A 56,774-nucleotide genomic window follows, 5' to 3' on the forward strand; every position below is an offset into this window, starting at 1 on the left:
GGCGGCACCTGCCACCGTCGTTCGGGGTCAGCGTCCCGACCGCGCACCGCCGGTTCGCGGCCTGGGTCAAGGCCGGGGTGTTCGACGAGTTGCACCGCCAAATCCTCGACCGACTCGGCGCCGGCGGGGACCTGGACTGGTCCGCGGCGATCCTGGACGCCGCGCACGTCCGGGCGAAAAGGGGGGCTCTCTGACCGGTCCCAGCCCGGTCGATCGAGGCAAGAACGGCTCGAAGATCCACATCCTCTCCGACGCCGATGGTATCCCACTGGTCACCGCGGTGACCTCGGCAAACACCCACGACAGTGTCATGCTGCAGCCGATGGTCACTGCGATTCCGGCGGTGCGATCGCGTCGTGGTCCGCGTCGCCGCCGGCCCGGCCGGTTGCGGGCGGACAAGGGTTACGACTATCCCGTACACCGCCGGTGGCTGCGGGCACGGGGCATCGTCCCGCGTATCGCCCGCCGCGGCGTCGACAGCAGCGAGCGCCTCGGCCGTTACCGGTGGAAGGTCGAACGCACCCTGGCGTGGCTGAGCGGCTATCGCCGGCTGACGATGCGCTACGAACGTCACGGTGAGCACTTCGCTGCCTTTCTCCAACTCGCTGCTGCGCTGACCTGCTTCAAGAAACTGGCCAAATGAGACATGCTCTAAGCCAAATGTCCTAACTCAGGTCAATGTGAGCAAACGCCAGCAGTGACTGTTGCACCCAGGGATGGGAGTGCCCATAAGAGGGTGTTTCATGCGAAGAGCCTCGTGAAGCAGGTGATGGTGGAGCGGCACGAACGTTCTCGCCGTGAACACTGCGCGATCGTCGACCAAGAGATAGATCATGCAGCGCAGCGCACACCGTCCATGTGAGACACGTTCTTAGGAGCTGCCCAGCCCGCGAGTTGTCGCCGCGCGGCACGCACTTTGTGGGACCATCGGACGTCGGACGCACATCGGTCGCGCAGCTACGCGCCGTTGAGCCGCGCGCCAATCGCCCCGGCTCGCTCGTACCGAGGCGGACCGGCCTTGAGGCGGGCACGCCGGACGATGAGGGACGGTCGATCCGACAAGTTCCTCCGCGTACTCGCCGACGCACCACGCCCACCCCCTGCCATCCCGAAGCGCACAGTCAATCAGCCGATCATCTGGCGCCCCAGGGTCCAAAGAACTCAGCACGGGCTTTGATCTTCAAAGCTCGGTCCAGCTGCGGCCGCTCGCTGCCGCTCCGGATCCTGGCACCGTCCTCTCCAAGTCGGTCAATCAGCGTGCGAGCCCACGCCATATCGTCGGTGCTCGGTGACAGCGCGGTATTGATCGGTTCGGCGTGCGCTGCAGTCAAACACAGCTTTCCGGCCATGCCGGCCGACGTCCCCACCTTGATGTCAGCGCGCAGTTCTTCCAGGTCATCGGTGAGAGAGGGACCGTCGATCGGGGCAGAAATCCGTTCGGCCCTGCTGGCGACGACCAGTCGCGAGCGGGCATACGCAAGGGCAACTGGATCAGCTCCCGCTCCAGTATCGCGACGGAAGTCACCGGACCCAAATGCGAGACGCACCAACGAAGCAGCAGCAATGGCACGTACGTTCTCGAGGCCGACAGCGGATTCGATCAGCGGGACGATCGGAACCTGGTTGCCGAGGCGCGCAGCCGTCGCCTCGACTTGCTCCGCGCTCTCAGCCTTCGCCAGCATAACTCCTGCAGGCGTTGGAGTGTCCGCGAGCAAGTCCAAGTCGATGCTCCAATGCCTGGTGGTGGCGTCGTTGATCCGCAACCACGTCGGACATCCGGTGTGCAGGCGGCGATGAACCTGCTGCCGGGCGAAGTCCTTGTCGACGTCGGCGACCCCATCTTCGAGGTCGACAACGACCACGTCTGCGTCGCTGGCGTCGGCGCGACGGAGCGCCTCTGGGTCGGCGGCGCACACCAGCAACCACGAACGCGCCACTGCACTGGGAATCGACTGGGGTCGGGCGGCAGATGAGTATGTCAAATCGGCTACTTTCTCAGTCTCTTGCTCGGAACCTCTGATCAAGACCATGGAGGTCGGACGGTTGACCAAGGTGGTGCCCTACTACTGAAACGCAGGATGTCCTGGGCGGCGGCGGATGAGTGACGATGTCCGGCCCCTCACTCGGGGTTCCCGGACCTTTCCGAGGTGCTGGCGTCTCGGCCCACAGCGAATCCGCCTTTGTCCGTTGGAACGACGTCACTTCTGGCCCACAGCCCAGGCCACCGGTCTCGTTCGACTGCGGACAGTTTTCGCAAACTGTGCGGCAGGTGCACCAGCGCCCGACCTCAGGCCTGCCCAAGGTGAGCGGGGCGCAGCATGCCTGTACGCAGAGCAGAGAGGCATACACGCCAAGAGGCCACCGTCGTCGACTTCTCCTACGGGCCGCCTTCCTCTTTCATGGGTGCAGGTCATCAGACCGCGATGTACTTGGTGTCGAGGTATTCCTCGATACCCTCGGCCGCGCCTTCGCGGCCGAATCCGGACTCCTTGACGCCACCGAACGGGGCGGCGACGTCGGAGATGATGCCGCGGTTGACACCGACCATGCCGGTCTTCAGCGCGGACGCCACGCGCATCGCGCGGTCGAGGTCGCGGGTGTAGAAGTACGCGGCCAGGCCGTATTCGGTGGCGTTGGCGGCGGCGATCGCCTCGTCCTCGGTGTCGAAGACGGTGATCGCCGCGACCGGACCGAAGATCTCCTCCCGCAGCAGCCGCGCGTCGGCCGGGACCTCGTCGAGCACGGTCGGCGGGTAGAACGTGCCGGGTCCGGCGGGGATCTGCCCGCCGGTGCGGACCCGGGCACCGCGCTCGACGGCGTCGCGCACCAGTGCCTCGACCGTGGCGCGCTGCCGGGCGGTGATCAGCGGGCCGAGGTCGGTGCCGTCGTCGAGGCCGTGGCCGGTGCGCAGCGCCGCGATGCGGGCGGTGAGCTTGTCGGTGAACTCGCCGGCGACGCTGCGGGCGACGTGGAAGCGGTTGGCGGCGGTGCAGGCCTCGCCGCCGTTGCGCATCTTCGCGGCCGTCGCGCCGTCCACGGCGGCGTCGACGTCGGCGTCGTCGAACACCAGGAACGGGGCGTTGCCGCCGAGTTCCATCGAGGTGCGCAGCAGCCGGTCGGCGGACTGGCGGACCAGCAGCTTGCCGACGCCGGTGGAGCCGGTGAAGGTGATCTTGCGCAGCCGCGCGTCGGTGAGCAGCGGCCCGGTCAGCGCGGCGGCGTCGGTGGCGGGCAGGATCGACAGCACCCCGGCCGGCAGGCCGGCGTCGGCGAAGACCTGCCCGAGCAGCAGCATCGTCAGCGGGGTCTCGGCGGCCGGCTTGACCAGGATCGGGCAGCCCGCGGCCAGGGCCGGGCCGATCTTGCGGGTGGCCATCGCCAGCGGGAAGTTCCACGGGGTGATCGCCAGGACCGGCCCGACCGGTTCCTTGGTGACGAGGATGCGCCCGCTGCCGGCGGGGGCGGTGGCGGTGCGGCCGCCGATGCGCACGGCCTCCTCGGCGAACCAGCGCAGGAACTCGGCGCCGTAGTTCACCTCGCCGCGCGCCTCGGCGACGGTCTTGCCCATCTCGAGGGTGATGACGCGGGCGAAGTCGTCGGCGCGGGCGTGGACGAGGTCGAAGGCGGTGCGCAGGATCTCGCCGCGCACCCGGGGCGCGGTCGCGGCCCACTCGGCCTGCGCGGCGACGGCGAGGTCGAGGGCGCGCAGCCCGTCGTCGGCGGAGGCGTCGGCGACGTCGGCGAGCACCGCGCCGGTGGCGGGGTCCTCGACGGGGAACGTCGCGCCGGTGGACGAGTCGGTGAGCTTGCCGCCCAGCCAGAGCCGGGTCGGGACGCCCGCGGGGAGGGTGTGGGTCATCGGGTGGCTCCTGCCAGGGTCGGGCGCACGCCCGCGACATCGCGGACGGCGGCAGCGAGGACGTCGAGGCCGTCGGTGAGCAGCTCGTCGGAGTCGGGATAGGTACAGGAAGGCGTATCAGCAATCAGGAGAGAGACTGCACAAGTCCGTCGTGCACAAGGACGAGTCCCACGTCGAGGAGGAAACTCATCCGCTCGGAATGCTGGTTCGCAGCCGGTATGGTGCCGCAGCGTGAAGTGTTGACGCTGAAGCGAGAAGGGCATTTCAATGGGATCGGCCGACTCAGAAGGCTTCCTTGAGATGTTCACCAGCATCGATCGTGGGATCGCCCTTCCTCCAGTTGCAGGCGCACAGCTCGGTGGACTGTAGGGCATCGAGCACGCGTACCACCTCGTCGACGTTCCGTCCTACGGACCCAGCGGTGACGGAAACAAACTGAATCTCGTTGTTCGGGTCCACGATGAAGGTTGCCCGGTCGGCGATGCCGTCAGAATTGAGAACACCGGTGGCCGAGGTCAGCTCACGCTTGAGGTCCGACAGCATGGGGAAGGGAAGCGACTTCAGGTCCTCGTGTTGGACCCGCCACTGGAAGTGGACGAACTCGTTGTCGACGGATACACCGAGCACTTGCGCCCCGCGATCGGCGAACTCGTCGTTCAGTCTGCCGAAGGCTGCGATTTCGGTAGGGCAGATGAAGGTGAAGTCCTTCGGCCAGAAGAACACGATGCGCCATTTGCCGGCGTGGTCGTCGCTGGTGACTTGAGTGAAGTAGTCATCTGACTCGTGAGCGTCGACCTGGGACAGGTCGCCACCGACGACGGACTTGAGGTTGTAGGCAGGGAATTGGTCACCGATAGTCAGCAAAGCCATAAGAAGTCCTTGTTCTTGTTGTCGTGCTGTCGATACGTAGGCGTTCTCGGAGAATACGTTCCTACAGAAGCAATAATGGGGTGACTTGAGCCGCCGACCACAATGAACGCTCAGCTAGCGGCCTGCGCAGGAACAGAAGCCCCGATGCTGCCGGACTGGGAATCGTTGGTCGCGCCTGGCCGGTTCCAGAACAGAGCAGTGTGGAGCAAGGCAGATGTGGCCCCTACGGCCACTGTCGCCAGCGCATAGCGAGATCCGCGGCGACGTCGAAAGAACGTGTACCGGTCTACGCTCCGATGCCCGGGTTCGAGAGCGACTATCGCGACACTGCCCAGGGCGAGCGTCATCGCATACTCGAACCCTTCAGCAGTGATGAAGAATCCGTTAGGGGCGTGCACGGCTCGCGTTGCCACACCCATTGTGGCGACCACGGCAGCTGCACTTGCAGGGGTACCGAGCCCGGAAATGAGTCCGAGTCCGGAGAGGATTTCTACCCCGGCACTTGCACGTGCTTGCCGTTTGGGATGCCGGAAACCGATCGATTCGAACCATCGAGATGTACCTTCGATCGTGCGGCCATGCTTGATCCCGTGAGCAAGCATTGTGCCGCCGATTGTCACCCGCAGCAAGAGCTCGGCGAATCCCGATCCATCAGTACTACGCACAGTTTCCTTTCCGCCTGCCAAGATTCGTCTTGTCCAGGTTCTTGCGAATCGAACGTTCCGTCCCGTGGGGGGCTCTTCGAGCTCGGGGCCCGATCTCGCCTCCCTGCACCAATCGTTTCAGCGACGTTGACGAACTTTGCGCAGAGCTTTTTCCAGTTCCCGATCGCCGACATCGGACGCAACCAACTTCTGCATCTGTGCCACCACGACGGGACAGCGAAGACACCGCGGTCTGCTGCGGCAGCAGCCGGGCTTCGGGCTGAGTTGGGCGACGTCCGCCGCCCTCAGCTGCCTACCGGCGAATCGACTCAAGAACATGTCGTACTCTCCTCGAGAGGACTCGAAGTGAACCGTCCGGCTCGCCGCACACTGGGGCAAGTGCAGCTGTGAGTCCCTATCCCCCACTCGTATGCAGGTGACTGCGGCTGAGCGGCACGTGATCAGATTCCAGTGAGAACAAAGAACTCTTGCCTCGAACGGGGGTCATCGCGAAAAGAGCCCAGCAGAGTTGACGTGACCGTGGTAGCGCCGATTGCACGTACGCCTCGCATCGACATGCAACTGTGTTCAGCTTCGATCACCACTCCCACGCCTTTCGGGCCGAGCCTGTCGACCAAACAGTCCGCGATCTGCTTTGTGAGGCGTTCCTGCACTTGAGGTCTGCGGGCGAAGAACTCGACGATTCTGGCCAGTTTGGAAAGGCCCACGACTCTGGCCCCGGGGAGATAACCGACATGTGCGACCCCGCTGAAGGGCAACAGGTGATGTTCGCACACGGAACGCATGGGTATCGACTTGGCGACTACGAGTTCGTCGTACCCTTCGTCATTGGGAAAAGTGGTCAATTCGAACGATTGCGGCGTGAACAAGTCCGAATACGCACGAGTCATGCGTTTCGGTGTATCCCTCACGCCGCCCGAGTCGACATCGATGCCGAGAGCGCGAAGGAATGCTTCGGCCGCCGCCTCCGCAGCGCACAAATCCGCAGGCTGTACCTCGCCGATGACACGAGCATCTGCGTGTGTCGGGGACGGCGCTTCCTGTGGCCGGTAGACGAGGTTACCGTTCGGCGAGGTCATGGTTGGTCTACTCGCAGAGCCGGCACCGGGTCAGGATCACGGAACCAATCTGTCGGGCGATGCTCGTCCCACTTCGGATGGCTTCTGTCGAAAGTGGCAATTTCCACCGGAATTCCGTCCGGGTCATAGAAGTAGAGGGATTCCACCCATGCCTCGTAGTCTCGGGCGATGATCTTGCTCGTCTTCACCCCATGGCTCTCGAGGTGCTCCTTGAACCAGACGACATCCTCGTGAGTGTCGACGTTGAACGCGAGGTGGTCGAACTTGCGGGGCGTCCACTGCTGTTCGGGAACGCCGGGCCACAGCCATTCGGCGCTCACAGAGGGCTCCGCATGCTTCGGTGCACCGGAAATTCCGGGACCTCCGATGACGATCAGTGACAGGAGGTTTCCGTTGCCCATGTCGAGAAAGGTGTTTTTCAGGATCTGGTACCCGCGTCCCGGGGCGGGGTAGTCCGCGGTTGTGCGGATGACAGTCATACCGAGGATGTCGCGATAGAACCGGACACTCTGGTCCATATCCGACACAATCAGCTGAATATGGTTCACTCCCGCCAGCCGGCCTGTCGCAGGACCCGCTTGGGTGAGAATTTCGGGTTTGCTGTCCGTAGCATCCGTTGTCATTTCAATTCTCCTGTTACCGAAATTGTCGTACAGGCGCAGCCTCATGTGTAAGGCCGGGGGCCGAGCGGCGCTCTGGGGTGTGGGGTGGGGGCCCCAGAGCGCCGCGGGGGTGTGTTGCCGCAGTGGCGTGGTGTCAGACGGTGACGGCCTGGTGGGGGTTGACGCCCTGCTTTTCCAGGGCCTTGGCGTAGAGCCGGGCCGCGTTGTCCCACAGCACGGCGCGGCGGACCTCTTCCGGTTGCCGACCGAGGACGAGTTCGATGTTCTCCTCGAGGGTCGGCCGGTGGTAGCCGGTCGGATGCGGGAAGTCCGTCTCGAACAGGATCGGGCGCAGCGAGAGCGTCTCGAGGTGGTAGTCGTCGAGCTCTTCGAACCAGAAGTTCAACGACACCTGCCGCTTGAAGAAGTCGCTGGGCAGCATGTCCCCGAACTCCGGATGGGACCGGAAGACCCCGTTCTTCTGGAAACGCTTGTCGAGCGCTTCGAGCACGAACGGTGCCCAGCCGATCCCGCTCTCCACCGAGACGAACTGCAGCGTGGGGAACCGCGCGAGGATGCCGGACATCAGCAGGTCACCGACGATGACCGCGTTGGCGAGGTACATGTGCGGCCCGTCCCGGGCGATCAGCGCACCGCCGGTGACCTCGTCCTCTTCGTTGCGCTTGAGCAGCTCCCGGAAGTCGCCACTGGCGGTGTGGAAACTGACCGACAGCCCGGCCTCCTCGCAGGCCTTCCACAGCGGATCCCATTTGCGGCTGCCCAGCGGCGGCTGCCCGTGCTCGTGCGGGGCGCCGGTGGTGACGATGCCACCGAAACCCGCGTCCGCCAGGCGTTCGATCTCGGCGAGGGTGGCCTCGAGATCCCAGTACGGGATCACCATCATGGGAATGAACCGGCCCGGGTACTTCTGCACCCATTCGAGCTGGAAATCGTTGTACGCGGCCAGGTGCGCCATCGCCAGCTGCGGGTTGGGATGCTGCACGAACGGCTTCCAGTCGAACCCGGCGAGGTTGGGGTAGAGCACCTGCATCTCGAAGCCCTGCGCGTCCATGAACGCCACCCGGGCGTCGACGTCGTACGCCGCCGGGTTCGCCTCCTCGAGCCGCGCCGGCCCGGTGCCGTCGTGGACGTCGGAGTTGTAGTGCTTCCACCCCCAGTTCGCCCAGGTCCATGCGCCCTTGAGCGGCTCGTCGCCGAAGAACCACAGATCCGACTGGGTCTTGTCGTCCCACTTGACGTGCAGAACGTCCGAACCCCACGCCTTGGGCAGGCGATCGGTCCACAGATTCGCCGGCTCGATGAGATGAGTATCGGTGTCGATAACCCTGTACTTGCTCACGGCACCACAATCCTTCCTGACTCGGTACGTGATGAGACCCTCTAAATCATCTATAGGAACTCGGTCTGTGTCAACCATCACCCGCATCTGCTGTCGTCGCGTCACCGCCGTACCGCCGAGACGCCGACCTCCCACCCTTCCCCCTCGGAACGCCCGGCCGACGAGCCCTGGGGTCTCAGTAGAGCTTCCCGTCTCCCCCTCGACCCGGCACGAATGGGCAGGAAGATAGGTAGGTCGGCCATTACGTGCCTGACCCTCCATTGCGGATCCTTGGTTCGCCGCCGAAGACCTGATCCGCAGGAAAGCACATGACGCAGTTCGGTCCGAACCGTTCACTCGATTCGCTCTCAGCTCCGGCAACTCGTACTGAAACAAGCACTCTCGGCGATCCGGGCACCACCGGGCGCTCCCCGGATTCGCACCCTGAATGCCGAGCACTTCTTCTCAGACGATGCCAGACCTGTAGGGAGTTCCTGCCACCCATGGCGGCCCGATGCCCTTGCGGCAGCGACAAGCTGCGCCCCTGCGCCTCAGCCGGCCGAGGGATCGTCATATCATCTCGGATTGTCTACTGCACGCAACGTGAACACGGACCGAGAACGTATCCCCGAGTCCTTGCCATCGCAGCCCTCGATGAGGGGCCATGGATCTTCTGTTGGCTCGCAGTTTCGGTCGCCTCCCCCGAACGCTGGAGACGAATCTGCTTGCAGGGTACCGACACAGGTGACCGATTCCCTCTGTTCGGACTCACCGAGACGACAAACCGTCTTGCACGAAACGCCGCGCCGTGGCGGTGATCACCGGCGCGGGGGACATAGAGCGCCTGGGTGATACCAGCGTGACAATTCCGCAGCCTCGTGAAGAACGGGATTGAAACTCCGACGGTGCACGACGCGCCGACCGTAAGAACGCATCCCGAACTCGGTCACTGCCGATGTTCTAGGACCAACATGGATATCTCAGAAAGTCTCTGGAAGATATAGGATTCGAGAATCGTCATGCTCGCACACTTGCGAGGAGATGGCACCCCACCCGCGCTGGCCACCGAGACCAGGAGCCGGACCTTCGACTCTGCATAGCACCCGACCGCCTCGGGAAATCGCTTTGCTCCGCCGAGCGGTACAGCTGCACAGGCCCGGCACCGCCTGCAGTTCACGCTTCCAGACCCTCGGCGCCTTGACCCCCTGTACTCGAGTGCTCTTCAGCGGCCCGTTCGACGACCCAGGCGGCGATTTGCGTCCGAGAAGTGAACCCAAGCTTGGCCAGCACGTGCTCGACATGTGCGTGCACAGTCCGCTCCGAGATGACGAGCCGAGCGGCGATCGCCTTGTTGGTCAGACCTTCCGCCACCAACTCCGCCACCTGCTGCTCGCGCTTGGTCAGACCCGCAGACGACCCGGGAGCCAACGAGCCCACCGCACGCTGGTGCTCGCCCACTGCATAGGACACCGCAGCATCGAGCCCCAACGCGCTCCCCTTCCGGTACGCAGCGGTAAACGCGCGCTCACCCAAGACGCGGCGCACAGTGCGCTCACACTCGGCACGACGAGTCAACAGAGGCGGCGTCCGAACTGCCACTCCGCCGACACTGCGCCTCACCTCGTCTGCTGCACCCATCAAGACAGCAGCGCGCCGGGCGTCCTGGTCGTCGCCGGCGATGCCGGCGAGCGCCTCGAGACATGCCGAAGCGATAAAGGGATCGTTCACCGTGCGGGTCAACCGCAACGCCTGCTCGAGCAATCGCGCGGCCCGTCGACGATCGCCCTGCTCCCACACCACGACCCCCAATGCCCACAACGAATGGGACCTGTACACGGTCTCACCCCGCGATTCCGTGATCGCGAAGACCCGTTCGTGGCACGTTGTCGCACGGGCAGTGTCCCCCCGCAATCCGTACGCCCAACCCAACGATTGCAGGATGTGCACGGTGGTCTGAGAAACGCTCGTGCCCGTGTCGAGCAGCGTGCGAGCCTCCTCGAGCGAGCGACACGCTCGGTCGAGATCGCCGCTGTAACCCGCCTGCATACCGTCGGCGTACGCGTACCACCCTCGCATCACCGGATCTGAGGTTCGCTCGGCCAGCACATGTGCCTCGTCCACCAGCGCAGCGCCGGCAGCAAGATCCCCCTGTCTTGCCGCGAGCACACTGGCAACGAAGAGGGCCTTGGCACGCTCCGTCGAGGTCTCGCCGCAATGATGAGACAAGGCGTGACCGAGCCAGCGCCGTCCCTCCCCGAACAACCCCCGACAACTCCAGAAGGGGAACAAGGCAGCAGCGATCTGCAGTCCTGCAGCAACATCGGCATCATCGGAATGAGACAGCGTGAATTCCAGAGCTGCACGGATATTCGGTTGCTCCCGATCGAGCCGGGCAATCCACTCCAGCTGCCGGGAACTGATCCATTCGCCCTCGGCTTCGAGGACAAGGCGTCGGCACCAATTGCGGTGCCGCCGACGCACACGCTGCTGCTCACCACTGTCGATCAGCTTCTCCCACCCGTACTCACGCACGGACTCGAGCATCCGGAAACGGACCACACCGCCCTGCTCGTCGCGGATCAGCACGGACTTGTCGACCAGGGCGGTCAGAACGTCGAGCACGTCGTCAGGCCCGTCCTCGAGCCGGCACACATCTTCCGCGGCAGCGAGTTCACACCCACCGGTGAACACCGCCGCCTGCGCCCACACCTGCCGCTCGGCCCGGGTGCACAACTCGTAACTCCAGTCGACACACATACGCAGCGTCTGCTGGCGAGCCGGGGCCGTGCGGCTACCACGGGTCAACAGAGAGTATCGGTCGGTCAGCCGCTGAAGAATCTGCTCACACGACATCGCTCGCAGCCGGGCGGCGGCAAGTTCGATCGCCAGTGGCAACCCATCCAGGCTCTGACAGATGCGCGCCACCGTCGCCCTGTTGGCGTCGGTCAGCTCGAATCCCGGTGCGACGGCGGCGGCACGCTCGGCGAACAAGGTCACCGCGTCGTAGCGGGGCAGCCGCCGCAACGACGGCGCCTGGCTCAGGTCAGGTACCGCCAGCGGCGGTACCGGCAGCACCGACTCCCCCGCCACGCCCAGGGCTTCTCGGCTGGTGGCGAGCACTCGCAAGTGTGGACAGCTGCGCAATAGCGTTTCCACCAGCTGCGCCACCGCATCGATCAGCTGCTCGCAGTTGTCGAACACCAGCAACAACGTCCGCCGCGCCAGAAGATCGACAAGAAGCTCCGATATGTGCCCCGACGAGCCGACGCGCAGACCCAGGGTGTCCGCCACGACGCCGGCCACCAACGACGGGTCGTGCAGTCGCTCCAGCTCGATCAGCCACACCCCGTCCGGGAACTCCCGCCGCATGTTGCCGGCCACATGCAGGGCCAACCGGGACTTGCCGACACCACCGATACCGGTCAACGTGACCAAACGAGACGCCGACAACCGGTTCTTGACCCCGGTCATCTCTGCGCGTCGCCCGACGAAACTACTCAACTCCAGCGGGAGATTTCCCTTCACCCCGGAACGGAACGGCCGGGGTACCGACCCAGGGGTCTGCTCCGGTTGCGGTCCGTCCACCCCGCTGTGCGGATCCGTAGGCACCGCCATCTCGTCCAGAGGGAAACCGTAGCGCACCTGCAATGCCCGCAGCTCCTCGCCGAACATCGCAGCGGACGGACGTTCAGCGGGATCACGCGACATCGCCTTCTCGACAACCGCGCACAACTCCTCCGGCAGGCCCTGGTCGCGTAGATCCGGCACCGGCTCGGTGGAGATGCGCAGGAACTGCGCCACCATCTGCTCCCCGCCGCGCCGCTCGAACGCGGCATGTCCGGTCAACGCGGCAAACAAGGTCGCACCCAACCCGTACACATCCGCAGCCGCCGTCGACGGGCCCCCAGCGAGCACCTCCGCTGCGGTGAATGCCGGAGACCCGGTCACCACACCGGTGGCCGTGCGGAACGCGTCGGCCATGTGCGCGATCCCGAAGTCGGCCAACACCGGCTCGCCGTAGTCGGTAAGGAGAATATTGGCAGGCTTGACGTCACGATGCAGTACGCCCAGTCGATGCGCCGACTCGAGCGCACCGGCCATCCTCACCCCCAGCCGCAGGGTCTGCTCGACAGACAACGGCCCATGCCGGCGGATCCGCGCGTCGAGCGAGTCCTGCGCGTGGTACGGCATCACCAGATAGGGGCGGCCGCTGCCGGTGACCCCGACCTCCAGCACATGGACGATGTTCGGATGCCCGGTCATCTGCCCCAGCGCTCGCTGCTCCCGAAGAAAACGCGACCGATTCTCGTCGTCCAGATCGGCGACAAGCACCTTCACCGCAACCGTCCGGTTCAGGGCCACCTGGTTACAGCGATAGACCACCGCGAAACCACCACGCCCGATCTCCTGAGCATCTTCCAGCCCCTCAGCACCGAGCTCCGCGGCAACCGTAGGGGTCACGTCGCGCTGGGTATCGAACGGAGATTGTTCAGTCATCACCTTCGTCCATCGAACCTACTGCACAAACAGTGCCTGCAGAGTCCTCTCAACCAACCGGTACGACTCACACTACCCCGCCTGAGCAGGCCATAATCGCCTGGCCAAGTGTCATTCCTGCAGTCCGATGAGGGCATAACCAAGCTCGTGCGCTGCGGGATCAATCGCATCCCCGAGGGCAGGATGCGCGAGGGGCAACGACGGCTTGAGCCGGGCAGGGAACGCCTCGACGGGGCACACGAACAGCGTGATCGACGTCGCACGAGTGAACCGACCGCGGTAGACGATGCCGTGAATGGTGCACACCCCGTGCCGCGAACGACTATGGGGGGCTGAGTCGAGAGCGTAGTTCCGCTGACGCAGGTAGACCACGTTTCTCACGATCTTGGACACGTCGAGCAGCCGCAGCGAGCGGGTGAACCACTGCCGGTGAAGTACTGGCTACCACTCTGGCGGTCGATGACGCGAGGCCTGGAAGACTTCGGTCGCCGCACCGCACCACGACGACTGGACGCGCCGTACAGATGCCGTAGTCGGGATGGCCTCCGCGCTGTCGCGGATGGTGATCAAACCGCGATCACCGCGATACAGCGGCCCGCACGCTTGAACAGCGGATCCAGCACAGCCGACGCGTGTTTTCCGCCGATACTTCACAGGCACATTGGCTGTGCCTCAAACCGCACCATCTCGGGCGCGTAGTCCGCCCGCCACTGCCGGTCCAATTCGAGCCGGCTCTCGTAGAGTGTCAATGGACATCTGGATCTGACTGCGGGCGGACATGAGGGCTGACCGTGGGCGGACATGTGGGGCTGACCGGTGGCGGACACGAATCTGCCCGCGGGGTGTCCGCCACCGGGTGGTGGTCAGGTCAGAGCTTTGACTCCTTTCCCGTTGAGGGCTTGGGCCAGGCGCACGGAGTCGCCGCTGGTCTGGCAGAGGTGGGCGTGGTGCAGCAGCCGGTCGACGGTGGCGGTGGCCAGGGTCTTGGGCATCAGCTCGTCGAAGCCGCTGGGGTGCAGGTTCGACGAGACCGCCACGGATTTGCGTTCGTAGGCGGCTTCGACGATGCGGTAGAGCCCTTCGGCGGCATCGGCCCCGACCGGGAGCAAGCCGACGTCGTCGATGACGACGAGTTCGGCGCGGACGATCTTGGCGATCGCTTTGCCGAGGGAGTCGTCGGCGCGGTGGGAGCGCACGAGCACCCCGATCTGTTCGAGGGTGAACCAGGCCACCGGCATGCCGGCCTCGATGACGCGTTGGCCGAGGGCTTCGAGGAAGAACGTCTTGCCGGTGCCCGAGGGGCCGCAGACGACGAGGTTCTCGCGCCGGTGCACCCATTCGAGGGTCTTGAGGGCGTGTTGGGTCGGCAACGGGATCGACGAGGCGGTCTCGTCCCAGACGTCGAAGGTCTTGCCGGTGGGAAATCCGGCGGCCTTGCGGCGGGAGGCGAGCATCGACCGGGCCCGCCCGGCCGCCTCCTCCGCCAACAGTGCTTTGATCACCTCGGTGGGGTCCCACCGCTGCGAGCGGGCGGTGGCCAGCACGTCGGCGGCGATCGCACGGGCATGCGGCAGCCGCAGCTGCCGCATCAGGGCCTCGACGTCGGCGGACAGCGGTGCCGTCGTGGGGTTCATGCGCCCACCTCCTCGTCGGGTCCGGTGGCGCCCAGCAGGGTCCATCCCCGGGTTCCCTGGGCGAGGGAGGTGTCCTCGCGGGCTCGGTGGCGGGTCGGATCCAGGCCCTTGGCGCGCAGGATCGAGTCGAGGTCGCCGGTGGCGAAGCGGCCGTGCACCGCGGCGTGCCCGAGTGCCCAGTCGACGTCGGCGCGGTCGACGAGGGTGGACAGTGCGACCGCATGGGCCATCTTCTGCCCCATGCGTTCGGTGCCGACGGCGGCGGCTTCCTTGAGCCAGCAGGCCGCGCCCTCGCCGATGGCGAGGAAGGCGTGTTCGGCGGCGGTGCGGGCACGGACCCGGTAGTCGCCGGGGACCGTGGCGCGGTGGTCGGGGAAGTGTCGGTCGTCGATCGCGGGGCTGCCGACGGTGGTGCGCCGGTGCCGGGCGACTTCGACCGGGCCGCCGTCGTCGAGGGCGCAGACGACGATCTCGTCGGTGCCTGCGTGGTGGCGCACCCACACGCTGTGCCCCAACAGTGTTGCCGGAACGGAGTATTGGCCGTGTTCGAAGGTGATCATCGGGGTGGTGTCGGGGACACGACGGGTGACCCCGAGCGCGGCGGTGTGCGGCAGGTCCGGTATCGCGTGCAGCCGGGGGCGTTCCTCGGTGAGCATCTCGGCCGGGACGCGGCCGGTGGCGCGGTGGGTGCGGGTGTTGACCTGGTCCATGAACTCCGCGGCGGCCGCCTCGACCGCGGCGACGCTGTCGTAGCGGGACAGCAGGTTCGTCTCGGTGGGCACGATGTCGGCCTTGGCGAGTTTGACGGCGTTCTCCACCCCGCCCTTCGAGGCGGGATCGGCCGGAGCGCAGGTCAGCACCGAGATGCCGTAGTAGCGTCCGAACGTCACCGCCTGCCGGTTCCGGACCGGGACCCCGGCGATGTGACCGGTGGTGACGGTCTTCTCGTTGTCGGTGAGCAGGTAGGTCGGGGCGCCGCCGAGGATGCGGAAGACCCGGTCGAGGCCGGCGAACACGCTGGCCGCGGTCCGGTCCCGCAGCACGAGCACCACCCGGTACCGGCACCACGCCAGCCACGCGACGAGCAGGACCAGTTTGCGGCCGTCCACGACCGGACCGTCCCCGAAGTCGTACTGCAGCCACAACCCCGGTTCGGTCACCCACGGGCGGTGCACTCGCGTATTACCCAGTCGCCATTGGGTTTTGATCTCCGACAGTGCCCGCCGGGTGGTACGGTCGGTGCCGGTGTAGCCGAGTGCCTGCAACCGCCGGTGCGCGACGTCGCCGCGGATCTTGCCGCGGGACTCGGCCACCCACCCCTCGAGCACGTCGTGCCAGTCGTCGATCAACCGGGCGCGCCGCACCGCCGGCGGCAGCCCCGCCGCCCGGCCCTCGACGGCCTTCTTGACGGTGTTGTGCGAGCAGCCGCACAACTGCGCGGCGGCACGGTACGAGCCGGTCAGATCGTAGGCATTGAGTATGTCCATCAGTTCTCCGTCAGACTTCACAGTGGTCCCTCCCGGGGCGTTCGATTCGACTAGGCATCGCAATCGAAACCACGGGAGGGGCCGCCCCGGCGCGGACGCGCCGGGGCGAATGGGATGGTCTGGGCAGATTCGTGACCGTCGATGGTCACTTTCGTGTCCGCACACAGTCGGCTCTTATTGGCCGTCAGCGGTCATCTTCCTGTCCGCGTACGGTCAGGTTCTCATGTCCGTCGACAGTAGAGGACATGGCCACCGTTGTTGGTGGCCGACTAAGACATCCCTGCATAGTGCCGCCGACGCCGGTGACTCCGCATGCACCGCACCGGCAGTCCCGGATCATCCGATGCGGATCCGCTGCAGCGATCGTCGTCGCGACAGGAGCGCCGATGTCCTGCACGTACCGGACCTCGACCTCACTGGTTTGGGGCACTTCTACAGTTGTCGACCCGAGTGACACGAGATCTGGAGGTGACACCGTCTCGTGGATGTCCTGTGCCACTCGACCTGAGGCACGAGCAGGGCGCTGACCTGGGTGCCTCAGAAATGTGGCACGGCGGCTCGTCGGTGTTCGTGCCACACTCCTGAGGCAGGTGGACGTCGGGCGAGTGGGCCATCTTTCAAAACGTGCAGGTAGACCGACCGCCCGCCTCAACATGATGGCGGCCGTGCAATCTCGCATACACGCGCTGCCGCGGTCGTCGTCACCGAAGCCGCCGGTCCGCGCAGACCCGAACTCGGAGTCGCTCGCTATGCGCTGCCGCACGGGATGCAGCAGGCGAGCTGGGCGCTCGGGGCGGTGGCGCTGGTCGGAGCGGTGTTATGCAGGCGATGGGCGCCTGGACGGCCACGCCCCGTTGTGCGCCGGAGACCAACGAGGTAGCCTCGGATTAACAGTTACCAGTCGTCACACTAAAAAGGTGGAGACATGACCGCATCGCTCACCCGCCCGTCGGAAGCCGAGAGCACGGGCTTCGTCCCCGGCGTCCCGCTCTCCGACCGCGAGGAGACGGCGCAGCGCCTGCTCGCCTCGTCGGCCCGCAAGTCCTACGACCCGACGGTCGAGGTCGACTGGGAGGCCCCCGTCCCCGCCGACAAGTACGGCATGACCCCCGAGTGGAGCACGCTGTACGGCACCGCGCTGTGGGACGAGATGACCGAGGAACAGCGCATCGAGCTGACCAAGCACGAGGCCGCGAGCGTCTCGAGCGTGGGTCTGTGGTTCGAGATCCTGCTCATGCAGATGCTGCTGCGCGACGTCTACAACCGCGACAAGCACTCCCGCCACGTCCAGTTCGCCCTCACCGAGGTCGCCGACGAGTGCCGTCACTCCGTCATGTTCGGCCGCGCCGGCGAGCGCCTCGGCATGCCGGACTACGGTCCCGCCCGCTACATCCACCGCCTCGGCCGACTGTGGGGCGGATTCTTCCGGGGCGCCAACGCCTACGCGAGCGTCATGGCCGCCGAGGAGATCCTGGACATGATGCAGCGCGACTTCATGCGCGACGAACGCGTCCAGCCGGTCACGCGCACGGTCAGCAAGATCCACGTTCTCGAGGAGGCCCGGCACATCCGGTTCGCCCGCGAGGAGGTCGCGCGCCGGCTGGCCGGCGCGAGCCGTGCCCGCCTGCAGTTCGAGCGCATCAACACCGCCGTGACCGTGTACTTCGTGGTCAAGAGCATGATCCACCCCGACGTGTACAGCAACGCGGGCGTCGACCGCGACCGGGCAATCGCCGAGGCCCGGAACAACACCCACTACCACGACCGCGTGCGCAAGTCCGGCGCCAAGCTGATGACGTTCCTCGACAGCGTCGGCCTGATCGGCGGTCCGTCGAAGATCCTCTACAAGAAGGTCCATCTCCTCTGAGCCGCCGCCTCGGAGGTCGCGCGAGCTCGTGGGGTCTCGCGCGACCCCACCCGGCCGTCGGGCCGCCCGGATTCGTCGAACGTGCTCACTGCGGTCGACGCTCGAGGTAGGCCCGATCCCAGTGGCCGAGCTCGGCGGCTGCCTCATAGGTGCTGCGCAGGAACCGCAGCAGTTCCGCGTCGGGGTCGGCGGCGGTCCGCACCGCCTCGTACGGCAACAGGAACTCACCCAGCTCGGCGGAGTAGTAGGCGGCGTCCGGGCGCACCGGATGCGCGGCGAAGCCCTCCGGTGCGGGGTAGGCGTAGGAATAGAAGGCCCCTTCGTCCGCACCGCCGGGCCAGAATCCGCAGCTGCTGAGCTCGTGCGAGTACGCCTCGGTCATCACCCAGTCGGCACAGTTGGGGATTCCTCCGGGGTGCGGTGGCGCGGTGCGTCCGGAGAAGCGGGTACAGGCGAGATCCATCGCGCCCCAGAAGAAGTGCACCGGACTGACCTTGCCGAGGAAGTCCCCTCGGAACTCGTGGAGGATGCGGTCGGCCTGGAGCAGTTGCCGCCAGAAGAGGTGGGCCGCATCGGGGTCGTACGTGTTGTGCTCGCGGTCCTGCGCGAACGGGATCGCCGGATCCACCTCGTTGGGGGTGCCCTGGATTCGCGTGGCGATGCCCAGCTCGTCCAGGGCGCCCAGAGTGCGGGAGTAGAAGTCCGCCACCGATTGTGCGGTGAGCGGGACGAAACGGCTGCCGCCGTCGCTCGAGCGGATGTGCAGGCGGTGCTCGCAGAAGTCGAACTCGATGTCGAAGGTGGCGTGCCGGTAGGGGATCGACGAGGTGCCCAGCCCGCGTGGAGTGACAATCAGCGTCGCCTGCCACCAGTGGTTGACCATCGGCGCGTGGGCCAGCCGGATCTTGCCGACGATCTGCAGCCACATGTGCAGGGTGTCCCGAGTCGCGGCCCAGTCGGCCGTACGCAGAGTCGGCCACGCCCCTCCGGGAACCGGTGTCGATTCGTTCACTACGCCTCCCACGGTCCGGGAATCGACCCTACTCGGCCGGACCGCCGGGCGGGGCGGTGTCGACGGGATTCTCCGCTCCGGCCGAGGCACCGGTCCTGTGCGTGTTCGTCGCCCGCGGAGCCGGGGAGGACCGTACTGTGCGGGCGGCGACGCACGCCGATCCGCCAACCCGGATTCGTGCAAGTGCTGCAGCACCGTCCCCGGCGGCGCAGAATTCAGGTACGAACCGCGAGTCCCGCCGGGAGCACCATGGCCACATCGTCCGACCTCCCCACGGTGGGGGTCGAGGAGGAGTTCCTCCTCGTCGACGCGGAAACCGGGGAACCCGCCGTCAACAACTCCGAGGTCGTCGCGCAGGCCCGCGACCTCGGCGTGGAACTGCAGTACGAGCTGGACCGGTGTCAGGTGGAAACGGCGTCGGGCGTGTGCCACGACGCCCTCGAGCTGTACACCGACCTGTCCACCCGGCGGTCCCTGGTCGCCGAGGCCGCCCGCCGCTGCGGCTCCCGGCTGGTGGCGGTCGGTGTCCCGGTCGTCGGGTCGCGCGAGCTGCCGGTCACGGCGAAGCCGCGCTACCTGCGCATGGAACGCGTCTTCGGCATGCTGGCCCGGGAACAGGGCATCTGCGGCTGTCACGTGCACGTGGCCGTGCCGGATCGCGCCACCGCCGTGCAGGTGAGCAATCATCTCCGGCCGTGGTTGCCGTCCCTGCTGGCGCTGTCGGCCAACTCCCCGATCCACCGCGGCGTCGACACCGGGTACGCGAGCTGGCGCTCGATCCTGTGGTCGCGCTGGCCGAGCGCCGGTCCGCCACCGTACTTCTCGTCCCTCGAGGAGTACGACCGCACCGTCGCGGCGATGCTGGAGTGCGGCAGCATCCTCGACAAGGCGATGGTCTACTGGGACGTCCGCCCGTCGACCAATTTCCCCACTGTCGAGGTGCGGGTGTGCGATGTCCCCTCGACCGTCGCCGAGACGGTCCTCGTGGCCGTCCTCGTCCGCGCTCTGGTGCTCACCGCTCTGCGCGCCCTCGATGCCGGCCGCATCGCCGAGCCGTTCTCCTCCGAAGTGCTGCGGGCCGCGTACTGGCGCGCGGCGCACGACGGGCTGCCCGGTGACGGCATCGACCTTCCGTCGACCGCCCGTCGCCCGACCGCGCACCTGCTCCGGGCGATGATCGAGCACGTCCGGCCGGCCCTCGAGGACCTCGGCAGCTACCAGCACGCCCGCGAGGGTCTGCACACCGTGCTGGCGTGCGGCAACGGGGCCGTCCGGCAGCGGCGGGTGCTCTCGGCCGGCGGCACCGCCCGGGACGTGATCGCCCGGCTGGCCGAACTGACGCCCGCCGGGTGCACCCACTGAGCCGCGGAACACACGCACCTATCCCTAGCTTTCCGGTCGGGAATTGGTTACGGTCTGCGCCGTGCTCCTGCTGACCCGTCGCCGCCACATCGACTTCGCCCGCACGGCGACGTCCACGTGTCCGTGCCCGTAGGCCCGCCTCTCCCCCGAACCGACTGTCGAGGAAGCACATTCATGACCACTGCTCCGTCCACCCACCTGCGCGCCGTCGTCGACACGAATCGTGAGGCGATCGCCGACGACCCCACCCGGGCTCACGCCGTCTTCCGCGCCGAAGCGCACGGGCACGACGCCGTCGCCAGCACCGTCGCCCTCGGCAGGTTCAGCGTCGAGGTCGACGAACCGCCGGCCCTGGGCGGGGAGAACACCGCACCGAACCCCGTCGAGTACTACCTCGCCTCGCTGCTGTCCTGCCAGGTGGTGACCTACCGCGTCTGGGCGGAGCGGCTCGGGATCCGCGTCGACGACATCTCGGCGCGCGCCGAGGGCGATCTGGACGTGCGCGGGTTCTTCGGCTTCGACGACGTCCGCCCCGGATTCGGGGAGGTGCGGGTCGCCGTCACGCTGTCGGGACCGGAGCCGCGCGAACGCTACCTCGAACTGCAGGAAGCGGTGGACGCCCACTGCCCCGTCCTCGATCTGACGCGCAACCCCACCCCGGTGCGGACCGTGGTCGAGATCGCGTGAATTCCGGGGAGCGCTGGTCGGCGCCCCGCACACCAGATAGTGTCGGGCGCGTGAGCCGGACACGAATGCAGGCAATGCCGGGGCCTTCCGCCCGCTGCCGGGCCGTGCGCATGTGTATCTGCGGGTGTCCGGCCGCCTGACCGGCCGCACCCGGACCTCGCCCGTATAGGGCATCCCGATTGTGCATCCGACGTGGCGTTCCCCGTGTCGAGTTCCGCGCGGGAACCGTCACGTCACCTCGAGACGATTGTCGAACGAAAGACGGAGCAGCAACCCATGAGCGAAACCCCCGCAACCGATCCCGCCGCCGGCTGGAGCTTCGAGACCAAGCAGATCCACGTGGGCCAGCCCGGCGGCGGCGACACCCGCGCCCGCGCCCTGCCGATCTACCAGACCACCAGCTACACCTTCGACAGCACCGACCACGCCGCCGCCCTGTTCGGCCTCACCGAACCGGGCAACATCTACACCCGCATCATGAACCCCACCCAGGACGCGGTCGAACAACGCATCGCCGCCCTCGAAGGCGGCGCCGCCGCCCTGCTGCTGTCCTCCGGCCAGGCCGCCGAAACCTTCGCCGTGCTCAACCTCGCCGCCGCCGGCGACCACCTCGTCTCCAGCCCCTACCTCTACGGCGGCACCTACAACCTGTTCCACTACACCCTGCCCCGACTCGGCATCGAGGTCACCTTCGTCGACGACCCCGACGACCTCGACCAGTGGCGCGCCGCGATCCGCCCCACCACCCGCGCCTTCTACGGCGAAACCATCGCCAACCCCAAGAACCACCTCCTCGACCTGCCGGGCATCTCCGGGGTGGCCCACGAGCACCACCTGCCGCTGATCGTCGACAACACCGTCGCCACCCCCTACCTGATCCGCCCCCTCGAGCACGGCGCCGACATCGTCGTGCACTCGGCCACCAAATACCTCGGCGGCCACGGCACCGCCATCGCCGGCGTCCTCGTCGACGGCGGCACCTTCGACTGGACCGCCACCGGCCCCGACGGCACCGCGCGGCACCCCCAGTTCGTCACCCCCGACCCCAGCTACCACGGCGTGGTCTACGCCGACCTCGGCGCCCCCGCCTACGCCCTCAAGGCCCGCGTGCAACTGCTGCGCGACCTCGGCTCCGCGGTGTCCCCGTTCAACGCCTTCCTCATCGCCCAGGGCCTGGAAACCCTGTCGCTGCGCATGGAACGGCACGTCGCCAACGCCGCCCGCGTCGCCGAATTCCTCGACGGTCGCCCCGAGGTCACCTCCGTCGCCTACGCCGGCCTGCCCTCCTCCCCCTGGTACCGACGCGGCCGGCAGCTCGCCCCCCGCGGCACCGGCGCCATCGTCACCTTCGAACTCGCCGGCGGCGTCGACGCCGGCAAGAAGTTCGTCGACGCACTGACCCTGCACAGCCACGTCGCCAACATCGGCGACGTCCGCTCGCTGGTCATCCACCCCGCCTCCACCACCCACTCCCAGCTCACCGCCACCGAGCAACTCGCCGCCGGCGTCACCCCCGGCCAGGTCCGCCTCGCCGTGGGCATCGAAGGCATCGACGACATCCTCGCCGACATCACCACCGGCCTCGAGGCCGCCGGCGCCTGATCACGGCCGCACGCATCGATCCCGCCCCGGATGCCGGGGCGGGATCGCGCATGTCGGAACCGGGCGCTACCGCACGGCGACCGGGGCGGACACTTCGCCGAGCGCCCTGAGCGCCGGCACCCCGACCGGTTCGGTCGCGAGCAGCGGCACGACCGCGTAGCGATCGGCGAGTTCGGTACGGATCTTGTCGATCTGCTCGAGCTCGGCGGCGGCGCGGCGGCGCAGCAGCGGCGCGGTGGGCGCGGCGGCGGCCACGGAGTTGTCGATCACCCACGCCCAGGGGTGAATACCGGCACGTTCGAGGTCGGCCTGGAGCCCGGCGGCCTCGAGCACGGGGGTGGTCTCGGCGAGGGTGATCAACAGGACCTTGGTCGAAGCCGGGTCCTGCAGGCGCATCATCGGGGTGACGGCGTGCAGGCCGGGGCCCAGCTGCCGGGTGACGTCGCGGTGGTAGGACCCGGTGGCGTCGAGCAGCAGCAGGGTGTGGCCGGTGGGCGCGGTGTCGACGACGACGAACTTGCGCCGGGACTCCTGGATCACTCGCGAGAAGGCTTGGAAGACAGCCACTTCCTCGGTGCACGGGGAGCGCAGGTCCTCGGCGAGGGTCGCGCGGCCCTGCTCGTCGAGGTGCGCACCCTTGGTGGCCATCACCCGCTCGCGGTAGGCGCGAGTGGCCTCGGCGGGATCGATGCGCGAGACGTGGAGGTGTTCGACGTCGCCGTGCAGGGTCTCGGTCAGGTGTGCGGCGGGGTCGGTGGTGGTCAGGTGGACCTCGTGTCCGCGTTCGGCCAGGGCCACGGCGACGGCCGCGGCGACCGTGGTCTTCCCGACCCCGCCCTTGCCCATGCACATCACGAGACCGTGCCCGTCCCGCTCGATCTCGTCGATCAGGGCGCGCAGCGGTGCATCCGCGACCTCCGACACCGCGCCGGTCTCCGGCGGGAGGTCCATGCCGCCGTCGGCCGTCTCGAACAGCGTCCCGAGGGCATCGAGACCGATCATGTTCGCGGCCTTGAGCTCGATCAGGTCCAGTGGCAACGGTTTCAGCGCCGCCGGCATGCCCGCCAATGCGGCCTGTTCGCGACGGTGGATCGCGAGGGCGAGAGGGTCCGTGTCGCCGGACGGCGCCGGCAGGACGCCGTTGACGACGACGTGCTGGCGGCTCAGCCCGAGGGTGGCGAGTTCGCCGTGCGTGCGGTCGATCTCGGCGAGGGCGGAGCGGGTGGCGCGGGCGACGAGCACGAGCCGGGTGCGCTGCGGGTCCGCCAGTGCGCCGACCGCGGCGGCGTACATGACCTTCTGCTTGTCGAGCCCGGCGAGCGGTCCGAGGCACGACGCGTCACCCTTGCCCGCCTCGAGGAACTCGGTCCAGTTCCCGGGCAGCTGCAGCAGCCGGATGGTGTGTCCGGTGGGGGCGGTGTCGAACAGTACGTGGTCGAACGAGGCGATCTCGCCGTCGGTGTCGGTCAGCAGGGAGGTGAACTCGTCGAAGGACGCGACCTCGGTGGTGCACGAACCGGAGAGCTGCTCGGTGATCGAGGCGATCTCCGCGTCGGGCAGCAAACCCCGCACCGGTCCGACGATGCGTTCACGGTAGGCGTCGGCGGCCTGCTCGGGATCGATCTCGAGCGCCGACAGGCCCGGCACCGCGGGAATTGCGGTGAGGGCGTTGCCGATCGCCAGGCCGAAGACCTGGCCGACGTTCGAGGCGGGGTCCGTCGAGACCAGCAGCACCTTCTTCCCGGCGCGGGCGAGGCTCAGCGCGCTCGCACAGGCGATGGAGGTCTTGCCGACGCCGCCCTTGCCGGTGAAGAACACGAACCGCGGCGGGTCGGTCAGGAACGTGGGGGTGGTCATCCGGTGATCTCCTCGTCCTCGACAGCTCAGCAGCAGGTGGAGTCGCCGGGTGTGCAGCAGGCATCGTCCGCGAGATTCAGCATCGTCGCGCCGACGGGCGCCTGCGCGGCGTCGAGTCCCGCCCACGCGGCGAGCTGGGTCCGATCGGGGTAGCGGCCGGTGAGCACGGTGACGTCGTCGACGAGCACGAGCGGCAGACCGGCGGAGCCGGCGACCTCGAGGAAGCGCTTGACGGCGGGATTGTGCGCGAAGGCCAGCGGATCGTTGGCGAGGTTGTGCCGGGTGATGGCGGCACCCTGATCCTTCAGCCACTGCATGTCGGCCGTGAAGGTGACGAGGTTCCGGTCCACGTCGTCGCCGCACACGCCGGTGTTGCAGCACAGGGCCGGCTCGAAGACTGCGATGGTGCTCATGAGTTTCTCCTGGATCGGTCGGATCAGCGGGTGGGGGAGGCGGAGTCGAGCAGGCGGGCGGCGAGCGCGTCGACGCGGGCGGCGATGTCGTCGCGCACGAGGCGCATCCGTTCGATGCCGTCGATGCCGCGCTCGGACGGCTCGTCGGTGTCCCAGTTCTCCACGTACGCCGCGTCGACGCGGGCGTCACGGCCGAGGGTGACGACGAGGTCGACCTCCCGCAACAGCTGCGGATCGATCGGCTTGGGGTACTCGCCGTCCACCGGTGCGCCGACCTCCTCGAGCGCCTGCACCGAGAGGGCGTTGAGCGCCGGACCCGGTGCCGTTCCGGCGGAGTGCACGGCGATGCGGCCGCCGGCGGCCTGGCGCATCAGCGCGGCGGCCATCTGGGACTTGCCGCCGTTCTTCACGCAGACGAACAGCACCGAGGGTGTACGCACGTGAGGGTTTCCTTCCGACCGGGCCGGCTGTCCGTTTGACGCCGTGTTTCGACAACCGTCAATATAGACGCATGCCGAATCAACCGCCGCGCGGGGACGAGCCCTGCTGCCCGCCGCTCAGCCGCGAGCCGCTCACCTCCGATTGGGCCGGTGACCTGGCCCGCATGTTCAAGGCCCTGGGCGATCCGGTGCGTCTGCGGATGCTGAGCCTGATCGCCAGCCACGAGGGCGGCGAGTGCTGCGTGTGCGACATCTCACCGTCCTTCGACCTGTCGCAACCGACCATCTCGCACCATCTGAAGGTGCTGCGGGAGGCCGGCCTCCTCGACTGCGAACGTCGCGGCACCTGGGTGCACTACCGGGTCGTCCCCTCCGCTCTGGCCCAGCTGTCCGCGGTGCTGTCCGTCGAATCCGGGATCGTCGCGAACTCGTCCTGCACGCCCGCCGTCACCCTCGAGGAGGTCGCCTCGTGACCACCACCAGCGACCACCCGGCCGTGGTCGGCAAGCTGTCCACACTCGACCGGTTCCTGCCGGTGTGGATCGGCGTCGCCATGGTCGCCGGCCTGTTGCTCGGCCGCCTGATCCCGGGCCTCGGCGACATCATCTCCGCCGTCGAGATCGACGGCATCTCGCTGCCGATCGCCCTCGGCCTGCTGATCATGATGTACCCGGTGCTGGCCAAGGTGCGCTACGACCGGCTCGACACCGTCACCGGCGACCGGCGGATGCTGATCGGCTCGCTGGTCCTGAACTGGATCGTCGGGCCGGCGTTGATGTTCGCCCTGGCCTGGCTGATGCTGCCCGACCTGCCCGAGTACCGCACCGGACTGATCATCGTCGGTCTGGCCCGCTGCATCGCCATGGTCATCATCTGGAACGACCTCGCCTGCGGCGACCGCGAAGCCGCCGCCGTGCTGGTCGCGCTGAACTCCGTCTTCCAGGTGATCATGTTCGCCGGCCTCGGCTGGTTCTATCTCTCGGTGCTGCCGGGCTGGCTCGGACTCGAACAGACCACCCTCGACGTCTCGCCCTGGCAGATCGCCAAGTCGGTGCTCATCTTCCTCGGCATCCCGCTGCTCGCCGGTTTCCTCACCCGGCACTTCGGCGAGAAGGCCAAGGGCCGGACCTGGTACGAGCAGAAGTTCCTGCCCAGGATCGGGCCGTGGGCCCTGTACGGGCTGCTGTTCACCATCGTGATGCTCTTCGCGCTGCAGGGCGAGCAGATCACCTCCCACCCGTGGGACGTCGCCCGCATCGCCCTGCCGCTGCTGGCGTACTTCGCGATCATGTGGGGCGGCGGCTATCTCCTGGGCGCCGCGATGGGTCTGGGCTACGAGCGCACCACCACCCTCGCGTTCACCGCGGCCGGCAACAACTTCGAACTCGCCATCGCCGTGGCCATCGCCACCTTCGGCGTCACCTCCGGGCAGGCCCTCGCGGGCGTCGTCGGGCCGCTCATCGAGGTGCCCGTGCTCGTCGGCCTCGTCTACGTCTCGCTCGCCCTGCGCAAGCGTTTCACCCCCTCCGCCACCCCCGCTGCTTCGTGAAGCCCGAGAGCCAGGGAGACGGCATGTCCGACCGCCACCAGCCCGAACTGCTCATGCCGCAGGCAGTACTCCAGCGTGCCGCCGAGCACCTCGCCGACAAGTACGACGGAATCTTCTCCCCGCAGACCGTCGAACGGGTGGTGTTCGAGTCCTATGCGGCACTGCGCCGCACCGCCACCGTCTGCACCCACCTGACCGCGCTCGCCCCGCGGTTCGCCGCCGAACGCCTGACCGCGCTGGCCCAGGCCGAAGGCGCCGTCGCCAAGGACGTTCCGGAGGTGCTGTTCGTCTGTGTACACAACGCCGGCCGCTCCCAGATGGCCGCCGCCCTGCTCGACCACCGTGCCGGTGGCCGCGTCCACGTCCGCTCCGCCGGCTCCGCGCCGATCGCGGCGATCAACCCGGTCGTGGTCGAGGCCATGGCCGAACTCGGACTCGATCTCGGCGCCGAGTTCCCCAAGCCGCTCACCGACGACGTCGTCGCCGCCGCGGACGTGGTCGTGACCATGGGCTGCGGCGACGCCTGCGCCGTCTACCCAGGCAAGCGCTACCTCGACTGGACCGTCCCCGACCCGGACGGACAATCCCTCGAGGTGGTCCGCACCCTCCGTGACGACCTCGACGCCCGGGTCCGCGCTCTGCTCGCCGACCTCACCGCCGTTCCCACCGTCTGACACCCGAAAGGTTCCCTCGATGACCACCAAGCCGTCCGTGCTGTTCGTGTGCGTGCACAACGCCGGCCGCTCCCAGATGGCCGCCGGATTCCTCACCGCCCTCGCCGGCGACGCCGTCGAGGTCCGTTCCGCCGGCAGCGCCCCCGCCGATCAGGTCAACCCCGCCGCCGTCGAGGCCATGGCCGAGCTCGGCATCGACATCTCCACCCAATCCCCGAAGATCCTCACCACCGACGCCGTCGAAGCCTCCGACGTGGTGATCACCATGGGCTGCGGCGACACCTGCCCGGTCTTCCCCGGCAAGAGCTACCGCGACTGGGTGCTCGAGGACCCGGCCGGCAAGGGCGTCGAGTCGGTCCGCCCCATCCGCGACGAGATCAAGACGCGGGTCGAGGCACTGATCGCCGAACTCGTCCCCGGCGCCGTCCGCAGCTGACCCGACCGCAGGGCGGGCCCCGGCCGGATCCGTCGGGACACGCCCTGCGGCCCGGCCGGGTCGGCCACACTGGAGCCCGGGGCGACTCCCACCTTCCCCGCGAACCGAGAAGGGGTGCGCGATGACGGCACTGCCCATCGTCTGGCAACGCCTGGTCAGCCAGGGCCAGACGTGCCGCCGCTGCGCCGGCACCGGTGAGCAGGTCCAGCACGCGGTCGGCACGCTCGAGCAGGTCCTGCGCCCGCTCGGCATCGCACCGCAACTCGAGGTCCGCGAACTCGACGACGCCGCCTTCGCCGCGAACCCGGCCGAATCCAACCGCATCTGGATCGCCGGCCGTCCGCTCGAGGACTGGCTCGACGCCGACGTCGGCAGCAGCCGCTGCTGCTCGGTGTGCGGCGACTCCCCGTGCCGGACCGTCGCACTCGGACCGGTCACGTTCGAGGAGATCCCCGAACGACTGATCGTCAAAGCCGCCCTGATCGCCGCGGCGAGCCTGCTCGACGCCCCCGAACACCCTGACGGCTGACACCGGTAGCTCTGCGCACGACGACGGGCCACGGGTGACGAGGGAGACGATGAGCGCGATCGAGGTGGACGTCGTGGTGATCGGGGGCGGGCAGGCCGGCCTGGCCGCCGGGTACTACCTGCGCCGGGCCGGGCACGAGTTCGTCATCCTCGACGACCGGCCCGCGCCGGGCGGGGCGTGGCCGCACACCTGGCCGTCGCTGCGGCTGTTCTCCCCCGCGGAGTACGCGTCGCTGCCGGGATGGCCGATGCCGCCGTGGCGGGACGGGTTCCCACCCGCTCGGCATGTGATCGAGTATCTGACCGCGTACGAGCGTCGCTACGGCCTGCCGGTGCGGCGGCCGGTGCGGGTGCGGGCGGTCACCCGTGACGACGACCGGGAGCGGCTGCGGGTGGACACCGCGGAGCAGGTGTGGCGGGCACGGCGGGTGATCAGTGCCACCGGCACCTGGCAGCAGCCGTTCTGGCCCGTCTATCCCGGAGCCCGCAGCTTCGCGGGCAGACAGTTACACACCGTGCAGTACCGCACCCCGGGTGAATTCGCCGGTAAGACGGTGGTGGTGATCGGCGGCGGCAACTCCGGGGCCCAGCTGGTCGCCGAGATCTCGGAGGTCACAGGCACCACCTGGGTGACCCCCCGGCCGCCGCGATTCCTGCCGGACGACGTCGACGGACGCGTGCTGTTCGAGATGGCCTCGCGGCGCGCGCTGGCGCTGGCGGCCGGACGCCCCGATCCGGGCGGCATCACCGACCTCGGTGACATCGTGATGGTCCCGGAGGTCCTCGCGGCCCGGGACCGCGGCGCGCTGGATCCGCTGCCGATGTTCGACCGACTGACCCGTGACGGCGTCTTCTGGGACGACACCGGCGAGAGCCGGCACGCGGAGGTGATCGTGTGGGCCACCGGTTTTCGACCCGCCCTGACGCCTCTGCGGCCGTTGCACCTGCGTGGGCCGGACGGTTCGATCGCTGTGGCGGGCACCCAGGCGTTGAAGGAACCCCGGCTGCATCTGCTCGGCTACGGGGACTGGACCGGCCCCGGCTCGGCCACGCTGATCGGGGTCGGGCGCACCGCCAAGGCCGCCGTCGCCGGGCTGGCGATGGACCCCAGCCCCTGAGCCCCCGTCGTTGATTCGTGTCGGATTCCCAACCGTTTCAGGACGTGACTCCGGTTTCGGGCATGGGTGTGTCGCCGACACCCTGGCTGCGTGCCGAGCATCCCGCCCGCCCGGGTGTGGTGGACGACCGTCGACTCCGGTTCCGACCCGGGTCTCGCCGTCTCTTGTCACCGCCTACGACAGGCGTGATGAGCGACGCACGAGAACGGCCCACCGCACCCGGACGCTGCTCGCGGTCCGCACCTCGCCGGTCTCGGTCACCGCGGGCGGTTCGGGAGTGCGCATCGGTTCTCGAGACTCCGGTGCACGGTGGTACGTCGCGTCGAGTGTGCGCGTGGCGGCCCGTTCGACCAGCAGGGGGACGAAGTCTCGGATGCGGCATCCGTCGAGCCGGCCGAGCGTGGCCTCGATCAGGCCCCCCACCACCTCGGGGTCGAGGTCGGGGTAGCGCTGGCCGAGTCGGATTCGGACGACGTCGATGGCGTGCACTTCGCTGTCGTCCATGAGAAGTATTGTCCCGCAGAACAGGACGGGTAGGAACACGTTTCGATACCACTTCGATCTGCGCACCCGCGGCGGAATCAGGCCCCTCTGCACGAGGCCGGTGGGGTCTGTTCGGATCGTCGGCCGGCCCGGGTCATGTCGAACGCCTGCGGCGGTGGGCACGGGCCGGCGGCGGGCCACTCGATGACGAGATGGTCGATCGGGCCCGTCTCGTCGCTGTCGATAACGGCCGTCGCAGAGCCTCTCCCACTGTAGCGAAACGCTCGGACCGACTCCGCCCGAGGCCCTGTCCTCTGCACGGCGGGTCGTGTACGGGGGCAGGAACCGGGTTCGTCGTTGACGGTCGCCCTGTGTGCCCACCTTCGGCGCGGTGTCCGCCCGGGGAAGGCACCTCGTGCAACCGAGCGAAAACACGTGAGACCGTTTCCCGGACCACGCACCGTTCACCCCGGACGGTGAGGAAGATCAGCACTTTCCCCGAGGCGGATGCGGGATCGGCGCATACTGCTGATGTCTCATCCAACCTGTGAAGGGGACCGCCATGTCCGAGGATGTACGTCACGATCCGGGAAGCATCAGCGTCAAGCAGGGCATCGCGGCGGGCACGTCGGTGGGGGCGGCGGTCATCATGGCCACCGTCGGCATCGTCCAGTTGCTCCAGGGCATCGCCGCGGTGGCCGAGGACGAGTTGTTCGTCCAGGGCCCGGAGTACACGTTCAAGTTCGACTTCACCGCGTGGGGGTGGATCCACATCGTCCTCGGGGTGGTGTTGGTGGTCGTGGGCATCGCCTTGATCACCGGCGCAACGTGGGCGCGGGTAGCGGCGATCGTCGTCGCGGCACTGTCGATCCTGGCGAACTTCCTGTGGCTGCCGTACTACCCGTGGTGGTCGATCCTGATCATCGCCTTGGACGTGGTGGTCATCTGGGCGGTGTCGACCTGGAATCCGCGAGCCGACTACTAGGACGAATCCTGCCGTCGGGCCGAGCTTCGCCCTCGGCAACGCGACGGCCGTCAGGCGCTGACGTCCGTCGGTCAGCCCCTGCAGGTCGATCAGATTTCGGAGGTTTGCACATGAGCAAGCACGAGCACGACATCCTGTACGTGAGCGCTGCGGCATACGACAGCGTCGACGACGCCGTAGCGGACTACGAGGCACTCGAGCAGCTGTACCGCGAGATACGCACCTCCCACGACTTCGACGCGTCCGTCATCGCCAAGGACGAGAACGGGAAGGTCCACATCGTCAAGAAGCACGAACAACCCACCCGCCACGGGGCAGCGGTCGGCCTCGGCTGGGGACTGGCGGTGGGTGTGGTGGCGGCGCTGTTCCCGCCCGTGGGCATCGGTCTCGTCGGCGCCGCCGCCGGCGGGACGGCCCTCGGGGCCGTGGTGGGGCACGCCAGCGACCGGATGAAACGCAGCGACGTCAAAGAACTCGGTGAGACCCTCGACGAGGGCCAGGCCGGCGTGATCGTGGTGTACGAAACCAACCTCGCCGATCAGATCGTCGCAAACATCAAAGCCGCCAACCGGATCGTCTCCAAAGCCACCGACATGGCCGCCGACCAACTCGCCATCGACATCAGGAACGCCGAGCAGAATCGATAACCTCCCGAACGCTCGCATCGCCCCCTGAGCGCGGCGTTCGAGCGCGTCCGCACACGGCCGCATACCTGCCGCTCAGGCCGGCCATCCCGGCGTCGTGCCCAGCCCGCGCCACTCGCTGTCCCAGGCCGCCCCTCGGCGATGCTCGGCCCACCGGGTGCAGCCCGTACAGCCCCGCGCCTGCCACCGCCGTCACCGTCCACACCGTGAGGGCCGCGACGACGGCGGTGGCGGCACTGTCCGCCCCGCTCCGCGGAGGGGCGACCGGAGTGCCGGTCACATCGACCCATTCGATCCGGTCGTACCGGCGCATCAAAGGACTGCGGCTCCACGGGGCCCGACGCCACAGGCGAACGGTCCGGGACGGTCCGGTCTCCATCACCTTCACCCCGCCGCCTCGGGTCAATCGAACACACGGTCGCGGTGAGCCGGCGCTCGTGAGCGGGCACAGGGGCTGCCGGGTCGAGGCGGTGGTGGCGCTGGGACAGCGACCTCGGCCGGTCTGTCCCGCGGTCAGCCCCGGGATGCCGGGCGTCCCGGGTCATCCGCACCGGTCGTCGCGTCCTGCTTCGTCACCGCTGGGCGCGGCCCCGTCGAAAAATCCCGCCAGCCGACGAGCACCGTGTGCACGGTTTCGGCGCCGTGCAGCGGTTCGGGCGGGGCGGGCAGATCGGCGGGGTAGACGAGAAACGGAGTGCTCTGCGGTCCGCCCATGCCGCCGTGCGAGCCGACCTGCTCCTCGAACGCCGCGACCTCGTCGGTGTCGGGCCAGTACGTGCCGCCGACCATGATGTCGGCAACGTTGTCGAAGGTGTCGGTGCGACGCACCTTCGCCAGCGCGTCGGGGCCCATCACCGCCAGCGGGTTCCGGCCGGTGACCTTCCCCGTGGTCACGTCGACCTCGCCGTGGGGCCCGAGCACCACGGACCCCCCGGGAGCGGCCACGAGCAGGAAGCCGATCCCGGGATGCTCGCGCAGCCCGGTGAGCAGACCGGGGTGGGCGGCCTCGATGGCGTGGACGTCGGCGCGTCCGGGCAGGTGCGGGAAGTAGACCAGGCCGAGGTTGCCCGAGCCGAGCACGATCGGCTCACCCGCGCCGGCGTGTGCCTCCTCGGCGGCGGCCGGCGAGTGCACGCTGGCCGCGGCGTAGGCGCGCCCCTCCGACCCGGGCTGGGCGGAGACGTCGGATTCGCGCTCGTACCAGTGGCGCTTCGCCGGTTCGCGCCGGGTGGCCAGCCGGATGACCAACTGCCCCAAGGTTTCCCCGTAGCGTTGCAGAAAGGTCGCGCCCTGACTCTGCCCGTGGTCGGACAGCACGACGACGCGGTAGGGCCGATCGGCCTGCGCCACCACGGCGAGCAGCATCTCGACGACGTCGTCGAGTTTGGTCAGCACCGCGAGGGTCTCGGGCCGGGAGATGCCGGAGTGGTGCGACACCTCGTCGTAGCCGATCAGGTCGACGTAGACGACGCTGCGCCCCTTGATCAGATCGCCCACCACCGCCGCGACGGCGACATCGGTGGCGAGCACGGTCGCGAACGCCCGCACGAACGGATAGAGCCCGCCCCGCGGCACCCGCGGCTGGATATCCTTCCGCTTCTGCCGCAGCGACTGGCGTAGTTCCCGTTGCAGTTCCGCGAGCATCCGGATGAACGTGCGCAGCGCGCTCGCCGGGTCGGCGAAGTAGTCGCTGTAGCCGGCACCGCCGCCGAGGCGGGCACCGCGCATCCGGCTGACGACGAGCACGTTGTCGTGCGCGCCGCCGGTGAACAGGTTGCCCCGGCTCGTACCGTCGTGCGCCAGCAGGCCGGGGATGTGGGTGCGTTCGAGTTCGCGTTGCTCGTTGTCGACCGGGTTGCTGAACACAGAGACGTGCTCGGTGGTCTTGTCGTACCAGCGGAACGCCGGCACGTTGTGGTTGGAGCCGTGCAGCACGCCCAGCTGGGTCGCACCCGTCTGACTGCTCCAGTCGGTGTGCCACGGCATCAGCCGGTGGGTCTCGCGCACCAACTTCGCCAGCGCGGGGGTCACACCGTCGGCGATCGCGCGACGCAGCACGTCGTAGCCGAGGCCGTCGATCTGGATGCACAACAGCCCCGGGGACGCGTCCACGAGTGCGGTGTTGCGACGCAACCGGAACCGCTGTCGGCGCACCTGCATCAGCCGGTACGCGGTATCGGAACGGGACGCGATGGCGCCCGAGACGACGGAGGTGAACAGCGAGAGCAGCGCCGCGAGGTAGAACGCATCCCGGCGCTGGTCCACCGACGCGACCGGTACCAGGTAGAGCGTCAACAGCATGATCACACCGCCCGCCACGAACACCCCGACGAACAGCAGCACCGGACCGATCCACGACATCAACCGCATCATCACCGGCCACAGCGCCGCGTTCAGGAGGCCGAACACCAACGCGAGCACCAGCGCGGCCGGCAGCGTCGGTAGCGGAGTGAAGCCCGACGGGTCCAGGGTGATGCCGTCGAGGATGCGGTCGAGCACGATGAGCGCGAGCGCCGACGACCCCCACAGCACCAGGAACTCGACGAGCACCCGCACCATGCCGCCCACCGTGCGCATCGCGGCCCCTTCCCTCGTCTGGAATCGTAAGGGTCGTGAGCACGCCACCGGGTCCGGATGCCGCCACATCCGGTGTGCGCTGGCTCGGACATGCCAGCGCGCTGATCATGGACCGCGGGACGGTCGTCCTGACCGATCCGGTGCTGACCGACCGCGTCGCGCATCTGCGCCGCCGCCGGGGGCCCACCCCGATCGGGCCGCACGTGCGCAACCCGGACGCCGTCCTGCTCTCGCACCTGCACGCCGACCACACCCACCTGCCGTCGCTGCGGCTGCTCGACCCGGACGTTCCGATCGTGGCCCCGTGGCGGGCGATCGACGGCCTGCCCGCGCTGCGCCGATTCGCCGACCGCCTGGTGCCGCTGCGGCCCGGCGACGAGACACGGATCGGCACGCTCACCGTCCGGGCGGTGCCCGCCCGACACGACGGGCGGCGCTGGCGACGCGGCCCGGAACTCGCCCCGGCGATCGGGTACGTCGTCGAGGGGGACCGGCGGACCTACTTCGCCGGCGACACCGACCTGTACCCGGACCTCGCCGACCACGTCGGCCCGGTGGACCTCGCGTTGCTGCCCGTCGGGGGCTGGGGTCCGACCCTCGGCAACGGCCACCTCGACCCGTCCCGGGCCGCGGTCGTCGCGCGCCTGGTGGCAGCGGGCCTGGCGGTGCCGATCCACTACGGCACGCTGTGGCCGATCGGCCTCGACGCCGTACGCCCCCGGTTGTTCTTCGGTCCGGGCGCCGAATTCGTCCACCACGCCCAGCGGGCGGGGATCGTCGCGGTGGAATTGCCCCCGGGTGGCGCACTCGGCGCACCGGGCGCCGGCCCCGGTTCGCCGGGACCACACCGCGTATGAACTCGGCCACCTCGGCTCACGGGATGCCGTAGGCGCGGTGGTCGGCCTCGCGGAGCGCGCTCACGTAGTCGCCCCGTCCGCGGCCGGTCCCGTCCGCGCCGGGCGGCACGGCGAGCATCCCCCGGAACTCGTCGACGCTGCGATACCCCTTGCGGCGCATCCACTCGCGCACGCCGTCGAGCAGGACAGCGGCGTAGTCGGGACCGTGGCGCAGCAACGCCGAGGCGGACTGCACGACGTCCGCGCCGGCGAGCAGGTACTTGATCACGTCGGTGGCGTCCTCGACGCCGGTGGTCGCGGCCAGGTCGGCACGCACCCGTCCACGCAGCAACGCGATCCAGGTCTGCGGCAGCCGGGTTTCCGCGGCGGTCGAGAGGGTCACGGCAGGCACCACGGTGAGGGTTTCGGGATCGATGTCGGGCTGCAGCAACCGGTTGAACAGCACCAGCCCGTCGGCCCCGGCCTCGTCGAGGCGAAGCGCCATCTCGGCGATCGAACTGAACTGGGGGCTCACCTTGACCGCCACCGGCACGGTGACGGCGTCCGCGACCCGGGCCAGGACGTCGAGGTGCCGTTGTTCGACGTCCCGGCCGCTGATGTGCGGATCACCGGGCAGGTAGTAGATGTTCAGCTCGATCGCGGCCGCACCGGCGTCCTGCATCGACCGGGCGTAGCCCGCCCACCCGCCCGGGGTGACGCCGTTCAGGCTGCCGATCACCGGGACGGCGACTGCCTGCGCGGCGCGTTCGAGCAGACTCAGGTAGCGGCGCGGTCCGTGGTCCTCGACGGCTTCCTCCGGAAAGTACGACAGGGACTCGGCGTAGCTCTGCGAACCGTGCTCGGTCAGTGCCGCATTGCGCTCCGCTTCGCGCAGCAGCTGCTCTTCGAACAGCGAATAGAGCACCACCGCACCGACGCCTGCCCCGGCGAGCCGCCGGACACCGTCGACCGTGCGGGACAGCGGGGATGCCGCCGCCACCAGTGGGTTCGGCAGGGCCAGGCCCAGATACCGCGTCGACAGGTCCATCAGCGGTCCTTGCGGGCGTCGGCGGTGAAGTGGTGCGACCCTTGCGACGCCATGTCCTCGTACCGGTCCCAGCGCTGAGCGATCGCCTCCTCGGAGAGGCCGAGGAGCCGGTCGTATTCCGCCGGATCGGTGTTGGCGAGCGCGCGGTACCGCAGTTCGCGGCTGCGGTAGTCCTCGAGCGGAATCCTCGGCCGGTGCGAATCGAGCAGGAACGGATTCTGCCCGGCCGCCCGCAACACCGGGTCGTAGCGGATCAGCGGCCAGTGCCCGCTGACCACCGCGCGGTACTGCTGGTCCATCCCGTGACGCATGTCGATGCCGTGCGCGATGCACTGACTGTAGGCGATCACGAGCGAGGGTCCCTCGTAGGCTTCGGCTTCCCGCATCGCCTGCAACGTGTGTTGCGGATCGGCGCCCATCGCGACCCGGGCGACGTAGACGTTGCCGTAGGCGATGGCCTGCAACGCGAGATCCTTCATCGGGACCGTCTTGCCGCCGGCGGCGAACTTCGCGATCGCCCCGAGCGGGGTGGCCTTGGACATCTGCCCCCCGGTGTTGGAATACACCTCGGTGTCGAGGACGAGGACGTTGACGTTGCGACCGCTGGCCAGGACGTGGTCGAGGCCCCCGGCACCGATGTCGTAGGCCCAGCCGTCGCCGCCGACGATCCACACGCTGCGCCGCACCAGGTGGTCGAGCACACTGCGCAGGTCGGCGGTCACGGCGGGATCCAGCTCTGCGAGCAGGGTTTCGAGTTCGGCCACCCGCTCCCGCTGGGCGCGCAGCTCGGACTCGCGCAGTTGCGACGCCGTCAGGATGTCGTCGACGAGGTCGGCACCGATCGCCTCGCGCAGTTCGGTCAGGCGCCGCCGGGCGAGCCGGGTGTGCTCGTCGGCGGCCAGCCGGAACCCGAGCCCGAATTCGGCGTTGTCCTCGAACAGGGAATTGGACCAGGCGGGGCCGCGTCCGTCCGCGTTGGTCGTCCAGGGGGTGGTGGGCAGATTGCCACCGTAGATCGACGAGCAGCCCGTAGCGTTCGCGATCATCAACCGGTCGCCGAACAGCTGGGAGAGCAGCTTGAGGTACGGGGTCTCCCCGCAGCCCGCGCAGGCGCCGGGAAACTCGAACAGCGGCTCGAGGAACTGCGTTCCGCGGACGGTGCCGAAGTCCACCCGGGCCCGGTCGGCCGTCGGCAGCGTCTCGAAGAAGGTGATGTTCTCGCGTTCGGGGGCCACCCGTGGTTCGCGGGGGGCGAGGTTGATGGCCTTGGTCACCGTCGCGCCGGGGGCCACGGCAGGACAGGCCTCGACGCACAGCCCGCATCCGGTGCAGTCCTCGGCGTAGACCTGCAGGGTGTACCGGGCATCCGGCAGGCCCACAGCGCCCAATGCCGCCGAGCCGAACTGCTCCGGGGCACCGTCCAAGTGGGACTTGTCGTAGAACTTGGTACGGATCACGCTGTGCGGACAGACGAAACTGCAGTTTCCGCACTGGATGCAGGTGTCCGGGTCCCACACCGCGACCAGTTCCGAAATGTTGCGCTTCTCGTAGGCGGTGGTGCCGCTCGGGTAGGTGCCGTCCACGGGAAACGCGCTGACCGGCAAGGCGTCCCCGCGCCCGGCCATCATCTCCGCGGTGACGGTGCGGACGAACTCGGGCGCGTACTCGGGCACGATCGGCGCCGGCACCCGCGTGGTGGTCACCCGGTCGGGCACATCGATCCGGTGCAGCTCTTCCAATGCCCGGTCCACCGCGGCCAGTTCGCGCCGCAGCACGTCGGCTCCGCGGTTGCCGTAGGTCTTCTCCACCGACTTCTTGATCCGGGCGACGGCCTGCTCGCGCGGCAGCACATCCGAGATCGCGAAGAAGCAGGTCTGCAGCACGACATTGATCCGCCCGGCGAGCCCGACCTCACGAGCGATCCGGCCCGCGTCGACCGCATACAGCGTGATCCGTTTGTCGAGGATCTGTTCCTGGACCCGGCGGGGCAGCGCGTCCCAGACCTCGTCCGGCCGGTGTCTGCAGTTCAGCAGGAGGGTCGCTCCCGGCGCGGCCGGCCCCAGGACGTCGATCTTGTCGAGGAATCGGAACTGATGGCAGCCGACGAGGTCCGCGCGGCTCACCAGATACGGTGCGCGGATGGGCCGCGGCCCGAAGCGCAGGTGCGAGACGGTCTGCGAGCCGGACTTCTTCGAGTCGTAGACGAAGTAGCCCTGCGCGTGCAGGTGCTCCTCGTCGCCGAGGATCTTGATGGTGTTCTTGTTGGCCCCGACGGTGCCGTCCGAGCCAAGGCCGTAGAAGATCGCCCGCACGGTGTCGGAGGATTCGATGTCGAAGGACGGGTCGTAGGTGATGCTGGTGCCGGACACGTCGTCGTCGATGCCGACGGTGAACCGGCGCCGGGGCCGCTCGCGGGCGAGCTCGGTGAAGACGCCGGCGACCATGCCGGGCGTGAATTCCTTCGACGACAGGCCGTAGCGTCCGCCGCAGACCCGGGGCATGACGGCCCGCTCACCGTCGGCATGTGCCTCGGCGAGGGCCGCGACGACGTCGAGATACAGCGGCTCGCCGAGCGAACCCGGTTCCTTGGTGCGGTCCAGCACGCCGATCGTGCGCACCGTCGCCGGCAGCGCCGCCGACAGCGCCTCGGCGGGGAAGGGCCGATACAGCCGCACCTGCACCACCCCGACCCGCTCACCGCGGGCGGTGAGCGCGGCGGCGGTTTCGGCCGCGGTGTGCGCCCCGGACCCCATCAGCACCAGCACCCGTTCCGCCTCGGGGTGCCCGGTGTAGTCGACGATGCGCATGTCGCGGCCGGTGCGCTCCCCCAACCGCGTCATCAACTCGTCCACCACCGCCGGAACCCGGGCGTAGAACGGGTTGACCGTCTCACGCGCCTGGAAGTAGGTGTCCGGGTTCTGCGCGGTGCCCCGGATGAACGGCCGCTCCGGCGACAACGCGCGTCCGCGGTGCTCGCGGATCAGCTCCTCGGGCACCAGGGCCCGCAGGTCGTCGTCGGCCAGCGTCTCGATGGTGTTGAGCTCGTGCGAGGTGCGGAAGCCGTCGAAGAAGTGCACGAAGGGCACCCGCGTCCGCAGGGTGGCGGCCTGCGCCACCAGCGCCAGATCGTGCGCCTCCTGCACCGAGGCCGAGGCGAGCAACGCGAACCCGGTCTGGCGCACCGCCATCACGTCCGAATGGTCACCGAAGATCGACAGTCCCTGCGCGGCCAGGGACCGGGCGGCGACGTGCATGACCGCCGAGGTCAGCTCGCCGGCGATCTTGTACATGTTCGGGATCATCAGCAGCAGCCCCTGCGACGCGGTGAACGTCGTCGCCAGTGCCCCGCCCTGCAGCGCGCCGTGCAGCGCGCCCGCCGCGCCGCCCTCGCTCTGCATCTCCACCACACTCGGCACGGTGCCCCACACGTTCGGCCGGTGCCGGCTGGACCATTCGTCGGCCAGCTCGGCCATCGCCGACGACGGGGTGATCGGATAGATGCAGCACACTTCATTGAGCCGGTAGGCAACCGACACGGCCGCCTCGTTACCGTCCACCGTGGCACGCGTCATGTCGGCTCCGGAAACATCTCGATGGCGTGGACCGGGCACTGCTCGAAGCACTCTGCGCAGCCGGTGCACTTGTCGTAGTCGTACCGGTAGCCGTGGCCGGCACCCAGCTTGACGATCGCGTCCTCCGGGCACGCGCCGAGACAGCCGTCGCACTCGAAGCAGTTGCCGCACGACAGGCACCGGCCCGCCTCGAACGTCGCCGCCTCGGCCGATACCCCGCCGACCACCTCGTCGAACCCGGAAACGCGTTGGTCAACAGGCAGTTCGGGCTGCACCCGCCGATCCGCGTCGGCGAAGTACCACAGGTGCAGCTGGTCGAACGTCGCGATCGGATGCTTGGCAGGCCGCTCGTCGGGCACTCGGCGCAACCAGGCGTCGATGTGGTGTGCCGCCTTCTTCCCGTGCCCCACCCCCACCGTCACGGTGCGCTCGCCGGGCACCATGTCGCCGCCCGCGAACACCCCGGGGCAACCGGTCATCAGCGACCCGTCCACCCGCACGCTGCCGTCGCGCTCGAACTCGACTCCGGGCAGCGTGCGCATGAACGCCGACTCGGTCTCCTGGCCGATCGCCATGATCAGGGTGTCCGCGGCCAGGGTCTCGAAACGTCCGGTCGGCCGCGGACGACCGGACTCGTCGAGTTCCATGACCTCGACCTGCAGTTCGGGACCGTCGAAGGCGGTGACCGTGCGCAGCCAGTTGATCCGTACGCCTTCGCGTTCGGCGTCCTCGGCTTCCTCCTCGTGGGCGGACATCTGCTCGCGGGTGCGGCGATAGACGATGACCGCGTCCTCGGCCCCGAGCCGGCGGGCCACCCGGGCCGCGTCCATCGCCGTGTTGCCGCCGCCGTAGACGGCAACGTGCCGCCCGACGGCCGGGGGTTCCCCGGCGGCGACACCGCGCAGGAACGACACCGCGTCGATCATCGTGCCTGCGTCGCAGGCCGGGATATCGACCCTTTTGGCCAGATGCGCGCCGACCGCGACGAACACCGCGTCGAAACCACCCTCGGCGCGTTCCGCCGCGAGGTCCTCGACCCGGTGGTTGCAGGTCAGCTCCACGCCCAGCGCCGCGACCCGCTCCAGTTCCACCTCGAGCACGTCGCGCGGAAGCCGGTAGTTCGGGATGCCGTAGCGCATCATCCCGCCGGGCTCGGCGCCGGCGTCGCGGATCTCGACGTCGTGGCCGCGGCGGGCGAGGTGACAGGCAGCGGACAGCCCGCTCGGTCCGGCACCGATCACCAGTACCCGCTTGCCGCTGCGGGCGGGCGGCGGCTCGAACATCCAGCCCTGCTCGCGCGCCCGGTCCCCGAGAAACCGCTCCACCGAATGGATGGACACGGCGCTGTCCAGAGTGGCGCGGTTGCAGACGGATTCGCAGGGGTGGTAGCACACCCGGCCGTGGATGGCGGCGAACGGATTGTCGGCGACCAACTGCCGCCAGGCCTGCTCGTAGCGGCCGGCCTTCGCGTGCGCCAGCCAGGCCTGGATGTTCTCCCCGGCGGGGCAGCGGGCGTTGCACGGCGGCAACAGGTCCACATACACGGGCCGACGCCGGCGCACCGTCCCCGCGCGGGGACGGCCGTGCACCAGATCCGGCAGCGGTGTGAGCTCCTCCGACGGCCGGGCCGGACGCCCGCCCGTCGCCCCGCCACTGCGCTCGTCGGCAGTCATCCCCTCACGATAGGGCTCCGGCCGGGTGTCCGGCACCGGATTGCGGCGGCACGGACGTGCCGACGACCCGTCTCCGACGGATCGGGCCCGCTACGGACGTGCGTCCGTAGCGGGCCCGTGGGTGTCGCTCAGCAGCACGTCGTCGCGGCGGGCGCCTTCTCGGTGCCGGTCGCCGGTTCCTGCTCGGCGGCGGTGCCGCAGCAGACTCCCTCCGAGTTCTCGCCCTGGTCGAGCAGCTTCGGGCTCGTGCCGAAGGTGTCGCTGTCGGCGAGGACGGTGTAGACCTCCCACTTCTCCCCCGCCGGGCCGGTGACCCACACCTTGTCCTGGGTGGCGAAGCAGCACGTGGTGCCGATCTCCTCGTCGGTGAACAGTCCTTCGTCCGTGAGGCGGGCGATTTCGGAGTGCACCTTTTCGCTCGACTCCACCTCCACCCCGAGGTGGTTGATCGAGCCGCCCTTGCCCGCGTTCTCGATCAGGACGAGCTTCAGCGGCGGCTCGGCGATCGCGAAGTTCGCGTAGCCGGGCTTCACCTTCGCCGGCTCGGTGCCGAACAGCTTCGAGTAGAACGTCACGGCCTCCTGCAGATCGTCGACGTTGAGGGCGAGCTGAACGCGGGACATGATGACCTCCACCTGTGAGACATACATCGAATTAGTACGCCCACTGTCACCCCCTTTTTGACATATGTCAAGAGGGGTGGATGATGGGGACATGCCCAAGGCGCTCCCGGTCATCGACGTCTCCGCCCCCATCTGCTGCGCGCCGGTCTCGGCCGCACCGATGAGCGAGGCAGCCGCCCTCGAGGTGGCGCTGCGGCTCAAGGCGCTCGCCGACCCGACCCGGATCCAGCTGATGTCGATCCTGCTCACCACGCGGGAGGACGACGTCTGCACGTGCGACCTGGCGTCGGCCGTGGGCCTGACGGAGTCGACCGTCAGCCACCACCTCGGCCAGCTGCGCAAGGCCGGGATGGTGCAGTCCACGCGCCGCGGCATGAACGTCCACCATCGCGCCTGCAACGAGGCTCTGCAGGCACTGCGTCTCGTCCTCGACCCCAACTGCTGCACGTGAGAGGGGCCGAATGTCACATGGGTTCGATCACATCGAACCCATGTGACATTCGGCCACACAGCCCCCGGCTCACACCGCGCCGAACAAGACCTGTGCGTTGTCCCAGCACACCGCGCGGACCCATTCGCTGCCGAGACCGAGCCGTTCGACCGCCTCGAGCTGATGGACGTACGGGTACGGGATGTTCGGGAAGTCGCTGCCGAACAGCACCTTCGAACCCAGTGCCTGCAGCCGCGGCAGCTCGTCCTCCGGGAACGGCATCGACTCCTGCGTGAAGTCGGTGAACGCCATGGTGGTGTCCAGGTGCACCCGCGGGTACTTCTCCGCCAGATCGAGGAACTGGCGGTACTCCGGCATGCCCATGTGCGCGACGATCAGCGCCAGCCGCGGGAACCGTTCCAGCAGCGCGGCGATCGGTCCGGGCCCGGTGTGCGTCCCCGGAGCCGGTCCCGATCCGCAGTGGATCACGATCGGCACGCCGGCATCCTCGAGCAGTCCCCACACCGGGTCGAGCAGCGGGTCGTTGGGGTCGTAGTCGCCGACCTGGATGTGCGACTTGAACACCCGTGCCCCGTGCTCGAGTGCCGCGGCCACGTAGCCGGCGGCGTCGGGCTCGGGATAGAACGTCGCGGTGTGCAGGCAATCGGGGGTGCGGGCCGCGAAGTCCACCGCCCACGCGTTCAGCCACGCGGCCATCGCGGGCTTGTGCGGATAGAGCATCGCCGTGAACCGGCGGACCCTGAAACCCCGCAGCCGCTCGACGCGCTCCTCCTCGGCGTGCCGGTAGGTGATGGGCCACGCCCGGCCCACCAGCGGCCCGGCGGAGTCGAAGTAGCTCCACACCTTGTCCATCACGTTCGACGGCATGAAGTGGGTGTGCACGTCGATCAGGCCGCTGAGGCCGTGCCGGGCCCGGAAGTCGGCCACCTGCTGCGCTTCGTCCATCACCCGAAGGTAGCGACCCCGTCGCCGGTGCGTCTTTTGGGCTGCCCCAGCCGCCCGAAGGACACACCGGCGCCGGAGGCGCCTCAGAAGTACACAGCGATGCGACGGCCGTCGATCTCGTGCACGGCGATGTCCATGTCGTACACCTTGCGCAGCACCTCGGGCTGCAGGATCTCGTCGACGTCGCCGTCCGCGACGACGGCGCCGTCGCGCATCGCGACGATGCGATCCGAGTGGCACGACGCGAAGTTGATGTCGTGGATCACCAGGATCACGGTCTTGCCCATCTCGTGGGCCATGCGTCGCAGCAGCTGCATCATGTGCTGCGAGTGCTTCATGTCCAGGTTGTTGAGCGGTTCGTCGAGCAGCACGTAGTCGGTGTCCTGCGCGAGCACCATCGCGACGAACGCGCGCTGCCGCTGTCCGCCGGAGAGCTGGTCGAGGAAGCGGTGCTCGAACCCGCCCAGGCCGGTGTACTCGAGGGCGCGGTCGACCGCGTCGTGGCAGGCCGCCGAGAGCCGGCCCTTCGAATGCGGGAATCGCCCGAACTCGACGAGTTCGCGCACCGACAACCGCACCGCCGTGGTGTTGTCCTGGCGCAGCACCGACAGCTTCTTCGCCAGCGCGTCCGAGGGGGTGGCCCGCAGGTCGAGCCCGTCGATGCTGACCGATCCGGCGTCGGTGTCGAGCAGCCGCGCGACGATGGTCAGCAGTGTCGACTTGCCGGCACCGTTGGCACCGATGATCGACGTGAGGCCGCCGCGCGGGACGTCGAGGTCGACGGGTCCGAGCACGGTGGTGCCGGCGTAGTTCTTGGCGAGGTCCCGAACGGTGATCACAGGCGCGCACCCCTCACGAGCAGGGAGATGAAGTAGATGCCGCCGACGAAGTTGACGACGACGATGAGGCTCGAGTTGTAGTCGAGCAGCCGGGCGAGGACGAACTGCCCGCCGACCAGGGCGACGATCGCGACGAGCGTCGCGGCGGGCACCGTCCAGCGGTGCCGGAACGTGCCGACGAGTTCCCGGGCCAGGTTGGCCACCAGCAGCCCGAGGAACGTGATGGGCCCGACGAGCGCAGTGGCCACCGAGACCAGCACCGCGACGACGATCAGCGCGCGGGTGACGACGCGCCGGTGGTCGACGCCGAGGCCGATCGCGTGCTCGCGGCCCAGTGCGACGACGTCGAGTTTACGCAGCAGCGGCACCGAGAACGCCGTCGCCGCGACGACGAGCAGGGCCGACACGGCGAGCAGGTCGACCTGCACGTTGTTGAAGCTGGCGAACAGCACGTCCTGCAGGGTCATGAAGTCGTTGGGGTCGATCAGCCGCGACACCAGCGACGACAGCCCACCGAACAGCGCGCCGAGCACGATGCCGACGAGCACCAGCACGTACAGGTCGCGGGATCCGCGGTCGAAGAGCCATCGGAACAGCACGAGCGCGAAGCCGACCATGGCGAGCACCTCGACCCCGAACTTCAGGCGCGGATCCAGTGTCGCGAGGGCGCTCGCGCCGAACAGGAACACCACGAGGGTCTGCAGCAGCATGAACAGGCTGTCGAAACCCATCACGCCCGGGGTGAGGATGCGGTTGTTGGTGACGGTCTGGAAGATCACCGCGGCGAAGGCGGTGGCGTAGCCGACGAGCACCATCGACAGCACCTGCCGGCCGCGGATCTTCATGGCGAAGTCCCACGAGCCGGTGACGAAGAGGAACAGGTAGGCGCACACCGCCAGTGCGGCGACGACGGCGAGCACGACGAGCACACGGGCAGGGTTCCGGCGACTCGTCACGGCGGGTGCGGCGACGGCCGGGCTCATCGCGCACCTCGCCGGGTGCGCAGGATCAGCGCGATGAACACGACGGCGCCGACGACGCTCGCGACGGTGCCGACCGGGATCTCGTACGGGTAGCGGAGGACGCGGCCGACGACGTCGCACGCGAGCACGAATCCGGCGCCGGCGAGCGCGGTGATCGGCAGGACGCGGCGCAGGTTGTCGCCGAGCGCCAGGGTGACAAGGTTGGGCACGACGAGACCGAGGAACGGGATGGCGCCGACGACGACGGTGACGACGGCGGTGGTGACGGCGACGACGACCATCCCGATGTTGATCACCAGCTGGTACGGGACGCCGAGGTTCTTCGCGAAGCCCTCACCGAGGCCGGCCACGGTGAAGCGGTCGGCGTATAGATAGGCGACGGCCATGACGGCGACGACGACCCAGATGATCTCGTAGCGGCCGCGCAGGATGCCGGAGAAGTCACCGCTGGTCCAGGTGTTCAGGGCCTGCATCAGTTCGAGCCGGTAGGCGAAGAACGTGGTGACGGCCATGACGACGCCGCCGAACATGAGGCCGACGAGCGGTACGACGATCATGTCGGTGAACCGGACGCGGCGCAGGAGCCGCAGGAACAGGAAGGTGCCGACGAGGGAGAAGGCGACGGCGACGAGCATCTTGCCGAGCACGGACTGTCCGCCGAGGAACAGGGTGGCGACGAGGATGCCGAGCAGGGCCCATTCGACGGTGCCGGCGGTGTCCGGCGCCACGAACCGGTTGCGGGTCAGGTGCTGCATGATCAGGCCGGACACGCTCAGGGCGGCGCCGGCGAGCAGGATCGCGATCAGGCGGGGCACGCGCGAGACGAAGAACACCTCGAGGGTCGCGGTGTCGCCGCGCAGCAGGTCGGCGGGGGTGACGTCGGCGACGCCGACGAACAGGGACGCGAAGGCGGCGACGGCGAGCAGCGCCGCGCCGATCAGGACGGGACGCAGACGCGCGGCGGGGCCGGCGGCCGCACGCGGGGTGCGGTCGCCGGCCCTGCCGGTCGTTACCGGGGAGCTCACGGGCGGGAGGCGGTCATGCCGCCGCGGCCTTGCCGACGGCCTGCCCGACGACGTCGATCTGCGACTGGACGGAGCTCAGCGCGCTCGGCGCCATGTACCAGGTGTACAGGTCGAGGTAGGTGATCCGGCCTTCCTTCGCGGCGGTGGTGCCGCCGACGAGCGGGTTGTCGAGGACTCGGGACGCGTTGGGGCCGGTAGTGTCGCCGAGGGGTGCCTCGCGGTCCTGAACGAACATCAGGTCGGGGTCGGCCTGGGCGATGTACTCGAAGGACACGGCGTCACCGTGGGCGACGTCGTCGGCGAAGGTCTCCGACACGGGCTTGACGCCGAGGTCGTGGATGATCCCGTACCGGGAGCCGGGTCCGTACGCGGTGACCTCGGCGGCCTCGACGCGCGTGATGAGTCCCCGCAGGTTCGCCTGTGCGGCGGCAGCGGACACCGCGTCGAACGACGCCTCGATGCCGGCGAACTTCTCCTCGAACGCGCCCTCGGCGCCGAAGATGGTGGCGAGGTTGCGGTTCTGCTTCGCGACGCTGGCGAGGAAGTCCTTGGCGTCGACGGAGAGGTCGACGGTCGGGGCGATCTCGCTGAGCGCGTCGTAGCTGGTGGCCGACCGGGCGGCGACGATGATGAGGTCGGGCTCGAGGGCGTTGACGGCCTCGAAGTCGGGCTCGAACAGCGAGCCGACCTTGGCGACGTCGTCGCCCCGGTAACGCGCGAACGATTCGGGCCAATTCGTGAGCGCGGGGACGCCGACGGCGTCGGGCAGGTCGAGGTCGATCATGGACTGCAGCACGCTCTGGTCGAAGACCACGACCCGTTCGGGATCGACGGGCACCTCGGTATCGCCCTGGGCGTGACTGATGACGACGGTCTCGCCGGTCTCCGCCGCGGTGTCGGAGGAGGTGTCGGAGGAGCAGGCGGAAAGCCCGAGCGAGGCGGCCGCGACTAACGCGACGGCGGCGGACAACCGGATACGCATGGGCAATCTCCTTGAAAATTGAACTTCCGAGGTAGACGGAGCCACCCGCGCAGCCCCACCCACCGCCTCGAACTCAGCCAAGCATTGCCTAACTTAGCATGCCTTTACTTACTGTTGGCAAGGGTCGTGTCGCCCCACGGACGAGCGCGCCGCCACTACGGTCGGACCCATGACCTCCACCACGTTCTCCGCCTGGGTCGCGCGCGAGCACGACGACGCGATCGACTTCGCCCCCGAGACCGTCGACGAGACGATGCTGCCCGACGACGGCATCACCGTCCGCGTCCTGCATTCGAGCATCAACTACAAGGACGCCCTCGCCGTCGTCCCGCGCGGCGGCGTGGTCCGCAACTACCCGATCATTCCCGGCATCGACCTCGCCGGTGAGGTCGTCACCTCCGATCACCCCGACTTCGCGCCCGGGGACCGGGTCCTTGCGCACGGCTACGAGATCGGCACCGGCCGCCACGGCGGCTACGCCGAGTACGCCCGCGTCCCCGCCGACCAGCTCATCCGGCTCGGCGAGCTCTCCACAGCCGACGCCGCCGCCATCGGCACCGCCGGATTCACCGCGGCGCTGAGCGTGCAGGCCCTGCTGCGGCACGGCCTGACCCCGGACGACGGGCCCGTCGTCGTCACCGGCGCCTCCGGCGGCGTGGGCACCGTCAGCGTCGACCTGCTCGCCGCCGCCGGATTCGAGGTGGTCGCCTCGACCGGCAAGCCGGAAGCCCACGACCTGCTCACCGAACTGGGCGCCGCCTCGGTGATCGGGCGGCTGCCCGAGGACCCCGATGCGAAGCCGCGACCGCTCGGCAAGGCGATCTGGGCCGGGGCCGTGGATTGCGTCGGCGGCGCCACACTCGCCCATGTCCTCAGCACCGTCCAGTGGGGCGGCGCGGTCGCCGCCAGTGGACTCACCGGTGGCGCCGCCCTGCAGACCACGGTGATGCCCTTCATCCTGCGCAGCGTCGCCCTGCTGGGCATCGACTCGGTGCAGCTGCCCATCGGTCCGCGCCGGGCGCTGTGGGAGCGCCTCGCGGGCGACCTGCGACCCCGGCACCTGGCCGACATCACCCGCCACATCCCCGCGCGAGAGCTGGTGCCCGCGCTCGACCTCGTGCGGGCCGGCAAGTTCACCGGCCGCGCGGTGATCGAGGTTGCCGGCGGATTCTGACGGCTCGTCAGAAGAGGGTGAGCTCGACCTCCTCGACCACCTTCACCGTCCGGCGCACCGCCTTCTTCGCCCGCGCAGGCGCGGCGGTCGGCTCGGGCCGCGCGGGTGCGGCGGTCGGCTCGGGCCGCGCACGCGCGGCGGTCGGCTCGGGCCCGGCCGGTTCGGAGACGGGCGCGTTCGGGGCGGGCGGGGCCGCCGCCTGCGCGCGCGCCGCCTCGCCCGCGAGGGTGTCGGCGAGTTCGTTGAAGTGGTTGCCGACGTGTCCGCGCACCCACCGGAACCGCACCGGCCCGGACCGGTCGGCGAGGACGCGGTCGATGGCCTGGACCAGATCGAGGTTCTTCACCGGCGCGCCGGTCGCCGTCTTCCAGCCCTTGCGCTTCCAGCCGGGCAACCATTCCGAGGCGCACTTGATGGCGTACTGCGAGTCGGATTCGATGATCATCGGTTCCGGACCGGGATGGGCCTTCAGCGCCTCGAGCAGCGCCCGCAGCTCGGCGATCTGATTGGTGCCCGAGCGCTCCCCACCCGAGCGACTCGGCCCCTCGTGATTGACCCACGCCCATCCGATGGCGCCGCCCGGATTGCGAAGGCAGGAACCGTCGGTGCTCACGATGATCATGTGCCAGACCATATCCCGTGGCAGGGGCGACGTCGCGCCCGAGGCGCCGACGCGCCGCGGCCGCGCAGAAATCGCGGCACCCCTCGGCGTGCCGGCGCGAGAAGCGCACGCTCGGCGGGTCGCCGCCCTCGATCCGCACCTCGTCGCACGGTCACCTCGTCGCACAGTACGGTGGACCGGTGCCCGCCCCCGCTCCACCCAGCACCGGCGCGCTCGTCGTCCGCGCCGAGCTGCCTCGGCCGGTGGACGTCGCGCTGACGTTGCAACCCCTGCAGCGCGGGCCCTACGACCCTTGCCATCGCCGCGACGGGCAGGCCGTGTGGCGCACGTCCCGGTTGGCGTCGGGGCCGGTCACCTACCGGCTCGTGCAGGACGGTCCGCGCGGCGTGCGCTGCCACGCGTGGGGTGCCGGGGCCGAGGAACTGTCGGCACACCTTCCCGCCCTTCTCGGTGCCGAGGACGACCCGACCGGGTTCCGGCCCGAGCATCCGAGCCTGGCCGAGGCCCATCGCCGCCTGCCGGCCCTGCGGATCCCGCGCACCGGCCGCGTCCTCGAGGCCCTGGTCCCGGCGATCCTCGAACAGCGGGTGCACAGCGTCGCCGCGTTCGCGTCGTGGCGGCGGCTCGTCACGTGGTTCGGCGACGTCGCGCCCGGTCCGGCACCGGAGGGGATGCGGGTGCCCCCGGCCGCCGAGACGTGGCGCCGCGTCCCGTCGTGGGAGTTCCACCGCGCCAACGTCGACCCCGGCCGGGCCCGGACCGTCGTGAGCTGCGCCCGGCTGGCCGACCGCCTCGAGCGGCTCGTCGACCTCGCGCCGGCCGAGGCGCAGCGGAAGCTGCGCTCGATCCCGGGCGTGGGCGTATGGACCGCCGCCGAGGTCGCGCAGCGCGCCTTCGGCGACGCGGACGCGCTGTCGGTGGGCGACTACCACCTCGCGACGATCGTCGGCTGGTCGCTGCTGGGCGCACCACTCGACGACGCCGGCATGGTGAAGTATCTGGAACCGCTTCGGCCGCACCGTTATCGAGCGGTGCGACTGATCATGGCGACCGGCGGGGCGGGGCGGGTCCCGCGACGGGGACCACGCACGCCGATCACCGATCACCGCGGGCGCTGAGCAGTTCCCCCGCGCCGGTCGCGCCGCCGGGGCCGGAATCGTCGGCCCGGTACCGCGGGGCTGCGCTGCCGCGGCGCCGACGGCTGACCGTCGGATTTCCGGCCGTCGAACCGTACCCTGGTGGCATGTCCGACCCAGACATTTCGACCGCGCCCACGAGGCTCGAGCGGCTCCCGAGCTGGCTGCTGACCCAATCCGCCCGCCACGTGCACCGGGTGGTGGTCGACCGGCTCGGCCAGGCCGACGCCCGCGGCTACCACTACCGCGCGCTCGCGGCACTCGAGGAGTACGGCTCGCTGTGTCAGACGGATCTCGGCCGTCGCGCGGGGATGGACCGCAGCGACATCGTCGCCACCGTCAACGAGCTGGCCGACCGGCGGCTCGTCGACCGCAGCCCCGATCCCACCGATCGGCGCCGCAACATCATCAGCGTCACCCGCCGCGGGCGGCAGCACCTGCGCACCCTCGACGACGTGCTCGTCGCGGCGCAGGACGAGGCGTTCGCGCCGCTCGACCCGACCGAGCGCGACCAGCTCGCCGTCCTGCTCGCGAAGGTGCTGGCCCACCACACCCGGCAGGCCGGCAGGTGAAGGGTTCCTCGCCGGAACCCACTCGGGGGCGGGCTCAGAGGGAGCGGGCGATGATCTGCTTCATCACCTCGTTGGCGCCTGCGTAGATCCGCTGCACGCGGGCGTCCTCGTACATCCGCGCGATCAGGTACTCGCGCATGTAGCCGTAGCCGCCGTGCAGCTGCACGCAGCGGTCGATCACCTCGCACTGCCTGTCGGTCAGCCAGTACTTGACCATCGCGGCGTCCGCGTCGTCGAGCTCGCCCTTCAGGTGCTGCTCGATGCAGTGATCCAGGAATACCTGGCACGTCCGGGCGATGGTCCGGCACTCCGCCAGCTCGAACGCGGTGTTCTGGAACTCGAACAGGCTGTGCCCGAACGCCTGCCGCTCCTTCGTGTAGCGGACGGTCTCCTCGACCGCGCGCTCCATCGCGCCGGCGGCCTGCGCGCCGATGATCAGCCGCTCCTGCACCAGCTGCGCCATCAGCTGCGCGAAGCCCTGCCCCTCGCTCCCGCCGAGCAGGTTCGCCACCGGCACCCGCACGTCGGTGAACGACAGCTCGGAGGTGTCGGCGCCGTGCTGGCCGACCTTGTCCAGCACCCGCCCGACCGCGAAGCCGGGGCAGTCGCGCAGGTCGACGATGAGCAGGGACACGCCCTTGGCACCGGCCTTGGGGTCGGTCTTGACGGCGAGCACGATGACGTCGGCCGACGAGCCGTTGGTGATGAAGGTCTTCGAGCCGTTGACCACGTACGTGTCGCCGTCGCGGATCGCGGTGGTCTTGATGGCCTTGAGGTCCGAGCCGGCGCCCGGCTCGGTCATGCCGATCGCGCCGAGGATCTCACCGGTGGCCATGCCGGGCAACCAGGTCCGCTTCTGCTCCTCGCTGCCGTACTCGAGGATGTAGTGGGCGACGATGCCGCTGTGCACCGAGATGCCCAGTGCGAGGTCACCCGAGTAGCCCTGCGCCTCGAAGACGGCCAGATCGTGGGCGAAGGTGCCGCCACCGCCGCCGTACTCCTCCGGCACCGAGCACAGCAGCAGCCCGAGCTTGCCTGCGGCGAGCCACACGTCGCGATCGATGCGCCGCTGCGCGTCCCACTTCTCGGCGCGGGCCATCACCTCGCGCTCGAAGAAGTCACGGGCGAGTTCGGAGACCGCCTGTACCTCGTCGTCGTGCCAGGACGGCACGTGCTTCTTGACCATCGGTGTCCTTCAGCCTTCCGTCGCGTGTGACCGAATGTCACACCGCTTCACTTCGATCGAACTCATGTGACATTCGGTCACGTGGTGCGCAGCTCGCGCTTGAGCAGCTTGCCACTCTGGTTGCGCGGCAACGTGTCCACGAACCGGACGAGCTTCGGCACCTTGAACGGCGCGAGCCGCTGCTTGACGTGGTCGATCAGCTCGCGCTCGTCGACATCCGCGCCGTCGCGCAGCACGACGACGGCGGTGACGGCCTCGATCCACTTCTCGTCGGGCGTGCCGATGACCGCCACCTCGGCGACGGCCTCGTGGGTGTAGAGCGCGTCCTCCACCTCCCGGGAGGCGACGAGGATGCCGCCGGTGTTGATGACGTCCTTGATGCGGTCGACGACGGTGATGTAGCCCTCGGCGTCGCGCGTGACGAGGTCGCCGGAGTGGAACCAGCCGTCGCGGAACGCTTCCGCGGTGGCCTCCGGGTTGTCCCAGTAGCCCAGGCACAGCTGCGGCGACCGGTACAGCACCTCGCCGGACTCACCGTCGGGCACGTCGTTGCCGTCGGCGTCGACGACGCGGGTCTCGACGAACAGCACCGCCCTCCCGCACGACGACGGCCGGTCCTCGTGCTCCTCCGGGCGCAGAACCGTTGCCAGCGGACCGATCTCGGATTGACCGAAGCAGTTGTAGAACCCCAGGTCGGGGTAGCGCCCGCGGAGCCGGTTCAGCACGGTGACGGGCATGATCGACGCGCCGTACTGGGCCTTGCGCAACGACGACAGATCGCGGGTCTCGAGGTCGGGGTGGTTCGCCAGCGGCACCCACACCGTGGGGGCGAGGAACAGCGAGCCGATGCGCTCGGACTCGACGAGCCGGAGGATCTCCGGGATGTCGGGGGCGGGCAGCAGCGTGATCGTGGCGCCGACGGCCAGGTACGGCATCATGAACACGTGCATGCCGGCCGAGTGGTAGAGCGGCATGCAGACCAGCGGGTTGTCGTCCGCAGCCAGGTCCAGCGCGACGATCGACGAGGTGTACTCGTGCACCAGCGCCCGGTGGGGCATCATGGCGCCCTTGGGCTTCGACGTGGTGCCGGAGGTGTAGAGCAACTGCACGAGGTCGGCGTCGGAGACGGTCACGTCGAGTTCCGGAACCTCGCCCGCGCACGCGGCGGTGAGCAGCGAGTCGTCGGCGTCGCGTAGCGGCAGGACGTGTTCGGCCGGGACGTCGGCGAGCACCTGCTCGAGGTTGCCGGCCAGGGCGGGGTCGACGAGGACGGCACGCGCCCCGGACTGGCCGAGCAGGTAGCTCAGCTCCTCGCCGCGCAGCGCGTAGTTGATCGGCACGTGTACCAGGCCGGCCCGGGCGACGGCGAGGTACCCGACGACGTAGGCGTCGGAGTTGGTGCCGTACGCGGCGACGCGATCGCCCTGGTCCAGGCCCAGCGCGCGCAGCCGGGCGGCCGCCCGGGTGACCGCGTCGTCGAGTTCACGGTAGGTGAGGGTGCGGTCGCCGAACCGCAGGGCGGTGCGGTGGGGGAAGCGGGCGGCGCTGCGGTGCAGCACGCCGTCGACGGTGTTCGCGCGCGGGTCTGAGCTCATGATCGGACACGTTATAGGACGTCCAACCAATGGTCCAGACTTAACGCTCGATAAGCCTAGCGGCCCTGCCATACGGGACGGCGCTTCTCCACGAACGCGGTCATGCCTTCCTGCGCATCGCAGATCATCGCGTTGGTCGCCATGGTCTCGGCCATCGCCTCGTAGGCCTGTTCCTGCGGCAGCTCGATCTGCCGGTAGAAGGCCTCCTTGCCGATCCGCACCGTCGCCGGCGACGCCGAGACGATCTTCGCGGCCAGCGCGGCGGTCTCGGTTTCCAGCGCCGCCGGGTCGACGACGAAGTTGACCAGCCCCCAGTCCGCGGCCGTCTCCGCATCGATGGTTTCGCCCGTGAGCAGCATCTGCATGGCCCGCTTGCGCCCCACCGCGCGGCTGAGCGCGACCATCGGCGTGGAGCAGAACAGGCCGATCTTCACCCCCGGGGTGCCGAACACCGCGTCCGACGACGCGACCGCCAGGTCGCACGACGCCACCAGCTGGCACCCGGCCGCGACGGCCGCACCCTGCACCGACGCGATCACCGGCTGCGGCACCGACTGCACGGTCTGCATCATCTCGGTGCAGGTGTCGAAGATGACCCGCTCGTCCTCGAGGGTGCGGCCGATCATCTCGCGCAGGTCGTGACCGGCGGAGAACACCGGCCCCTCGGCGCGGATCACGATCACCCGGGTCGCGGACTCCGCGGACAGCGCGCGCAGTCCCATCGTGACCTCGCGCATCGCCGCCGCGGACAACGGGTTTCGCTGATCGGGACGGTTCAGGGTGAGCAGGCCGATGCCGGAGGCCTCGTCGACGGCGATGAGAACGGCGGCGGGCTGGTCGGTGCGCGTGTCGGTCATGTGCTCCTGCCTACACGACCCCGACGGGGGTGGCCACCCCCCGAACGTGGGTGAGCAGTCGCAGCAGCGCGGCCGCCACCTCGTCGGCGCGCTCGACGATGAGCGAGTGCCCCGCGCCGTCGACCCGCACCAGTTCGGCGGCCGGCAGCCGCGCGGCGATGGCCCGCGAATGCGCGAACGGGGTCAGCTCGTCGGCCGACCCGCCGACCACCAGGACCGGGATCGCCGCGAGCACGGCCAGCGCCGCCGACTCGTCCAGCACCGCGAACGCCGCAAGGAAACGCGAGAGCGTCACGATCGACGTCTCGTTCGTCAGGGTCGTCGCCAGCGAACGCGCCCACGAATCCGTGGTGCCGCGACGGACCACCGGCGCGCACATCCGCCCGCCGACGCGCATCGATCCCTGCATCACCCGCGGCGCCCGTCGCACCGCGCGGTGCAGCACGGACACCGCCGGGTGCCGCAGGTAGCGGCCGAGCCCCAGGTCGGCCAGGCCGCTCGCCGCGGTCGCGACGAGCGCGGCGGCGACGACGCGGCTGCCGATCGCCTCCGGGTACAGCCGTGCGTAGGCCATCGCCACCATCCCGCCCATCGAGTGCCCCGCCAGCACCACGGGCCCGCGGGGCACGACGGTGCGCAGCACGGCGTCGAGGTCGTGGGCGAGCTGCTCGATGGTGTACGTCTCGGGCGCGCCGACCCCCGACCGGCCGTGACCGCGCTGGTCGTAGGCGACGATGCGGACCGCCGCGCCGGCCTGCCCGGCAAGGCGCTCGCGCACCGCCGACCAGCTGTCGGTGCGCAGGCAGTGCCCGTGCACCAGCACGACCGTGACGGGCGCGTCGGCGGGTCCGTGCACCCGCACCGACAGGGGCAGGCCGTCGTCGGCGGCGACGGTCACCCGACGCAGATCCGGTCCAGGCATCGCGGCCTCCCAGCGGTCGATCTGCCCGGAATGTCGTCGGTGCCCGACGGGGACGTTACCGCCGCGACCGAATCGTGACGACGCTCGGCGCCGAACCGATCGGCACGGAACTGCCGCACGGTTCCCGGACAGTGGCGCGCTCGATTCGCGGTCGACCGCCCGGCGCGGATCCGGCACTCAGCGTGGGGCGAGGGCCCGGATCATCTCCGTAGGATCGCCCGCGGTGGTCATCGCGATCACGGGGGTGGTCACACCCGCCTCGACGTACCGTTCGATGTGCTCCCGGCACGCCTCCGGCGGCCCGTGCACGACCAGCTGGTCCACCACGTGATCCGGGATCGCGGCGAGGGCCGCCGACCGCTCCCCCTCCCCCCACAGCCGCCACATGCCCTCGAAATCCTCGCTGCGGCCCAGGAATTCGTGGAAGGCGCGGTAGACGGGGACGTTCATGTAGGCGGCGATCATGCGACGGCCGATGCTGCGGGCGGTCTCGGCGTCGAAGCCGGGCAGCACGAAGATGCGGGCGACGATCTCCTTGCCCGCTCCACCCTCGTGCACGTACGGCGCGACGGTGCGCACGTCGTCGGCCGAGAGCCAGTTGACGATCGCACCGTCGGCCTCGCGTCCGGCGAGGCGCAGCATGCCGGGCCGCAGGGCGGCGAGCAGCAGGGGCGGGGCGGGATCGGGGACGAGGCCGGCCCGGAACCCGCTGACCTCGAACGTGTCGTACTTGTGGGTGACCTTCTCACCGGCGAGCGCGGCGCGCAGGAACTGCAGCGTGTCGCGGGCCCGCTTGAACGGCTCCTCGAACGGGGTGCTGTTCCACTTCTCGACGATCACGTTGGACGAGGTTCCGACGCCGAGGACGAAGCGGCCCGGGGCGGCGGCGGCGAGAGTGGCCGCGGAGATCGCCAGGGTGGCCGGGCCGCGCGTGAACACCGGGACGATCGCGGTGCCCAGGCGCAGCGTCGGCGCCCACACACTCGCCAGCGCCAGGGGCGTGAAGGCGTCGGCCACGCTGCTCTCGGACGACCACACGTCGGTGTAGCCGAGGTCGGGCAGTTCGGCGATCAGGTTTCGCTGATCCGGCAGGGAAATGCCGTCGAGAGGGATAGTCAGGCCCCAACGGCGCGGCGTCGCATCATCGCTCATACGCCACACCTTAGGCTGCGCCGGTGCGCCCTTCGGGCTGCCAGGACCGCCCGAAGGACACACCGGTCCGTATGCTGGCCCGTTGTGCAGGTCTCTCAGCTCTGGCGTTACCCGGTCAAGTCGTTCGGCGGCGAGCAACTGCAGTCGGCGGCGATCGAGTCCGACGGGCTGCGCGGCGACCACATGTGGGCGGTGATCGACGCCGAGACCGGCACCGTCGCGTCAGCGAAGAAGGTGCGGGCCTGGTCGCGGCTGCTCGAGTGCCGTGCCCGCCTGCTCGACGACGCCGACCCGTCGGATCCGTCCGTCCTCGAG

General features: G+C 69.1%; 51 protein-coding genes (2 of these 51 running past the window's edge). 19 read left to right on the forward strand and 32 right to left on the reverse strand.

The genetic code is table 11. The annotated features are described in order from the left end of the window. Positions 1-643, forward strand: a protein-coding gene (locus tag HFP48_RS24165) for an IS5 family transposase (RefSeq protein ID WP_246872563.1) whose coding sequence is annotated in 2 segments (ribosomal slippage) — positions 1-182 and positions 185-643 — 816 coding nt in all; it begins 175 nt to the left of the window's first position. Because the reading frame shifts where the segments join, the coding sequence is not laid out codon by codon here. 490 nt (positions 644-1,133) lie between these two features. On the opposite strand, the gene HFP48_RS24170 is transcribed toward HFP48_RS24165, so the two are convergent. The 11 genes from HFP48_RS24170 to istA form a co-directional block, all read right to left on the reverse strand. Further along, the gene (locus HFP48_RS24170; protein WP_246872472.1) at positions 1,134-1,982 is read right to left on the reverse strand and encodes an aldolase/citrate lyase family protein; all 849 of its coding nucleotides are present in this window, start codon (positions 1,980-1,982) and stop codon (positions 1,134-1,136) included. A 431-nt stretch (positions 1,983-2,413) separates the two neighbouring features. Next, positions 2,414-3,859: an NAD-dependent succinate-semialdehyde dehydrogenase gene (locus tag HFP48_RS24175; protein ID WP_168580178.1), complete on the reverse strand. Its 1,446-nt coding sequence runs from the start codon at positions 3,857-3,859 to the stop codon at positions 2,414-2,416. 282 nt (positions 3,860-4,141) lie between these two features. Then, positions 4,142-4,729, reverse strand: coding sequence for a peroxiredoxin (locus HFP48_RS24180; protein WP_168580179.1), 588 nt, complete (start codon positions 4,727-4,729; stop codon positions 4,142-4,144). Between the two features lie 110 nt (positions 4,730-4,839). Next, complete coding sequence (locus tag HFP48_RS24185; protein WP_348983353.1) at positions 4,840-5,394, reverse strand: DoxX family protein; 555 nt, start codon at positions 5,392-5,394, stop codon at positions 4,840-4,842. 440 nt (positions 5,395-5,834) lie between these two features. Then, positions 5,835-6,473, reverse strand: a complete 639-nt coding sequence (gene folE / locus HFP48_RS24195) for a GTP cyclohydrolase I FolE (RefSeq protein WP_168580181.1) — start codon at positions 6,471-6,473, stop codon at positions 5,835-5,837. Continuing rightward, positions 6,470-7,096: a VOC family protein gene (locus HFP48_RS24200; protein WP_168580182.1), complete on the reverse strand. Its 627-nt coding sequence runs from the start codon at positions 7,094-7,096 to the stop codon at positions 6,470-6,472. The genes folE and HFP48_RS24200 overlap by 4 nt, the downstream gene beginning before the upstream one ends. A gap of 133 nt (positions 7,097-7,229) precedes the next feature. Next, positions 7,230-8,435: an amidohydrolase family protein gene (locus tag HFP48_RS24205; protein WP_168580174.1), complete on the reverse strand. Its 1,206-nt coding sequence runs from the start codon at positions 8,433-8,435 to the stop codon at positions 7,230-7,232. Positions 8,436-9,587: 1,152 nt separating this feature from the next. After that, on the reverse strand, positions 9,588-12,911 hold the full coding sequence (locus HFP48_RS24210) for a protein kinase (protein WP_168580183.1): 3,324 nt from the start codon (positions 12,909-12,911) through the stop codon (positions 9,588-9,590). 111 nt (positions 12,912-13,022) lie between these two features. After that, entirely contained in the window at positions 13,023-13,304 is a 282-nt protein-coding gene (locus HFP48_RS24215) for a hypothetical protein (protein ID WP_168580184.1), read from the reverse strand. A gap of 470 nt (positions 13,305-13,774) precedes the next feature. Continuing rightward, on the reverse strand, positions 13,775-14,545 hold the full coding sequence (gene istB, locus HFP48_RS24220; protein ID WP_102032129.1) for an IS21-like element helper ATPase IstB: 771 nt from the start codon (positions 14,543-14,545) through the stop codon (positions 13,775-13,777). Beyond that, the gene (gene istA / locus HFP48_RS24225; protein ID WP_168580001.1) at positions 14,542-16,053 is read right to left on the reverse strand and encodes an IS21 family transposase; all 1,512 of its coding nucleotides are present in this window, start codon (positions 16,051-16,053) and stop codon (positions 14,542-14,544) included. The genes istB and istA overlap by 4 nt, the downstream gene beginning before the upstream one ends. A 904-nt stretch (positions 16,054-16,957) precedes the next feature. Here istA and HFP48_RS24230 point away from each other — a divergent pair. Beyond that, the gene (locus HFP48_RS24230; RefSeq protein WP_029546368.1) at positions 16,958-17,899 is read left to right on the forward strand and encodes a diiron oxygenase; all 942 of its coding nucleotides are present in this window, start codon (positions 16,958-16,960) and stop codon (positions 17,897-17,899) included. 85 nt (positions 17,900-17,984) lie between these two features. Here HFP48_RS24230 and HFP48_RS24235 read toward each other — a convergent pair whose 3' ends face one another. Next, positions 17,985-18,911: a DUF5996 family protein gene (locus tag HFP48_RS24235; protein ID WP_168580185.1), complete on the reverse strand. Its 927-nt coding sequence runs from the start codon at positions 18,909-18,911 to the stop codon at positions 17,985-17,987. A gap of 249 nt (positions 18,912-19,160) precedes the next feature. Between HFP48_RS24235 and HFP48_RS24240 the strand changes: the two genes are divergently transcribed. From HFP48_RS24240 to HFP48_RS24250, 3 genes are all read left to right on the forward strand, one after another. Continuing rightward, positions 19,161-20,273: a glutamate--cysteine ligase gene (locus HFP48_RS24240; RefSeq protein WP_168580186.1), complete on the forward strand. Its 1,113-nt coding sequence runs from the start codon at positions 19,161-19,163 to the stop codon at positions 20,271-20,273. A 174-nt stretch (positions 20,274-20,447) separates the two neighbouring features. Continuing rightward, positions 20,448-20,960: an OsmC family protein gene (locus HFP48_RS24245; protein ID WP_006930353.1), complete on the forward strand. Its 513-nt coding sequence runs from the start codon at positions 20,448-20,450 to the stop codon at positions 20,958-20,960. Positions 20,961-21,236: 276 nt separating this feature from the next. Then, positions 21,237-22,562, forward strand: a complete 1,326-nt coding sequence (locus HFP48_RS24250; protein WP_168580187.1) for a bifunctional o-acetylhomoserine/o-acetylserine sulfhydrylase — start codon at positions 21,237-21,239, stop codon at positions 22,560-22,562. A 66-nt stretch (positions 22,563-22,628) separates the two neighbouring features. Here the strand turns inward: HFP48_RS24250 and arsA are convergent, their stop codons facing one another. From arsA to HFP48_RS24265, 3 genes are read right to left on the reverse strand one after another with little or no spacing between them, the layout of a single operon-like run. Next, positions 22,629-24,419, reverse strand: a complete 1,791-nt coding sequence (gene arsA / locus HFP48_RS24255; protein ID WP_168580188.1) for an arsenical pump-driving ATPase — start codon at positions 24,417-24,419, stop codon at positions 22,629-22,631. A 26-nt stretch (positions 24,420-24,445) separates the two neighbouring features. Then, positions 24,446-24,832: an arsenite efflux transporter metallochaperone ArsD gene (gene arsD, locus HFP48_RS24260; protein WP_006945082.1), complete on the reverse strand. Its 387-nt coding sequence runs from the start codon at positions 24,830-24,832 to the stop codon at positions 24,446-24,448. 23 nt (positions 24,833-24,855) lie between these two features. Beyond that, a complete protein-coding gene (locus HFP48_RS24265; RefSeq protein ID WP_029546373.1) occupies positions 24,856-25,272 on the reverse strand; it encodes a low molecular weight phosphatase family protein in 417 nt (138 codons plus the stop codon). Positions 25,273-25,343: 71 nt separating this feature from the next. On the opposite strand from HFP48_RS24265, the gene HFP48_RS24270 reads away from it, so the two are divergent. From HFP48_RS24270 to HFP48_RS24295, 6 genes are all read left to right on the forward strand, one after another. Beyond that, positions 25,344-25,745, forward strand: a complete 402-nt coding sequence (locus HFP48_RS24270) for a metalloregulator ArsR/SmtB family transcription factor (protein WP_043797947.1) — start codon at positions 25,344-25,346, stop codon at positions 25,743-25,745. Then, positions 25,742-26,821 carry an ACR3 family arsenite efflux transporter gene (gene arsB / locus HFP48_RS24275; RefSeq protein ID WP_050035983.1) on the forward strand — a complete coding sequence of 360 codons (1,080 nt, stop codon included), beginning with the start codon at positions 25,742-25,744 and terminating at the stop codon, positions 26,819-26,821. The genes HFP48_RS24270 and arsB overlap by 4 nt, the downstream gene beginning before the upstream one ends. A 23-nt stretch (positions 26,822-26,844) precedes the next feature. Then, positions 26,845-27,495 carry an arsenate reductase ArsC gene (locus HFP48_RS24280; protein ID WP_006945075.1) on the forward strand — a complete coding sequence of 217 codons (651 nt, stop codon included), beginning with the start codon at positions 26,845-26,847 and terminating at the stop codon, positions 27,493-27,495. Between the two features lie 19 nt (positions 27,496-27,514). Next, positions 27,515-27,931, forward strand: coding sequence for an arsenate reductase ArsC (locus tag HFP48_RS24285; protein WP_006945074.1), 417 nt, complete (start codon positions 27,515-27,517; stop codon positions 27,929-27,931). A 121-nt stretch (positions 27,932-28,052) separates the two neighbouring features. After that, positions 28,053-28,460 (forward strand): DUF2703 domain-containing protein, encoded by a 408-nt coding sequence (locus HFP48_RS24290; RefSeq protein ID WP_006945072.1) that lies wholly within the window; start codon positions 28,053-28,055, stop codon positions 28,458-28,460. A 49-nt stretch (positions 28,461-28,509) separates the two neighbouring features. Next, a complete protein-coding gene (locus tag HFP48_RS24295; RefSeq protein WP_168580189.1) occupies positions 28,510-29,577 on the forward strand; it encodes an ArsO family NAD(P)H-dependent flavin-containing monooxygenase in 1,068 nt (355 codons plus the stop codon). Between the two features lie 174 nt (positions 29,578-29,751). Here HFP48_RS24295 and HFP48_RS24300 read toward each other — a convergent pair whose 3' ends face one another. After that, positions 29,752-30,081, reverse strand: coding sequence for a hypothetical protein (locus HFP48_RS24300; RefSeq protein ID WP_006945068.1), 330 nt, complete (start codon positions 30,079-30,081; stop codon positions 29,752-29,754). A gap of 541 nt (positions 30,082-30,622) precedes the next feature. On the opposite strand from HFP48_RS24300, the gene HFP48_RS24305 reads away from it, so the two are divergent. After that, a complete protein-coding gene (locus HFP48_RS24305) occupies positions 30,623-31,045 on the forward strand; it encodes a hypothetical protein (protein ID WP_102799538.1) in 423 nt (140 codons plus the stop codon). 110 nt (positions 31,046-31,155) lie between these two features. Further along, positions 31,156-31,692 (forward strand): DUF1269 domain-containing protein, encoded by a 537-nt coding sequence (locus tag HFP48_RS24310; RefSeq protein WP_072636391.1) that lies wholly within the window; start codon positions 31,156-31,158, stop codon positions 31,690-31,692. A gap of 510 nt (positions 31,693-32,202) precedes the next feature. On the opposite strand, the gene HFP48_RS24315 is transcribed toward HFP48_RS24310, so the two are convergent. After that, complete coding sequence (locus HFP48_RS24315) at positions 32,203-34,266, reverse strand: phage holin family protein (RefSeq protein WP_168580190.1); 2,064 nt, start codon at positions 34,264-34,266, stop codon at positions 32,203-32,205. 35 nt (positions 34,267-34,301) lie between these two features. Here HFP48_RS24315 and HFP48_RS24320 point away from each other — a divergent pair, with 35 nt between their 5' ends. Beyond that, positions 34,302-35,123 carry an MBL fold metallo-hydrolase gene (locus HFP48_RS24320; RefSeq protein WP_006945056.1) on the forward strand — a complete coding sequence of 274 codons (822 nt, stop codon included), beginning with the start codon at positions 34,302-34,304 and terminating at the stop codon, positions 35,121-35,123. 16 nt (positions 35,124-35,139) lie between these two features. Here the strand turns inward: HFP48_RS24320 and HFP48_RS24325 are convergent, their stop codons facing one another. The 4 genes from HFP48_RS24325 to HFP48_RS24340 all read right to left on the reverse strand — a co-directional run bounded on the left by HFP48_RS24325 (position 35,140) and on the right by HFP48_RS24340 (position 42,018). Next, complete coding sequence (locus HFP48_RS24325) at positions 35,140-36,150, reverse strand: dihydroorotate dehydrogenase-like protein (protein WP_168580191.1); 1,011 nt, start codon at positions 36,148-36,150, stop codon at positions 35,140-35,142. After that, a complete protein-coding gene (nifJ, locus tag HFP48_RS24330; protein ID WP_168580192.1) occupies positions 36,150-39,722 on the reverse strand; it encodes a pyruvate:ferredoxin (flavodoxin) oxidoreductase in 3,573 nt (1,190 codons plus the stop codon). Before nifJ ends, HFP48_RS24325 begins: the two co-directional genes overlap by 1 nt. Beyond that, positions 39,719-41,395: an NAD(P)-binding protein gene (locus HFP48_RS24335; protein ID WP_168580193.1), complete on the reverse strand. Its 1,677-nt coding sequence runs from the start codon at positions 41,393-41,395 to the stop codon at positions 39,719-39,721. Before HFP48_RS24335 ends, nifJ begins: the two co-directional genes overlap by 4 nt. A gap of 128 nt (positions 41,396-41,523) precedes the next feature. Beyond that, a complete protein-coding gene (locus HFP48_RS24340; protein ID WP_029546394.1) occupies positions 41,524-42,018 on the reverse strand; it encodes an ArsI/CadI family heavy metal resistance metalloenzyme in 495 nt (164 codons plus the stop codon). Positions 42,019-42,109: 91 nt separating this feature from the next. On the opposite strand from HFP48_RS24340, the gene HFP48_RS24345 reads away from it, so the two are divergent. Continuing rightward, entirely contained in the window at positions 42,110-42,469 is a 360-nt protein-coding gene (locus HFP48_RS24345) for an Rv2640c family ArsR-like transcriptional regulator (RefSeq protein WP_006935749.1), read from the forward strand. Positions 42,470-42,538: 69 nt separating this feature from the next. Here the strand turns inward: HFP48_RS24345 and HFP48_RS24350 are convergent, their stop codons facing one another. From HFP48_RS24350 to HFP48_RS24370, 5 genes are all read right to left on the reverse strand, one after another. Further along, positions 42,539-43,414, reverse strand: a complete 876-nt coding sequence (locus HFP48_RS24350) for an amidohydrolase family protein (protein WP_029546395.1) — start codon at positions 43,412-43,414, stop codon at positions 42,539-42,541. Between the two features lie 83 nt (positions 43,415-43,497). Beyond that, positions 43,498-44,253, reverse strand: a complete 756-nt coding sequence (locus HFP48_RS24355; protein ID WP_072636396.1) for an ATP-binding cassette domain-containing protein — start codon at positions 44,251-44,253, stop codon at positions 43,498-43,500. After that, a complete protein-coding gene (locus HFP48_RS24360) occupies positions 44,250-45,236 on the reverse strand; it encodes an iron chelate uptake ABC transporter family permease subunit (RefSeq protein WP_246872473.1) in 987 nt (328 codons plus the stop codon). Before HFP48_RS24360 ends, HFP48_RS24355 begins: the two co-directional genes overlap by 4 nt. Further along, complete coding sequence (locus HFP48_RS24365) at positions 45,233-46,261, reverse strand: iron chelate uptake ABC transporter family permease subunit (protein WP_006935724.1); 1,029 nt, start codon at positions 46,259-46,261, stop codon at positions 45,233-45,235. The genes HFP48_RS24360 and HFP48_RS24365 overlap by 4 nt, the downstream gene beginning before the upstream one ends. 13 nt (positions 46,262-46,274) lie before the next feature. Beyond that, positions 46,275-47,243 (reverse strand): ABC transporter substrate-binding protein, encoded by a 969-nt coding sequence (locus HFP48_RS24370; RefSeq protein WP_006935723.1) that lies wholly within the window; start codon positions 47,241-47,243, stop codon positions 46,275-46,277. Between the two features lie 169 nt (positions 47,244-47,412). On the opposite strand from HFP48_RS24370, the gene HFP48_RS24375 reads away from it, so the two are divergent. Next, positions 47,413-48,417, forward strand: coding sequence for an acryloyl-CoA reductase (locus HFP48_RS24375; RefSeq protein WP_168580194.1), 1,005 nt, complete (start codon positions 47,413-47,415; stop codon positions 48,415-48,417). A gap of 7 nt (positions 48,418-48,424) precedes the next feature. Here the strand turns inward: HFP48_RS24375 and HFP48_RS24380 are convergent, their stop codons facing one another. Next, positions 48,425-49,039, reverse strand: a complete 615-nt coding sequence (locus HFP48_RS24380; RefSeq protein WP_168580195.1) for a ribonuclease H — start codon at positions 49,037-49,039, stop codon at positions 48,425-48,427. A gap of 179 nt (positions 49,040-49,218) precedes the next feature. On the opposite strand from HFP48_RS24380, the gene HFP48_RS24385 reads away from it, so the two are divergent. Next, positions 49,219-50,157 carry a DNA-3-methyladenine glycosylase 2 family protein gene (locus HFP48_RS24385; RefSeq protein ID WP_168580196.1) on the forward strand — a complete coding sequence of 313 codons (939 nt, stop codon included), beginning with the start codon at positions 49,219-49,221 and terminating at the stop codon, positions 50,155-50,157. 125 nt (positions 50,158-50,282) lie between these two features. Next, a complete protein-coding gene (locus tag HFP48_RS24390) occupies positions 50,283-50,747 on the forward strand; it encodes a MarR family transcriptional regulator (RefSeq protein ID WP_006939806.1) in 465 nt (154 codons plus the stop codon). 34 nt (positions 50,748-50,781) lie between these two features. Here HFP48_RS24390 and HFP48_RS24395 read toward each other — a convergent pair whose 3' ends face one another. From HFP48_RS24395 to HFP48_RS24415, 5 genes are all read right to left on the reverse strand, one after another. Beyond that, positions 50,782-51,933 carry an acyl-CoA dehydrogenase family protein gene (locus HFP48_RS24395; protein ID WP_006939807.1) on the reverse strand — a complete coding sequence of 384 codons (1,152 nt, stop codon included), beginning with the start codon at positions 51,931-51,933 and terminating at the stop codon, positions 50,782-50,784. Between the two features lie 77 nt (positions 51,934-52,010). Then, positions 52,011-53,528: an acyl-CoA synthetase gene (locus tag HFP48_RS24400; protein WP_102800124.1), complete on the reverse strand. Its 1,518-nt coding sequence runs from the start codon at positions 53,526-53,528 to the stop codon at positions 52,011-52,013. A 56-nt stretch (positions 53,529-53,584) separates the two neighbouring features. After that, positions 53,585-54,385, reverse strand: coding sequence for an enoyl-CoA hydratase (locus tag HFP48_RS24405; RefSeq protein WP_050035992.1), 801 nt, complete (start codon positions 54,383-54,385; stop codon positions 53,585-53,587). Positions 54,386-54,395: 10 nt separating this feature from the next. Then, entirely contained in the window at positions 54,396-55,307 is a 912-nt protein-coding gene (locus HFP48_RS24410; RefSeq protein ID WP_072636401.1) for an alpha/beta hydrolase, read from the reverse strand. 177 nt (positions 55,308-55,484) lie between these two features. Further along, positions 55,485-56,459 carry an LLM class F420-dependent oxidoreductase gene (locus HFP48_RS24415; protein WP_006939812.1) on the reverse strand — a complete coding sequence of 325 codons (975 nt, stop codon included), beginning with the start codon at positions 56,457-56,459 and terminating at the stop codon, positions 55,485-55,487. 84 nt (positions 56,460-56,543) lie between these two features. Between HFP48_RS24415 and HFP48_RS24420 the strand changes: the two genes are divergently transcribed. Beyond that, a protein-coding gene (locus tag HFP48_RS24420; RefSeq protein ID WP_168580197.1) for an MOSC N-terminal beta barrel domain-containing protein crosses the window boundary here: on the forward strand, positions 56,544-56,774 show its 5' end (the start). The gene runs 495 nt beyond the window's last position; the window shows 231 of its 726 coding nt (coding positions 1-231); it begins with the start codon at positions 56,544-56,546; its stop codon lies beyond the right edge, outside the window.

Origin of the sequence: Rhodococcus sp. DMU1, from assembly GCF_012272955.1 — a bacterium.
Lineage (GTDB): Bacteria > Actinomycetota > Actinomycetes > Mycobacteriales > Mycobacteriaceae > Rhodococcus > Rhodococcus aetherivorans.

What these genes read in the sequence shown, in the direction of transcription:
- HFP48_RS24175 (WP_168580178.1), bottom strand. Translation starts at nt 3,859, where the DNA reads ATGACCCACACCCTCCCCGCGGGCGTCCCGACCCGGCTCTGGCTGGGC.
- HFP48_RS24180 (WP_168580179.1), bottom strand. Translation starts at nt 4,729, where the DNA reads ATGGCTTTGCTGACTATCGGTGACCAATTCCCTGCCTACAACCTCAAG.
- folE (WP_168580181.1), bottom strand. Translation starts at nt 6,473, where the DNA reads ATGACCTCGCCGAACGGTAACCTCGTCTACCGGCCACAGGAAGCGCCG.
- HFP48_RS24200 (WP_168580182.1), bottom strand. Translation starts at nt 7,096, where the DNA reads ATGACAACGGATGCTACGGACAGCAAACCCGAAATTCTCACCCAAGCG.
- HFP48_RS24210 (WP_168580183.1), bottom strand. Translation starts at nt 12,911, where the DNA reads ATGACTGAACAATCTCCGTTCGATACCCAGCGCGACGTGACCCCTACG.
- istB (WP_102032129.1), bottom strand. Translation starts at nt 14,545, where the DNA reads ATGAACCCCACGACGGCACCGCTGTCCGCCGACGTCGAGGCCCTGATG.
- HFP48_RS24230 (WP_029546368.1), top strand. Translation starts at nt 16,958, where the DNA reads ATGACCGCATCGCTCACCCGCCCGTCGGAAGCCGAGAGCACGGGCTTC.
- HFP48_RS24240 (WP_168580186.1), top strand. Translation starts at nt 19,161, where the DNA reads ATGGCCACATCGTCCGACCTCCCCACGGTGGGGGTCGAGGAGGAGTTC.
- HFP48_RS24245 (WP_006930353.1), top strand. Translation starts at nt 20,448, where the DNA reads ATGACCACTGCTCCGTCCACCCACCTGCGCGCCGTCGTCGACACGAAT.
- HFP48_RS24250 (WP_168580187.1), top strand. Translation starts at nt 21,237, where the DNA reads ATGAGCGAAACCCCCGCAACCGATCCCGCCGCCGGCTGGAGCTTCGAG.
- arsA (WP_168580188.1), bottom strand. Translation starts at nt 24,419, where the DNA reads ATGACCACCCCCACGTTCCTGACCGACCCGCCGCGGTTCGTGTTCTTC.
- arsD (WP_006945082.1), bottom strand. Translation starts at nt 24,832, where the DNA reads ATGAGCACCATCGCAGTCTTCGAGCCGGCCCTGTGCTGCAACACCGGC.
- HFP48_RS24270 (WP_043797947.1), top strand. Translation starts at nt 25,344, where the DNA reads ATGCCGAATCAACCGCCGCGCGGGGACGAGCCCTGCTGCCCGCCGCTC.
- HFP48_RS24280 (WP_006945075.1), top strand. Translation starts at nt 26,845, where the DNA reads ATGTCCGACCGCCACCAGCCCGAACTGCTCATGCCGCAGGCAGTACTC.
- HFP48_RS24285 (WP_006945074.1), top strand. Translation starts at nt 27,515, where the DNA reads ATGACCACCAAGCCGTCCGTGCTGTTCGTGTGCGTGCACAACGCCGGC.
- HFP48_RS24290 (WP_006945072.1), top strand. Translation starts at nt 28,053, where the DNA reads ATGACGGCACTGCCCATCGTCTGGCAACGCCTGGTCAGCCAGGGCCAG.
- HFP48_RS24295 (WP_168580189.1), top strand. Translation starts at nt 28,510, where the DNA reads ATGAGCGCGATCGAGGTGGACGTCGTGGTGATCGGGGGCGGGCAGGCC.
- HFP48_RS24300 (WP_006945068.1), bottom strand. Translation starts at nt 30,081, where the DNA reads ATGGACGACAGCGAAGTGCACGCCATCGACGTCGTCCGAATCCGACTC.
- HFP48_RS24305 (WP_102799538.1), top strand. Translation starts at nt 30,623, where the DNA reads ATGTCCGAGGATGTACGTCACGATCCGGGAAGCATCAGCGTCAAGCAG.
- HFP48_RS24310 (WP_072636391.1), top strand. Translation starts at nt 31,156, where the DNA reads ATGAGCAAGCACGAGCACGACATCCTGTACGTGAGCGCTGCGGCATAC.
- HFP48_RS24315 (WP_168580190.1), bottom strand. Translation starts at nt 34,266, where the DNA reads ATGCGCACGGTGGGCGGCATGGTGCGGGTGCTCGTCGAGTTCCTGGTG.
- HFP48_RS24325 (WP_168580191.1), bottom strand. Translation starts at nt 36,150, where the DNA reads ATGGACCTGTCGACGCGGTATCTGGGCCTGGCCCTGCCGAACCCACTG.
- nifJ (WP_168580192.1), bottom strand. Translation starts at nt 39,722, where the DNA reads ATGACGCGTGCCACGGTGGACGGTAACGAGGCGGCCGTGTCGGTTGCC.
- HFP48_RS24335 (WP_168580193.1), bottom strand. Translation starts at nt 41,395, where the DNA reads ATGACTGCCGACGAGCGCAGTGGCGGGGCGACGGGCGGGCGTCCGGCC.
- HFP48_RS24340 (WP_029546394.1), bottom strand. Translation starts at nt 42,018, where the DNA reads ATGTCCCGCGTTCAGCTCGCCCTCAACGTCGACGATCTGCAGGAGGCC.
- HFP48_RS24345 (WP_006935749.1), top strand. Translation starts at nt 42,110, where the DNA reads ATGCCCAAGGCGCTCCCGGTCATCGACGTCTCCGCCCCCATCTGCTGC.
- HFP48_RS24350 (WP_029546395.1), bottom strand. Translation starts at nt 43,414, where the DNA reads ATGGACGAAGCGCAGCAGGTGGCCGACTTCCGGGCCCGGCACGGCCTC.
- HFP48_RS24360 (WP_246872473.1), bottom strand. Translation starts at nt 45,236, where the DNA reads ATGAGCCCGGCCGTCGCCGCACCCGCCGTGACGAGTCGCCGGAACCCT.
- HFP48_RS24370 (WP_006935723.1), bottom strand. Translation starts at nt 47,243, where the DNA reads ATGCGTATCCGGTTGTCCGCCGCCGTCGCGTTAGTCGCGGCCGCCTCG.
- HFP48_RS24375 (WP_168580194.1), top strand. Translation starts at nt 47,413, where the DNA reads ATGACCTCCACCACGTTCTCCGCCTGGGTCGCGCGCGAGCACGACGAC.
- HFP48_RS24380 (WP_168580195.1), bottom strand. Translation starts at nt 49,039, where the DNA reads ATGATCATCGTGAGCACCGACGGTTCCTGCCTTCGCAATCCGGGCGGC.
- HFP48_RS24390 (WP_006939806.1), top strand. Translation starts at nt 50,283, where the DNA reads ATGTCCGACCCAGACATTTCGACCGCGCCCACGAGGCTCGAGCGGCTC.
- HFP48_RS24395 (WP_006939807.1), bottom strand. Translation starts at nt 51,933, where the DNA reads ATGGTCAAGAAGCACGTGCCGTCCTGGCACGACGACGAGGTACAGGCG.
- HFP48_RS24400 (WP_102800124.1), bottom strand. Translation starts at nt 53,528, where the DNA reads ATGAGCTCAGACCCGCGCGCGAACACCGTCGACGGCGTGCTGCACCGC.
- HFP48_RS24405 (WP_050035992.1), bottom strand. Translation starts at nt 54,385, where the DNA reads ATGACCGACACGCGCACCGACCAGCCCGCCGCCGTTCTCATCGCCGTC.
- HFP48_RS24410 (WP_072636401.1), bottom strand. Translation starts at nt 55,307, where the DNA reads ATGCCTGGACCGGATCTGCGTCGGGTGACCGTCGCCGCCGACGACGGC.
- HFP48_RS24415 (WP_006939812.1), bottom strand. Translation starts at nt 56,459, where the DNA reads ATGAGCGATGATGCGACGCCGCGCCGTTGGGGCCTGACTATCCCTCTC.